General features: G+C 72.7%; 42 protein-coding genes, 1 tRNA gene and 1 pseudogene (2 of these 44 running past the window's edge). 21 read left to right on the top strand and 23 right to left on the bottom strand.

Annotated elements, in window-relative coordinates; all coding sequences use genetic code 11:
• Nucleotides 1–1,055 carry the 3' portion of a hypothetical protein gene (locus ACQEVM_RS29610; RefSeq protein ID WP_433084032.1) on the top strand. The gene continues 1,093 nt to the left of window position 1, outside the view, so the window shows 1,055 of its 2,148 coding nt (coding positions 1,094–2,148); the start codon falls outside the window, past its left edge; its stop codon occupies nucleotides 1,053–1,055.
• On the top strand, nucleotides 1,036–1,710 hold the full coding sequence (locus ACQEVM_RS29605; RefSeq protein ID WP_433084030.1) for a hypothetical protein: 675 nt from the start codon (nucleotides 1,036–1,038) through the stop codon (nucleotides 1,708–1,710). The genes ACQEVM_RS29610 and ACQEVM_RS29605 overlap by 20 nt, the downstream gene beginning before the upstream one ends.
• Here the strand turns inward: ACQEVM_RS29605 and ACQEVM_RS29600 are convergent.
• Nucleotides 1,700–2,113 carry an ATP-binding protein gene (locus ACQEVM_RS29600; protein WP_433084028.1) on the bottom strand — a complete coding sequence of 138 codons (414 nt, stop codon included), beginning with the start codon at nucleotides 2,111–2,113 and terminating at the stop codon, nucleotides 1,700–1,702. The genes ACQEVM_RS29605 and ACQEVM_RS29600 overlap by 11 nt on opposite strands.
• A 160-nt stretch (nucleotides 2,114–2,273) precedes the next feature.
• Between ACQEVM_RS29600 and ACQEVM_RS29595 the strand changes: the two genes are divergently transcribed.
• The 4 genes from ACQEVM_RS29595 to ACQEVM_RS29580 all read left to right on the top strand — a co-directional run bounded on the left by ACQEVM_RS29595 (nucleotide 2,274) and on the right by ACQEVM_RS29580 (nucleotide 9,286).
• Complete coding sequence (locus ACQEVM_RS29595; RefSeq protein ID WP_433084026.1) at nucleotides 2,274–3,035, top strand: GntR family transcriptional regulator; 762 nt, start codon at nucleotides 2,274–2,276, stop codon at nucleotides 3,033–3,035.
• A gap of 162 nt (nucleotides 3,036–3,197) precedes the next feature.
• On the top strand, nucleotides 3,198–7,109 hold the full coding sequence (locus ACQEVM_RS29590; RefSeq protein WP_433084024.1) for an ABC transporter ATP-binding protein: 3,912 nt from the start codon (nucleotides 3,198–3,200) through the stop codon (nucleotides 7,107–7,109).
• 268 nt (nucleotides 7,110–7,377) lie between these two features.
• A complete protein-coding gene (locus ACQEVM_RS29585) occupies nucleotides 7,378–7,743 on the top strand; it encodes a hypothetical protein (protein WP_433084022.1) in 366 nt (121 codons plus the stop codon).
• A gap of 109 nt (nucleotides 7,744–7,852) precedes the next feature.
• Nucleotides 7,853–9,286, top strand: coding sequence for a S28 family serine protease (locus ACQEVM_RS29580; RefSeq protein WP_433084020.1), 1,434 nt, complete (start codon nucleotides 7,853–7,855; stop codon nucleotides 9,284–9,286).
• 43 nt (nucleotides 9,287–9,329) lie between these two features.
• On the opposite strand, the gene ACQEVM_RS29575 is transcribed toward ACQEVM_RS29580, so the two are convergent.
• Together ACQEVM_RS29575 and ACQEVM_RS29570 are read right to left on the bottom strand one after the other, a co-directional pair.
• Complete coding sequence (locus ACQEVM_RS29575; RefSeq protein ID WP_433084018.1) at nucleotides 9,330–11,153, bottom strand: glycoside hydrolase family 3 protein; 1,824 nt, start codon at nucleotides 11,151–11,153, stop codon at nucleotides 9,330–9,332.
• A gap of 99 nt (nucleotides 11,154–11,252) precedes the next feature.
• Nucleotides 11,253–12,176, bottom strand: coding sequence for a LysR substrate-binding domain-containing protein (locus tag ACQEVM_RS29570; protein ID WP_433084016.1), 924 nt, complete (start codon nucleotides 12,174–12,176; stop codon nucleotides 11,253–11,255).
• 106 nt (nucleotides 12,177–12,282) lie between these two features.
• Between ACQEVM_RS29570 and ACQEVM_RS29565 the strand changes: the two genes are divergently transcribed.
• On the top strand, nucleotides 12,283–13,218 hold the full coding sequence (locus ACQEVM_RS29565) for an EamA family transporter (RefSeq protein ID WP_433084014.1): 936 nt from the start codon (nucleotides 12,283–12,285) through the stop codon (nucleotides 13,216–13,218).
• Here the strand turns inward: ACQEVM_RS29565 and ACQEVM_RS29560 are convergent.
• A pseudogene (locus tag ACQEVM_RS29560) lies at nucleotides 13,184–13,666 on the bottom strand (GNAT family N-acetyltransferase); the annotation flags it as partial. The gene ACQEVM_RS29565 and the pseudogene ACQEVM_RS29560 sit on opposite strands and share 35 nt — an antisense overlap.
• Nucleotides 13,667–13,810: 144 nt before the next feature.
• The gene (locus ACQEVM_RS29555; protein ID WP_433084012.1) at nucleotides 13,811–14,341 is read right to left on the bottom strand and encodes a DUF937 domain-containing protein; all 531 of its coding nucleotides are present in this window, start codon (nucleotides 14,339–14,341) and stop codon (nucleotides 13,811–13,813) included.
• Nucleotides 14,342–14,632: 291 nt separating this feature from the next.
• Between ACQEVM_RS29555 and recD2 the strand changes: the two genes are divergently transcribed.
• Together recD2 and ACQEVM_RS29545 are read left to right on the top strand one after the other, a co-directional pair.
• Nucleotides 14,633–16,879 (top strand): SF1B family DNA helicase RecD2, encoded by a 2,247-nt coding sequence (gene recD2, locus ACQEVM_RS29550; protein ID WP_433084010.1) that lies wholly within the window; start codon nucleotides 14,633–14,635, stop codon nucleotides 16,877–16,879.
• Nucleotides 16,880–17,061: 182 nt separating this feature from the next.
• Nucleotides 17,062–18,351 carry a citrate synthase gene (locus ACQEVM_RS29545; protein WP_031149943.1) on the top strand — a complete coding sequence of 430 codons (1,290 nt, stop codon included), beginning with the start codon at nucleotides 17,062–17,064 and terminating at the stop codon, nucleotides 18,349–18,351.
• A 393-nt stretch (nucleotides 18,352–18,744) separates the two neighbouring features.
• Here ACQEVM_RS29545 and ACQEVM_RS29540 read toward each other — a convergent pair whose 3' ends face one another.
• The 5 genes from ACQEVM_RS29540 to ACQEVM_RS29520 all read right to left on the bottom strand — a co-directional run bounded on the left by ACQEVM_RS29540 (nucleotide 18,745) and on the right by ACQEVM_RS29520 (nucleotide 23,912).
• Nucleotides 18,745–21,030, bottom strand: a complete 2,286-nt coding sequence (locus ACQEVM_RS29540) for a heavy metal translocating P-type ATPase (RefSeq protein ID WP_433084008.1) — start codon at nucleotides 21,028–21,030, stop codon at nucleotides 18,745–18,747.
• A gap of 91 nt (nucleotides 21,031–21,121) precedes the next feature.
• Nucleotides 21,122–21,355 (bottom strand): heavy-metal-associated domain-containing protein, encoded by a 234-nt coding sequence (locus ACQEVM_RS29535; RefSeq protein ID WP_053675008.1) that lies wholly within the window; start codon nucleotides 21,353–21,355, stop codon nucleotides 21,122–21,124.
• Nucleotides 21,356–21,485: 130 nt separating this feature from the next.
• The gene (locus tag ACQEVM_RS29530) at nucleotides 21,486–21,686 is read right to left on the bottom strand and encodes a helix-turn-helix transcriptional regulator (RefSeq protein WP_351377553.1); all 201 of its coding nucleotides are present in this window, start codon (nucleotides 21,684–21,686) and stop codon (nucleotides 21,486–21,488) included.
• A gap of 278 nt (nucleotides 21,687–21,964) precedes the next feature.
• Entirely contained in the window at nucleotides 21,965–22,978 is a 1,014-nt protein-coding gene (locus ACQEVM_RS29525) for a Gfo/Idh/MocA family protein (protein ID WP_433084005.1), read from the bottom strand.
• A gap of 19 nt (nucleotides 22,979–22,997) precedes the next feature.
• Nucleotides 22,998–23,912, bottom strand: a complete 915-nt coding sequence (locus ACQEVM_RS29520) for a sugar phosphate isomerase/epimerase family protein (RefSeq protein WP_433084003.1) — start codon at nucleotides 23,910–23,912, stop codon at nucleotides 22,998–23,000.
• 120 nt (nucleotides 23,913–24,032) lie between these two features.
• Between ACQEVM_RS29520 and iolC the strand changes: the two genes are divergently transcribed.
• From iolC to ACQEVM_RS29500, 4 genes are read left to right on the top strand one after another with little or no spacing between them, the layout of a single operon-like run.
• Nucleotides 24,033–24,950, top strand: coding sequence for a 5-dehydro-2-deoxygluconokinase (iolC, locus tag ACQEVM_RS29515; RefSeq protein ID WP_433085453.1), 918 nt, complete (start codon nucleotides 24,033–24,035; stop codon nucleotides 24,948–24,950).
• 14 nt (nucleotides 24,951–24,964) lie between these two features.
• Entirely contained in the window at nucleotides 24,965–25,792 is an 828-nt protein-coding gene (gene iolB / locus ACQEVM_RS29510; RefSeq protein ID WP_433085451.1) for a 5-deoxy-glucuronate isomerase, read from the top strand.
• A gap of 34 nt (nucleotides 25,793–25,826) precedes the next feature.
• Nucleotides 25,827–27,701 (top strand): 3D-(3,5/4)-trihydroxycyclohexane-1,2-dione acylhydrolase (decyclizing), encoded by a 1,875-nt coding sequence (gene iolD / locus ACQEVM_RS29505; RefSeq protein WP_433084001.1) that lies wholly within the window; start codon nucleotides 25,827–25,829, stop codon nucleotides 27,699–27,701.
• Nucleotides 27,702–27,712: 11 nt separating this feature from the next.
• Nucleotides 27,713–29,212 carry a CoA-acylating methylmalonate-semialdehyde dehydrogenase gene (locus ACQEVM_RS29500; RefSeq protein ID WP_433083999.1) on the top strand — a complete coding sequence of 500 codons (1,500 nt, stop codon included), beginning with the start codon at nucleotides 27,713–27,715 and terminating at the stop codon, nucleotides 29,210–29,212.
• 88 nt (nucleotides 29,213–29,300) lie between these two features.
• On the opposite strand, the gene ACQEVM_RS29495 is transcribed toward ACQEVM_RS29500, so the two are convergent.
• The 6 genes from ACQEVM_RS29495 to ACQEVM_RS29470 all read right to left on the bottom strand — a co-directional run bounded on the left by ACQEVM_RS29495 (nucleotide 29,301) and on the right by ACQEVM_RS29470 (nucleotide 37,241).
• A complete protein-coding gene (locus ACQEVM_RS29495; protein ID WP_433083997.1) occupies nucleotides 29,301–30,650 on the bottom strand; it encodes a hypothetical protein in 1,350 nt (449 codons plus the stop codon).
• 68 nt (nucleotides 30,651–30,718) lie between these two features.
• The gene (locus tag ACQEVM_RS29490) at nucleotides 30,719–31,831 is read right to left on the bottom strand and encodes a WxL protein peptidoglycan domain-containing protein (protein ID WP_433083995.1); all 1,113 of its coding nucleotides are present in this window, start codon (nucleotides 31,829–31,831) and stop codon (nucleotides 30,719–30,721) included.
• 202 nt (nucleotides 31,832–32,033) lie between these two features.
• The gene (locus ACQEVM_RS29485; protein WP_433083993.1) at nucleotides 32,034–33,326 is read right to left on the bottom strand and encodes a hypothetical protein; all 1,293 of its coding nucleotides are present in this window, start codon (nucleotides 33,324–33,326) and stop codon (nucleotides 32,034–32,036) included.
• 264 nt (nucleotides 33,327–33,590) lie between these two features.
• The gene (locus ACQEVM_RS29480; protein ID WP_433083991.1) at nucleotides 33,591–34,754 is read right to left on the bottom strand and encodes a S8 family peptidase; all 1,164 of its coding nucleotides are present in this window, start codon (nucleotides 34,752–34,754) and stop codon (nucleotides 33,591–33,593) included.
• A gap of 364 nt (nucleotides 34,755–35,118) precedes the next feature.
• Nucleotides 35,119–36,186, bottom strand: a complete 1,068-nt coding sequence (locus ACQEVM_RS29475; protein WP_433083989.1) for a 4'-phosphopantetheinyl transferase superfamily protein — start codon at nucleotides 36,184–36,186, stop codon at nucleotides 35,119–35,121.
• A 527-nt stretch (nucleotides 36,187–36,713) separates the two neighbouring features.
• Nucleotides 36,714–37,241, bottom strand: a complete 528-nt coding sequence (locus ACQEVM_RS29470) for a hypothetical protein (RefSeq protein WP_433083987.1) — start codon at nucleotides 37,239–37,241, stop codon at nucleotides 36,714–36,716.
• A gap of 230 nt (nucleotides 37,242–37,471) precedes the next feature.
• On the opposite strand from ACQEVM_RS29470, the gene ACQEVM_RS29465 reads away from it, so the two are divergent.
• Complete coding sequence (locus tag ACQEVM_RS29465; RefSeq protein ID WP_433083985.1) at nucleotides 37,472–37,936, top strand: DUF1992 domain-containing protein; 465 nt, start codon at nucleotides 37,472–37,474, stop codon at nucleotides 37,934–37,936.
• A gap of 42 nt (nucleotides 37,937–37,978) precedes the next feature.
• On the opposite strand, the gene ACQEVM_RS29460 is transcribed toward ACQEVM_RS29465, so the two are convergent.
• The 6 genes from ACQEVM_RS29460 to ACQEVM_RS29435 form a co-directional block, all read right to left on the bottom strand.
• The gene (locus ACQEVM_RS29460) at nucleotides 37,979–38,851 is read right to left on the bottom strand and encodes a DUF6339 family protein (protein ID WP_433083983.1); all 873 of its coding nucleotides are present in this window, start codon (nucleotides 38,849–38,851) and stop codon (nucleotides 37,979–37,981) included.
• On the bottom strand, nucleotides 38,848–39,780 hold the full coding sequence (locus ACQEVM_RS29455) for a hypothetical protein (RefSeq protein ID WP_433083981.1): 933 nt from the start codon (nucleotides 39,778–39,780) through the stop codon (nucleotides 38,848–38,850). Before ACQEVM_RS29455 ends, ACQEVM_RS29460 begins: the two co-directional genes overlap by 4 nt.
• Nucleotides 39,777–41,759 carry a hypothetical protein gene (locus ACQEVM_RS29450; protein ID WP_433083979.1) on the bottom strand — a complete coding sequence of 661 codons (1,983 nt, stop codon included), beginning with the start codon at nucleotides 41,757–41,759 and terminating at the stop codon, nucleotides 39,777–39,779. Before ACQEVM_RS29450 ends, ACQEVM_RS29455 begins: the two co-directional genes overlap by 4 nt.
• Nucleotides 41,756–42,877 carry a PD-(D/E)XK motif protein gene (locus tag ACQEVM_RS29445; protein ID WP_433083977.1) on the bottom strand — a complete coding sequence of 374 codons (1,122 nt, stop codon included), beginning with the start codon at nucleotides 42,875–42,877 and terminating at the stop codon, nucleotides 41,756–41,758. The genes ACQEVM_RS29450 and ACQEVM_RS29445 overlap by 4 nt, the downstream gene beginning before the upstream one ends.
• Nucleotides 42,874–45,513: a Z1 domain-containing protein gene (locus tag ACQEVM_RS29440; RefSeq protein WP_433083975.1), complete on the bottom strand. Its 2,640-nt coding sequence runs from the start codon at nucleotides 45,511–45,513 to the stop codon at nucleotides 42,874–42,876. The genes ACQEVM_RS29445 and ACQEVM_RS29440 overlap by 4 nt, the downstream gene beginning before the upstream one ends.
• Nucleotides 45,514–45,950: 437 nt before the next feature.
• Entirely contained in the window at nucleotides 45,951–47,906 is a 1,956-nt protein-coding gene (locus tag ACQEVM_RS29435) for a DEDDh family exonuclease (RefSeq protein ID WP_433083973.1), read from the bottom strand.
• A gap of 204 nt (nucleotides 47,907–48,110) precedes the next feature.
• Between ACQEVM_RS29435 and ACQEVM_RS29430 the strand changes: the two genes are divergently transcribed.
• On the top strand, nucleotides 48,111–49,250 hold the full coding sequence (locus tag ACQEVM_RS29430) for a hypothetical protein (protein WP_433083971.1): 1,140 nt from the start codon (nucleotides 48,111–48,113) through the stop codon (nucleotides 49,248–49,250).
• 384 nt (nucleotides 49,251–49,634) lie between these two features.
• Here ACQEVM_RS29430 and ACQEVM_RS29425 read toward each other — a convergent pair.
• Nucleotides 49,635–49,710: transfer RNA gene (locus ACQEVM_RS29425), tRNA-Arg, on the bottom strand.
• A 333-nt stretch (nucleotides 49,711–50,043) separates the two neighbouring features.
• On the opposite strand from ACQEVM_RS29425, the gene ACQEVM_RS29420 reads away from it, so the two are divergent.
• The 6 genes from ACQEVM_RS29420 to ACQEVM_RS29395 form a co-directional block, all read left to right on the top strand.
• Entirely contained in the window at nucleotides 50,044–51,648 is a 1,605-nt protein-coding gene (locus ACQEVM_RS29420; protein WP_433083969.1) for a dynamin family protein, read from the top strand.
• A gap of 4 nt (nucleotides 51,649–51,652) precedes the next feature.
• Nucleotides 51,653–53,479 carry a GTPase gene (locus tag ACQEVM_RS29415; RefSeq protein WP_433083967.1) on the top strand — a complete coding sequence of 609 codons (1,827 nt, stop codon included), beginning with the start codon at nucleotides 51,653–51,655 and terminating at the stop codon, nucleotides 53,477–53,479.
• Between the two features lie 97 nt (nucleotides 53,480–53,576).
• On the top strand, nucleotides 53,577–53,984 hold the full coding sequence (locus ACQEVM_RS29410; protein ID WP_433083965.1) for a single-stranded DNA-binding protein: 408 nt from the start codon (nucleotides 53,577–53,579) through the stop codon (nucleotides 53,982–53,984).
• Between the two features lie 83 nt (nucleotides 53,985–54,067).
• Complete coding sequence (locus ACQEVM_RS29405; RefSeq protein ID WP_433083963.1) at nucleotides 54,068–55,321, top strand: TQXA domain-containing protein; 1,254 nt, start codon at nucleotides 54,068–54,070, stop codon at nucleotides 55,319–55,321.
• Nucleotides 55,322–55,512: 191 nt separating this feature from the next.
• A complete protein-coding gene (locus ACQEVM_RS29400) occupies nucleotides 55,513–57,051 on the top strand; it encodes a bifunctional phosphatase PAP2/diacylglycerol kinase family protein (RefSeq protein WP_433083961.1) in 1,539 nt (512 codons plus the stop codon).
• 292 nt (nucleotides 57,052–57,343) lie between these two features.
• Nucleotides 57,344–57,671 carry the 5' portion of a right-handed parallel beta-helix repeat-containing protein gene (locus ACQEVM_RS29395; protein WP_433083959.1) on the top strand. Its footprint extends 1,097 nt past the window's final position, so the window shows 328 of its 1,425 coding nt (coding positions 1–328); its start codon is at nucleotides 57,344–57,346; its stop codon lies off the right edge, out of view.

Raw genomic sequence — 57,671 nt, 5'->3', positions numbered from 1 at the left:
GTCTCCTGGGCATCATGGCCAAGGACCCGGACTCGGCGACGTACTTCCTCGACCCCGACGCGGCCGGCAACAAGAACGAGCACCTGAAGTACCTGCTCAAGGACCGCGACATGCCGGACCCCTGGTTCTCGACCGGCGTCGGCCAGCCGATGGGGATGCACGGCGACAAGACGGCGGGCCTCGGCGCGGCCATCCAGGCGGCGGCCACCGGCCACGTCGACGGCGAGAAGCTGGGCCCGCCCGGCCCCCACACCGAGGGCCAGGCCCGGGTCATGCACAACGCCGTCCGCCTCCTCGACGACGAGATGGGCGGCGACGAGTTCCCCAAGGACCTGGAGGGCCTGCAACAGCCGATGGCGAAAGCACTGGTCGACTACGTCGCCGACACGCACCTCATCCTGGGTGGTCAGGAATCCGATCTGGGGATGGTCAGCGGCAGCGACTCGATCCACGGGTCGGGTGACAAGGCCCAGATCGCAGTCGGCCAGGGCAGCCTGATCCGCGTGATGCGCGGCATCGCGGACGACGGCCCGGCCTACGCCCTGATGGTCGAGGCCGAGCGGGCGTATTCGGCGGAACAGCTCGCCACCGCCGCGCCGTACAAGGGCGACATGCACGGTGTGAGCGCGGACTGGGACAACCGTGCCCACGGCATCGGCGTGGCCAACGGCGCGCTCAACGGCATCGGTGCCGATGTCTACAAGGACAGGGAAGACGACAAGGTCCAGTGGGCAGAGGGCACGTCGGAACACACGGCTGCGGTCGCCAACGGGCTCATCGGCGAGATCCCGGTCGTGAGCACGGTCGGTGGTTCACTGATCGACTCACTGAAGTACGAGTGGGTCGAAGGCATCAAGGACGAGGCCGAGGGGCAGAGCAAGCAGGATTCCAGCAAGAACTACGGTGCGGGCCAACAGGGAACCAACGAATTGTTCGATGTGTGGGGACGTGATCGGAACATCACCGGCGATTCCGCGTTCGGTCACGCGAAGAACGAGGCGGGCGAGGGCTTCACCTCGGGACGGGAGGCTGCTCGTGCACACCTCAAGCCGTGACGTGATCAAGGCTCTCGGGCGCTCGACGGCCGCGCTCGTCTGCGTACTGGCGCTGGCGTCGTGTACCTCGGGCGACTCCGGGGCGGAGGCGGCGAATCCGTGTGGGACCAGCGCCTCTTCGGACGAAGAGGCGCTCGTGCGGAAGATCCTTGCCACCGAGGACTTCGAGACGAAGGCCTACAAGTCCACGAGTGCTCTCGTGGACAAGGTGAAATGGGCGGTACAGCACATGCGGCCGGGGAAGGACTCGTACTTCACCGCCGCATGCCGGTACGAGGTGGATGACGGGCAGCGTGGCGCCTATGCGATCTTCTCGTTCGGCTGGTCCCCCCGGGCGACCTCCGACGTGCCCGTTTCGCCCGGCAGTGCTTCCTACGCATGGAACGGTACGGGCGGCGTGGCGAGCGACAGCGGGGCCACGTTGCTCGTCCAGTGCGACCTTCCCGGCGAACTCGGTGCGCAGTCGCGGAACGTGCGGCTCTCGGCCGACGCCATGTTCTCCTTCCGCCCGTCCCGGCCGGTCGCGGACCAGGCTGCCAAGGATCAGCGGATGACCCTCACGTACCTCATGACCCGCCGCGTCACCGAGGCCCTCGGCTGCGAGAACAAGCCGCTGGAGAAGCCCCCCGTGGTGAAGCGGCTCCCTACCCCTTGACCGGGATCTCGGCCCATACGGCCTTGCCGATTCCATGGGCCCGGGGGTACTGCCCCCACCGCACTGCCAGTGCCGCCACGATCGCGAGCCCCCGGCCGCGCTCGTCCGACTCGTCGGCGGTCCGGGGTGCGAGGACGGCGGCCGGCCCCGCATCGGACACCTCCACCCGGACCACGTCGCCGTACCGCGCGAGCCGGACTCCGATGTCCCTGCCGTGCGGCGCGTGGGCGTGGCGTACGGCGTTGGTGACCAGCTCGGAGAGCAGCAGCTCGGCGGTGTCGGCTGCTGCTCCGGCCACGTTCCACCCCTCGAACAGCTCCCGCAGCAGGGCTCGTGCCCTCCCGGGGGCGCGGGCGCCGCGTGGCAGGATCCAGAGTTCCTGAGCCGCAGGGGGCTGGTTCATCTCCACCTCACATATCTAGATAGGTATGGAGTGAAGCGCTCACTGAGTGATGCCGTCAAGAGATGTCTAGATATGTTCGAGCCTGGCGGATATGGGGCGAAGGTGCACGTCCGTGACCAGTGGGCCCTCTAGGCTGCGTGGCGTGATCAGGGAGGGGCTCATGCCGAGAAAGGCCGCCGGGCGGCAACCGAAATACCAGAGCATGGCCGCCGCTCTGAAGGACGCCATCGCCTCGGGCGAGTACGGCCCCGGAGACCGGTTGCCCGGAGAAAGCGATCTGATGGTCACCTACGGGGTCGCCCGGATGACCGCACGGCAGGCGCTCGGAGTGCTTCAGGCGGAGGGTCTGGCCGAGGCGCGCAAGGGTGCCGGGGTGTTCGTGCGCCACTTCCGGGTCGTCATCAGGCGTCGCGGAATCCAGCGGCTGTCCGTCGAGGTCTGGGGTGCGGGCGGATCCATCTGGGACGCGGATGCCAAGGGGCGTGACCCCGAGGTCGAGTTCATCGGGGTCAAGGAGGAACCGGCCTCGGGCACGATGGCCGTCGCACTCGGCGTCGCCGCCGGCGCGCCCACGTGCGTCCGTCGGCGGAGATTCCTGCTCGACGGGAAGCCCGTCATGCTCGCGACCTCCCACCTGGATGCCGCACTCGTCACCGGGACGCCCATTACCGAGCCCGACTCGGGAGAGGGCGGCATCTACGCCCGCCTGGCCGACCTCGGCCACGCTCCGGCCCGGTTCCGCGAGGAGGTCCGGTCGCGCATGCCCGGCCCCGAGGAGGTCGCCGCGCTGCGGCTCGGGACGGGTACTCCCGTCGTCCTGGTCGTCCGTACCGCCTTCGCCGCCGACGGTCGGGTCGTCGAGGTCAACGAGATGGTCCTCGACTCCTCCGCGTACGTGCTGGAGTACGCCTTCGACGCCTAGGCCCCATACGCCCCTCCCACCCCGCTCCCACCCGCCTCGTCCCACGGTCGGGTGCCGCTCGCGTGCCGTCCCCGTACGGCAGTGCGATTGTTGCGGCGGGATGAAATCCGCCGGTCGGCGCGTTGGGTGAGCGGCGGGAACGAAACAACGGGGAGGCATCACGTGGCGGCGGCGCAGACGGCGACAGGGGAGATACAGGGCTGGGGCAGGAGGCTGGCCGCCTACACCTGGCGGTACCGGCTCAATGTGCTGCTCGCGCTCGGGTCCTCGCTGGGCGGCATGGCCGTCATGGCGCTCGTGCCACTGGTGACCAAGATCATCCTCGACGACGTCATAGGTGACAAGAGTCGGCCCATGGGCCCGTGGGCGGGGATGCTCATAGGCGCGGCCGCGCTCGTGTACGTGATGACGTACATACGCAGGTACTACGGCGGCCGGCTCGCGCTCGATGTGCAGCACGACCTGCGCACCGACATGTACGACTCGATCGCCCGCCTCGACGGCCGTCGCCAGGACGAGCTGTCGACCGGCCAGGTCATCGGTCGCGCCACCAGCGACCTCCAGCTCATCCAGGGCCTGCTGTTCATGCTGCCCATGACCATCGGGAACTTCCTGCTCTTCGGGATATCCCTGGGGATCATGCTGTGGCTGTCGCCGCTGCTGACCCTGGTCGCCCTGCTCATGGCCCCCGTGCTGTGGTTCATCGCCAAGCGCAGCCGCAGGAAGCTCTTCCCCGCCACCTGGTACGCGCAGGCCCAGGCCGCCGCGGTCGCCGGTGTCGTCGACGGGGCCGTGACCGGCGTCCGCGTCGTCAAGGGCTTCGGGCAGGAGGAGCAGGAGACCGGCAAGCTCCGCGAAGCCGGCCGCAGGCTGTTCGGCGGACGGATGCGGGCCATCCGGCTCAACTCGCGCTACACCCCGGCCCTCCAGGCCGTGCCCGCCCTCGGGCAGGTCGCCATCCTGGCCCTCGGCGGCTGGATGGCCACCAAGGGGCAGGTCACCCTCGGTACCTTCGTCGCCTTCTCCACCTACCTCGCGCAGCTCGTCGGCCCCGTCCGCATGCTCGCCATGGTCCTCACCGTCGGCCAGCAGGCCCGCGCCGGCGCCGAGCGGGTCTTCGAGCTGATCGACACCGAACCCGTGATCCGCGAGGGGGAGCGGGAGCTGCCGGCCGACGCGCCCGCCACCGTGGAGTTCGAGGACGTCGTCTTCGGCTACGACCCGGCGCGCCCCGTGCTCGACGGGTTCTCGCTCGCCATCCGGGAGGGCGAGACCGTCGCGCTCGTCGGCGCCTCGGGAAGCGGCAAGTCCACCGTCTCGCTGCTGCTGCCGCGCTTCTACGACGCCGACCGCGGCGCCATCCGGGTCGGGGGGCACGACGTGCGCGACCTGACGTACGGCTCGCTGCGCGGCGCGATCGGGCTGGTGCCCGAGGACTCGTTCCTCTTCTCCGACACCCTCCGCGCCAACATCTCCTACGGGCGCCCCGACGCCACCGACGCGCAGATCGAGGCGGCGGCCCTGGCCGCGCAGGCCGACGGGTTCATCCGCGACCTGCCCGCCGGGTACGAGACCACGGTCGGTGAACAGGGCCTCACCCTCTCCGGCGGCCAGCGCCAGCGCGTCGCGCTCGCCCGCGCCATCCTGACCGACCCCCGGCTGCTGCTCCTCGACGACGCGACGTCCGCCGTCGACGCCCGCGTCGAGCACGAGATCCACGAGGCGCTGCGGGCCGTGATGGCCGGTCGTACGACCCTGCTCATCGCCCACCGCCGGTCCACGCTCGCGCTGGCCGACCGGATCGCGGTACTGGATCGGGGTCGGCTCTCCGACATCGGCACGCACGAGGAGCTGGAGAGCCGCTCGCCCCTCTACCGCAGGCTGCTGACCGATCCCGAGGCCCTCGGCGCCGGTTCCCCGCGCGTCCGCGAGACGCCCGCGATGACCGAGTTCGAACGCGACATCGAGTGCGGTGTCGACCGGGACGTCGAGCGGAACGTCGAGCGGAACGTCGAGCGCGACATCGAGCGCGACATCGACCGGGACATCGAGATCGAGGCGGAGATCGACTCGGAGCCCGTGAACGCCAAGCGCCGGGTCGCCGGCGGGATCACCCCCGAACTCTGGCAGCGCCAGGACGACGCCAAGGCGGCGGCCGGACCCGCCGCGAGCACGGGCCTGCGGGCCCCCGGAGCCGGGCATTCCATGGCCGGGGCGGTCGCGGGGATGCCCGCGACCCCCGAGTTGCTCGCGCAGGTGGCCGCGCTGCCGCCGGCCGACGACCTGCCCGCAGTGGACGAGACCCGGGCCGCGTCGGCCGAGGAGAGCTACGGCCTGCGCCGACTGCTCCGCGGCTTCTGGGCGCCGCTCGCCATCAGCCTCGGCCTGGTCGCGCTCGACGCGGGCGCGGGCCTGCTGCTGCCGATCCTGATCCGGCACGGCATCGACCAGGGCGTCGAGCAGGCCGCCCTGGGCGCGGTGTGGGTGGCCTCCGGGCTGGCCCTCCTGGTGGTCATCGGGCAGTGGGCCGCGCAGTTCTCCGAGACCCGCATGACGGGGCGCACCGGCGAGCGCGTGCTGTACGCCCTGCGCGTCAAGATCTTCGCCCAGCTCCAGCGCCTCGGCCTCGACTACTACGAGCGCGAGCTGACCGGCAAGATCATGACGCGGATGACCACCGACGTCGACGCCCTGTCCACGTTCCTCCAGACCGGGCTCGTCACCGCCGTCGTGTCCGTCTTCACCTTCCTCGGCATCCTGGTGGCCCTCCTCGTCCTCGACGTCGAGCTGGCCCTGATCGTCTTCGCCACCCTGCCCGTGCTGGTCGTCGGCACGATCGTGTTCCGTCGCAAGTCGGTCGCCGCGTACGAGCTGGCACGCGACCGGGTCAGCAGCGTCAACGCCGACCTCCAGGAGTCCGTGGCGGGGCTCCGCATCGTCCAGGCGTTCCGGCGCGAGCACGACGGTGCGGCCCGGTTCGCCGAGCGCAGCGACGCGTACCGCCAGGCCCGGGTGCGCGGCCAGTGGCTGATATCGGTCTACTTCCCGTTCGTGCAACTGCTGTCCTCGGGCGCCGCCGCGGCCGTGCTGATCGCCGGCGCGGGCCGGGTGGAGGCGGCCACGCTCACCACCGGCGCCCTCGTCGCCTACCTGCTCTACATCGACCTGTTCTTCGCCCCCGTCCAGCAGCTCTCCCAGGTGTTCGACGGGTACCAGCAGGCCACCGTCTCCCTGGGCCGGATCCAGGACCTGCTGCGCGAGCCCACCACCACCCCGCGTCCGGCGGATCCTCGCGCGCTGCCCCGGCTTCGGGGCGAGGTCGCCTTCGAGGACGTCCACTTCGCCTACGGCGCCGCCGAGGAGCGGGGGGCGAAGGGCGACGCGTTGGCCGGGATCACCCTGCGGATACCCGCCGGGCAGACCGTCGCCTTCGTGGGCGAGACCGGGGCGGGCAAGTCCACGCTGGTCAAGCTCGTGGCCCGGTTCTACGACCCGACCGGCGGCCGGGTCACCGCGGACGGCGTGGACCTGCGGGAGCTCGACCTGACGGAGTACCGCCACCGGCTCGGGGTCGTCCCCCAGGAGTCGTACCTCTTCCCGGGTACGGTCCGCGACGCCATCGCCTACGGGCGGGCCGAGGCGAGCGACGCCGACGTGGAGGCGGCGGCCCGCGCGGTCGGCGCCCACGACATGATCGCCACCCTCGACGGCGGCTACCTGCACACCGTCGCGGAACGGGGCCGCAACCTGTCGGCCGGTCAGCGCCAGCTGATCGCCCTGGCCCGCGCCGAACTCGTCGACCCGGACGTGCTGCTGCTCGACGAGGCCACCGCCGCCCTCGACCTGGCCACCGAGGCACAGGTCAACCTGGCCACGGAACGGCTCGCCGGCAAGCGCACCACGCTCGTCGTGGCACACCGGTTGACCACGGCCGCCCGCGCCGACCGGGTCGTCGTCATGGACCGGGGCCGCGTCGTGGAGGACGGCACGCACGGTGAACTCCTCGCGCGGGGCGGCCGGTACGCCGAGCTGTGGCGGACCTTCGCGGGGGAGGACGAGCGGGCCGCGGCCTGACCCCCCGTCCGCTCCCCGACACCCGATCCGCGTCCTGTCACAGCCGCCGGCACCGCGCCGCCGCCAACGCCGGCGGCGCGGTGCCGGCGCCTCTACAGCCGTCCCCGCGCGCCCTGTTCGGGCATGGACCTGCCCCTTCGGGGTGCCCTTGTGGGGTGCAACCATCCGGGGGGTCCGCGCGTCGTACGTACGTGCGTGCGCACGACGTGCGCCGGATCGGGGGACCAGCGTGATGCAGAGGCGAAGCAGGCGCGGCCGGACACGGACCGTGACCTTCGGGGTGTTCGGGGCGGCACTGTGGCTGGGTGTCACAGGGGTCATCGCGGCGCCCCCGGCGCAGGCGGCGACCACCGGGTGCGGGGGGCGGCTGGTGAGGACGCTGCCCTTCTCGACGGGCGAGGTGCGGGTCTACAAGAGCCGTACCCAGGCCTGCGCGATCACGGTCGCCTCGCGGCCGGGCGAGCGCCGGGAGATGGCGGTGAGCATCCAGCCGCGCGGCGGTGTGCCGGTGCGCGACGCGGGCCGATTCACCAGGTACGCGGGCCCCGTCACCGTCGGCGCGATCAACCGCTGCGTGTTCGTCAAGGGCAGCGTGGCCGCCGGATCGACCTCTTCCGGCTGGATCCTGTGCTGATCGTGGCTTGATCACGACTTTGCGGCCGATCGATCCAACCGGGTCTGTTCAGCGGCGTGTCGACCCCGCTAGGTTCACGGCGACCGAAGTGAACTCAAGGGGAGGGTGCATGCGCAAGACGCTCGGATGGCTGCTGTCGCTCGTGGTGCTCATCGGCACCATGGGCGCGGCCGGTGTCACGGCTCAGGCGGCCACCGCCGCGGGGCCGACCGCCGCCACGGACATCAAGGACCGGATCCTCGGCATCCCGGGGATGAGTCTGATCGAGGAGAAGCCGTACCCCGGGTACCGCTTCTTCGTACTCAACTACGAGCAGCCGGTCGACCACCGGAACCCGTCGAAGGGCACCTTCAAGCAGCGCCTCACCCTGCTGCACAAGGACACGTCCCGGCCCACGGTCTTCTTCACCTCCGGCTACAACGTCAACACCAACCCGCGCCGGAGCGAGCCGACGACCATCGTCGACGGCAACCAGGTGTCCCTGGAGTATCGATTCTTCACGCCCTCCCGGCCCGAGCCGGCCAACTGGGGCAACCTGGACATCTGGCAGGCCGCCAGCGACCAGCACCGCATCTTCACCGCCTTCAAGAAGATCTACAGCAAGAACTGGATCGCCACGGGCGGCAGCAAGGGCGGCATGACGGCGACGTACTACGAGCGCTTCTACCCGCGTGACATGGACGGTGTCGTCGCGTACGTCGCGCCGAACGACGTCAACAACAAGGAGGACTCGGCGTACGACCGGTTCTTCAACAAGGTCGGCACCAAGGAGTGCCGCGACAAGCTGAACAACGTGCAGCGCGAGGCGCTGATCCGCCGCGTTCCGCTGGAGGCCAAGTACGCGACCGCCGCCACCGAGAACGGCTGGACCTTCACCACCGTCGGGAACCTCGACAAGGCCTACGAGGCCGTCGTGCTCGACTACAGCTGGGCGTTCTGGCAGTACAGCCTGCTGGCCGACTGCGCCGCGATCCCGACCGCCGCGACCGCGTCCGACCAGGAGATCTGGGACACGATCGACGCGATCTCGGGCTTCTCGGCCTACGCCGACCAGGGCCTTGAGACGTACACGCCGTACTACTACCAGGCGGGTACCCAGCTCGGTTCGCCCGACATCAAGCAGCCGCACCTCAAGGGCCTGAGCCGCTACGGCTACCAGCCGCCGCGCAACTTCGTGCCCCGCGACATCCCGATGACCTTCCAGCCGGGGGCCATGACGGACGTGGACCGCTGGGTGCGCGACAACGCGAACCAGATGCTGTTCGTGTACGGGCAGAACGACCCGTGGGGCGCCGAGCCCTTCCACCTCGGGTACAAGGTCAAGGACAGCTACGTGATGATCGCGCCGGGCGCCAACCACGGGGCGAACGTCGCGCAGCTCCAGGAGGGCGAGAAGGCCCTCGCGACCGCGCGGATCCTGAAGTGGGCCGGGGTGGCCCCGGCCGCCGCGCTCACCGACTCGGCGAAGGCGAAGCCGCTGGCCTCGCCGGACGCGCGGCTCGACCAGCGGGACCTGGAGCGCGAGCCGCAGCTGCGGCCGTAACCCTCCCGCAGGGGTTCGGGGCCGCGGGCCGGCGTACGGGGACCTACTCGTACGCAAGCCCGTGGCCCAGCGGGTAGCGGCCCGGCACCGGGACCGGGAGACGGCCCTCGGGCCGCCGCCGGCCGGTGATCACCCGGGCCGCCGCCCGCATCTCCACGTCCGTCCAGCAGTACGTCGCCACCTCCGCCGCGCACGTCGGCAGCCGGGCCGGGTCGTACGGGTTGCGGATCGCCACCACGACCACGGGGACCCCGGACGCGAGCAGTTCCGTCACCAGGGCGCGCTGCGGGCTCTCGCCCTCCGGGACGTTGTACGTGCACACGAGGACGGCCGCGTGGCCCGGAGCCGCCGCGACCGCGCGGCCCGGGGGCACCGCCGACGCCCGGCAGCCCAGGGCGGTCAGCTCCCGCGCCAGTACCTCCGTGGGAGGTCCGGTGGTACCCGAGGGGGACACCGGGTCCGTCCCCGTCACCAACAGCCGCGGCGCGAGAGCCGGGTCCAGGGGCAGCAACCGCAGGGGATTGGCCAGCAGGGTCGTCGTACCGGCCGCGATCTCGTCGGCGGCGGCCAGGTGCGCGGGCGTGCCGACGGCGGCGTCCACCGCACGGGCCGAGGTGTAGGGGTCCTCGAACAACCCGCGTCGGGCCTTCAGTTCCAGGATCCGCAGGACCGATTCCTCGATGCGGGCCTCCGTCAGCTCGCCCGACTCCACGGCCGCGAGCACGCTGCGGTGCGCGAGCGCGAGGTCCGGCGGGTTCAGCAGCTGATCGCAGCCCGCCTTCAGCGCCAGTACCGGGACCCGGTCGTCCCCGTACTTCTGGCGGACCCCGGCCATGTCGAGGGCGTCGGTGACCACCACCCCCCGGAAGCCGAGGCGTTCGCGCAGGATGCCGGTCACGATCGGCCGGGAGAGCGTCGCCGGGTCCAGCGACGGGTCGAGCGCGGGGAAGACGATGTGCGCCGTCATGACGACGTCCACTCCCGCCTCGACGGCCGCGCGGAACGGGGGTTCGTCCAGCTCCTCCCAGACGGCGCGGGTGTGCCGCATCACCGGGAGCCCGACGTGGCTGTCCGTCTCGGTGTCGCCGTGGCCGGGGAAGTGCTTCGCCGCGGCGGCCACCCCCGCCCCCTGGTAGCCGCGGACCTGTGCGGCGACCAGGGCCGCCACCGCGCGCGGGTCGGAGCCGAAGGACCGTACGCCGATCACCGGGTTGGCCGGGTTGACGTTCACGTCGGCCACCGGCGCGTAGTCCTGCCGGATGCCCATCGCGGCCAGTTCCACGCCCGCGATCCGCGCCGCCCGGCGGGCCCGCGCGGCCGAACCCCCCGCGCCCAGCGCCATCGCCCCCGGCAGCAGGGTCGCCGGCCTGCCGATCCGGGTGACGGCGCCGTGCTCCTGGTCGGTGGAGAGCAGCAGCGGCACGCCCGCCCCGGTGGCCGCCGCCGCCCGCTGGAGACCGTTGGACAGGTCGGCGATCTGGTGCGGGGCCCGGGTGTTGTGGGCCCAGGCGAAGTAGACGATCCCGCCGAGGTGGTAGCGGGCGACGAGTTCGGCGGCGGTGCGCACCCCGAAGAGCGTCAGGTTCTGCTCGGCGTCCGCCGGATCCGGGTCGGTCGCCGAATGCCCGTACACCCGGGACACGAAGAGTTGGCCGACCTTCTCGGCCAGGCTCATCCCGGCCGTCGACCGGCGCAGCGCGGCCCGGTCGGGCCGATGACTCCAGGGCCCGCCCGGGGTCCGCCCCGGGGCGCGTGGGTCGTCCGGGGCGTGGTGGGCGCCCGAGGCCGCGGAGGCGGCCCCGGCGGCCGTGACGGCGGCAAGGGCGGCCGCGGCGAGCAGGGACCGGCGGGAGGCGTGGTGTGACACCCGCCGGACGCTACTGCCGGGGCGCGCCGGGGGAGTCCCGGACACTCGCGGAGTCCCCCGGACGGGGTGCGGCCGGCGCGGCCGGCGCCGCCTCGCGCGTCAGGGCCCGGTCTCCGGCCCCGGGGCCGCCGCGACCCAGTGTTCCCGGAGCGTGCGCACCGTCTCGGTGATGGCCGGGCGTCGGGCGGCCCCGGTCCGCCACAGGGCGTACAGCCTGCGCACCGGACCCGGTTCGAGCCGGACGGCCACCGCCCCCGGCGGCAACGCGCCGGTGCCCAGGCGCGGTACGACGGCCACGCCCAGTCCGGCGGCGACCAACGCCACGATGGTGTGGTTCTCCTCGGCGACGTGCGCGATGTCCGGCTCGAACCCGGCGGTGCGCAGCGTCCGGGTCAACCAGTCGTGGCAGACCCGCCCCGGCGGCTGGCACACCCACCGCTGGCCGCCCAGGTCCGCCCGCCGGATCACGGCCCGCGCGGTGAACGGGTGCCCCGCCGGCACCACCAGCCGGCAGGGGTCGTCCCCGATGACCGCCTGCTCGACGCCCTCGGGGGCCGGCAGTGGGGCGATGTCCCAGTCGTGCGCCACCGCCAGGTCGGTGACCCCGCGGGCCACCAGGTCCACCGAGAGGTGGGGGTCCACCTCCGTGAGGCGGACGTCCAGGGCCGGATGCCGGGCGGCCAGGTCGGCCAGCACCGCCGGCAGCAGGCCGCGCGCCGCCGAGGCGAAGGCGGCCACCGTCAGCAGCCCGCTCGGCTGCCCTCGCCGCTCCTCCAACGTGGTCTCGGCGCGTTCCACGATCGCCAGCAACTCCCGCGCGGTGTCGGCGAGATGCCGGGCCTCCTCGGTGAGGGCGACCCCGCGACCGCGCCGTTCCAGCAGTGTGGTGCGGGTCTCCCGTTCCAGCTTGGCGATCTGCTGGGAGACGGCCGAGGGGGTGTAGCCGAGTGCCGCCGCCGCGCCCGCGACCGAACCGTGGACGGAGACGGCGTGCAGGGCGCGCAGCCGAGCCAGATCGAGCATGGGCCCAGGATAGACCCGGGAGCCCGACCATTCGTAAGCGATGCTTCATCCATCCCGGAAGAGATCCGCGCTGGTGCTACATGGTCCGGAGGCTGATGCTCGGACCATGCGTCCCGTACACACCGCACTCGCCGTTCTCGTCGCCGCCGTCTGGGGCTTCAACTTCGTCGTCATCGAGATCGGACTCGGCCACTTCCCGCCCCTGCTGCTCTCCGCCCTGCGCTTCCTCGTCGCCGCGCTGCCCGCCGTGTTCCTCGTCGGCCGGCCCAAGGTCGCCTGGAAGTGGGTCGTCGGCGTCGGAGTGGCCCTCGGCATCGCCAAGTTCGGCCTCCTGTTCACCGGCATGGCCGCCGGGATGCCGGCCGGCCTCTCCTCCCTGGTCCTCCAGGTCCAGGCCGTCTTCACCGCCGTCCTCGCCACCGTCGTGCTGCGCGAGCGGCCCGGCCGGGTACGGCTGATCGGCATGGTCGTCGCGCTCGCCGGGATCGGCGTCGCCGCCGCCGACGGGGGCGCCTCCGGGCCGGTGCTCGGCTTCGTCCTGGTCGTCGCGGCCGCCGCCTGCTGGGGCGTGTCCAACGTGCTGACCCGCAAGGCCGCCCCGCCCGACGCGCTGAACTTCATGGTCTGGGTGTGCACCGTCCCGGTGCTGCCGCTGCTCGCGCTCTCGCTGCTGCTGGAGGGACCCGAGCGGGACCTGGCCGCGCTGCGGGCCCTGGACTGGTCCGGGGTGGCCGTCATCGGTTACGTCGCCTGGGTGTCGACGGTGTTCGGCTTCGGCGCCTGGGGCCACCTGCTGCGCCGCTACCCGGCCTCCTCGGTGGCGCCGTTCTCGCTGCTGGTACCCGTGTTCGGGATGTCCTCGGCCGCGCTGGTCCTCGGCGAGTCCGTCTCCGGCCTGCGCTGGTTGGCCGCCGTGCTCCTCGTCGGCGGGGTCGGCCTGACCTCCCTGGCGCCCGCACGGGCGAAGCCCCGTACGGCCGCCGTCGCGCCCCTCGGCGCGGTGGGAGCTACCGGAGCGGCAGCCGCCAGTCCTGCCCCGTGAGCGCGACCCCGTACGAGCGGTGCGGCCGTTCGGCGACCAGGGTGAATCCGGCCCGCCGGTAGACGGAACGGGCCGACTCCAGGACGTCGTTCGTCCACAGCACCAGCTCGCGGTAGCCGACCGAGCGGGCGAAGGAGACGACGGTGTCGACGAGGAGGGCTCCGACGCCGTGACCGCGCGCCTTCGGCTCGACCAGCAGCAGCCGCAGGCGCGCGGCGCCGGGCTGTCCGTCTTCGCGTACGCACATCACCGAGCCGACCGGCTCGCCGTTCAGCTCGGCGATCCAGACGCGCTCCAGATGGGGGTCGTGGTCCTCGGCGAACCGTGCGACGACCCCGGCCACCAGGCCCTCGAACTCCTGGTTCCAGCCGTACTCGGCGGCGTACAGGGCGCCATGCCGCGACACGATCCACCCCAACTCGCCGGGGACCGGCTCCCGTAGCCGAACCCGCGCGGAAGAGTGGTCACCAGGGGGCTCCATGGCGCCCGAGGATAGCGCGCGGAGCGGGCCGGGGGCACCGGGCCCGCCCCCGCGGGGACGGCCCGGCGCACGCGGCGCGCGGCTGCTCCGGACGGGTGGCCGCCCCGGGACCTACTTCTTGCCGCCATCCAGGATCTGCCCCAACACGTCACCGAGGCCACCGCCCGGCGCCGGCCCGGAACCCGCTCCCGCGGAACCCGGCGCCGCGCCGGGGGCCGCGCCCGTGCCCTTGTCGGCCGCCCGCTTGGCGAAGACCGCCAACACCACCGGGATCAGCAGCTCGATGACCCGGGCGACGGTGGGCGCGGGGATGCCGGTCTTCTTCGACACCGCGTTGGCCACCGGCTTGCTCACCTTGGCGAGGACGCCGGCCATCAGCCCGCCGCCCAGCAGCCCGCCGCCGAGCGTGGCCACGCCCTGCAACGGCGGTTCGGCCACCTCCGCGACGGCCTGGCGGACCTCGTCGCCGTCGTGGTCGTCGGCCTCGACCTTCTGCTGGAGGTCACCGGTCATCGCGCCGACCGTGGTCGCGATCGTGTCGCGCGCGCCGGCCGCGTCGGTGCCGAGGAGGCCCGCGATCTCGGTGAGCCTGTCGTCGTCGAGCTCATGGAGCACGTCGTCCTGGAAAGAGGGTTCGCTCATGCCTGAAACGCTACGTCTGAGGTGATTGCGTGGCATCTCGGATCGCACTCGCGTACGGCTCGGGTAATGGAGAGGCAAAGACGTGGATCGCCGTGCAACCCCCGATGGGTGTGGCGGGTCGTATGGTGCGTCGGGACTTTCGGGAGGGGATCCGGGGGGATCGGGAAGTCCGACGAGGGAGGGGTAACCGTGAGGGGGTCCGGCCGGAAGGTCGGACCCCCTTCTGGTCGCCCGGCACCCGGTTCTCCACAGGCCCGCCGCGCCGTCGGTGGCGCCCGGTAGCTTCAGGGCATGACTACCACCAGCGGAGCGGTGCAACCGGCAGTGGTCGAGGGGGTGCTGGAGCGCATCACCTACGCCAACGAGGAGAGCGGCTACACCGTCGCCCGCGTCGACACGGGACGCGGTTCCGGCGACCTCCTCACCGTCGTCGGATCGCTCCTCGGGGCGCAGCCCGGCGAATCCCTGCGCATGGAGGGCCGCTGGGGCTCCCACCCCCAGTACGGCAGGCAGTTCAGCGTCGAGAACTACTCCACCATCCTTCCCGCCACCATCCAGGGCATCCGGCGCTACCTCGGCTCCGGCCTCATCAAGGGCATCGGACCGAAGATCGCCGACCGGATCGTGGAGCACTTCGGCCTCGACACCCTGGACGTCATCGAGGAAGCGCCCAAGCGGCTCATCGAGGTCCCCGGGCTCGGCCCCAAGCGGACGAAGCTGATCGGCGCCGCCTGGGAGGAGCAGAAGGCCATCAAGGAGGTCATGGTCTTCCTCCAGGGAGTCGGCGTCTCCACCTCCATCGCGGTGCGCATCTACAAGAAGTACGGCGACGCCTCCATCTCCGTCGTGCGCAACCAGCCCTACCGGCTCGCCGCCGACGTCTGGGGCATCGGCTTCCTGACCGCCGACCGCATCGCCCAGGCCGTCGGCATCCCCCACGACAGCCCCGAGCGGGTCAAGGCCGGGCTCCAGTACGCCCTGTCCCAGTCCACCGACCAGGGCCACTGCTTCCTCCCCGAGGAACGGCTGATCGCCGACGGGGTCAAACTCCTCCAGGTGGACACCGGGCTGGTCATCGACTGCCTCGCCGAACTGGCCGCCGACCCCGAGGGGGTGGTCCGCGAGCCCGTGCCCGACCCCCAGGGCGGCCCGCCCCTCACCGCGGTCTACCTGGTCCCCTTCCACCGGGCCGAACTGTCCCTGGTCGGCCAGGTCCGCCGGCTCCTGCACGCCGAGGAGGACCGGATGCCGGGCTTCCGCGACGTGGACTGGGAGAAGGCCCTGGACTGGCTGGCGGGCCGCACCGGGGCCAAGCTCGCCCCCGAACAGCGCGAGGCGGTCCAACTCGCCCTCACCCGCAGGGTCGCCGTCCTCACCGGCGGCCCCGGCTGCGGCAAGTCCTTCACCGTCCGCTCGATCGTGGAACTGGCCCGCGCCAAGAAGGCCAAGGTGCTGCTCGCCGCGCCCACCGGCCGCGCCGCGAAACGCCTCTCGGAACTCACCGGGGCCGAGGCCTCCACCGTGCACCGGCTGCTGGAGCTGAAACCCGGCGGGGACGCGGCGTACGACCGGGAGCGCCCGCTGGACGCCGATCTCGTCGTGGTGGACGAGGCCTCGATGCTGGACCTGCTGCTCGCCAACAAACTGGTCAAGGCCGTCGCTCCCGGCGCGCACCTGCTGTTGGTCGGAGACGTGGACCAGCTCCCCTCGGTCGGCGCCGGGGAAGTGCTCCGCGACCTGCTCGCCGAGGGCGGCCCGGTGCCCGCCGTACGGCTGACCCGGATCTTCCGGCAGGCGCAGCAGTCGGGCGTCGTCACCAACGCGCACCGGATCAACACCGGCGTACAGCCCCTCACCGACGGCCTGCCGGACTTCTTCCTCTTCCCCGAGGAGGACACCGAGGAGGCGGGCCGGCTCACCGTGGACGTCGCCGCACGTCGCATTCCGGCCAAGTTCGGCCTCGATCCGCGCCGGGACATCCAGGTCCTCGCGCCCATGCACCGGGGCCCGGCCGGCGCCGGGAACCTCAACGCCCTGCTGCAACAGGCCATCACGCCGGCCCGCCCCGACCTGCCCGAGAAGAGGTTCGGCGGCCGGGTCTTCCGGGTGGGCGACAAGGTCACCCAGATCCGGAACAACTACGAGAAGGGCGCCAACGGTGTCTTCAACGGCACGGTGGGCGTGGTCACCGCCCTCGACCTGGACGAACAGAAACTGACGGTGCGCACGGAGGAGGACGAGGAGGTCGGCTACGAGTTCTCCGAACTCGACGAGCTGGCCCACGCGTACGCCGTCACCATCCACCGTTCCCAGGGGAGTGAATATCCGGCGGTCGTGATCCCGGTCACCACCGGGGCTTGGATGATGCTCCAGCGCAATCTGCTCTACACGGCGGTGACCAGGGCGAAGAAACTGGTCGTCCTGGTCGGGTCACGGAAGGCCCTCGGCCAGGCGGTGCGTACGGTTTCCGCAGGCAGGAGGTACACGGCGGTGGCGCCCAGGCTGTCCGGCCGGATACCGGTGGGAAACATCACCTAAATGATCGATCATTTGGGGTTCCCGCCGCAGTCCGGAGCGGGCAGGATGAGCAGGTTGGCGGCACTCAGTGCCGCCAAAGCCACCAAAGGCCGACCCCGAGTGCACTCTCCTGCGCCAAATGGGGGAAGGTAGAGGCAGTCAGGGCACCTCGAAGAAGAGGCACTACGTCGGTGAGGGATGACGTGAGCGACAACTCTGTAGTACTCCGGTACGCGGACGGTGAATACACCTACCCGGTGGTCGAGAGCACCGTCGGTGACCAGGGCTTCGACATCTCGAAGCTGCGGGCCCAGACCGGGCTCGTCACCTTGGACAGTGGCTACGGCAACACCGCCGCCTACAAGTCCGCGATTACCTACCTCGACGGCGAGCAGGGAATCCTGCGTTATCGCGGCTACCCGATCGAGCAGCTGGCCGAGCGTTCGACCTTCATCGAGGTCGCGTACCTGCTGATCAACGGGGAGCTGCCGACCGTCGACCAGCTCGCGTCGTTCCGCAACGAGATCACCCAGCACACGCTGCTCCACGAGGACGTCAAGCGGTTCTACGACGGCTTCCCGCGCGACGCGCACCCGATGGCGATGCTGTCCTCCGTGGTCAGCGCGCTGTCGACGTTCTACCAGGACAGCCACAACCCGTTCGACGAGAAGCAGCGCCACCTCTCGACGATCCGGCTGCTGGCCAAGCTCCCGACGATCGCCGCGTACGCGTACAAGAAGTCGGTCGGCCACCCCGTGGTCTACCCGCGCAACGACCTCGGCTACGTCGAGAACTTCCTGCGCATGACCTTCTCCGTGCCGGCCCAGGAGTACGACCTGGACCCGGTCGTGGTGTCGGCGCTCGACAAGCTGCTGATCCTGCACGCGGACCACGAGCAGAACTGTTCGACGTCCACCGTGCGTCTGGTCGGCTCCTCGCAGGCGAACATGTTCGCCTCGATCTCCGCCGGCATCTCGGCCCTGTGGGGTCCGCTGCACGGTGGCGCCAACCAGTCCGTTCTGGAGATGCTGGAAGGCATCAAGAACGACGGCGGCGACGTCGACGCCTTCATCCGCAAGGTGAAGAACAAGGAAGACGGCGTCCGCCTCATGGGCTTCGGGCACCGCGTCTACAAGAGCTTCGACCCCCGGGCGAAGATCATCAAGGCGGCGGCCCACGATGTCCTCTCGGCGCTCGGCAAGAGCGACGAACTGCTCGACATCGCGCTCAAGCTGGAAGAGCACGCGCTGGCCGACGAGTACTTCGTCGAGCGCAACCTCTACCCGAACGTGGACTTCTACACCGGCCTGATCTACCGGGCCATGGGCTTCCCGACCGAGATGTTCACCGTGCTCTTCGCGATCGGCCGGCTTCCCGGCTGGATCGCCCAGTGGCACGAGATGATCAAGGAGCCCGGCTCCCGCATCGGCCGTCCGCGCCAGATCTACACCGGCGAGGTCCTGCGCGACTTCGTTCCGGTCGAGGCCCGCTGACCCGAGGTCAAGAGCCGCGCGAACGCGTACGAAAAGCGCCCCGCCGTCGATCCCCCCACGGGTCGACGGTCGGGGCGCTTTCCTTTCCCCGGAACGGATTCCCCCCACGGGACCCGAGCCGAGGTGTCGGCGAGGAGCGCCGCGTCGGGGCACTCCAATGGGGCTTTTGCCGGGACCCGTACGGGTCGGGAGGGCCGCTCAAAGCTCCCCGTTGAGCACGCGTCCCGGCCGGCTGATGCCTCGGGACGTCCCCCAAGACCTCCCGCGAACGTCCCCCAAGACGTTCCTGGCACCGCCCCATTAGACCCGTGCAACCGCCCGATGGTTACGTTCGAATCACTGTGATCTGCGTCTCCCGTGAAGGAGATGTGCGCACGGTGCGAAGGCGATCCCCTATCGGAACGACCGCAACCGGAGGCTGTTGGTCACCACGAACACCGAAGAGAAGGCCATCGCCGCACCGGCGATCATGGGGTTGAGCAGGCCGGCCGCCGCCAGCGGCAGCGCCGCCACGTTGTATCCGAAGGCCCAGAACAGGTTGCCCTTGATGGTGGCCAGGGTCCTGCGCGACAGTCGGATCGCGTCCGCCGCCACCCGCAGGTCGCCGCGTACGAGCGTCAGGTCGCTCGCCTCGATGGCCGCGTCGGTGCCGGTGCCCATCGCCAGCCCCAGGTCGGCCCGGGCCAGTGCGGCGGCGTCGTTGACCCCGTCGCCCACCACGGCGACCGTACGGCCCTGCTCCTGAAGCCGCCGGACCACGTCCACCTTGTCCTGTGGGAGCACTTCGGCGATCACCTCGTCGATGCCCACCTCGGCCGCCACCGCCTCGGCCACGGCCTTGTTGTCGCCGGTCAACAGGATCGGCGTGAGGCCGAGCGCGCGCAGTCGGGCGACCGCCTCGGCGCTGGTGTCCTTCACGGCGTCGGCCACGGTCAACACCCCGCGCGCCGTCCCGTCCCAGGCGACCAGCACCGCCGTGGCGCCCGCCGCCTCGGCCGCGGCCCTGGCCCCGGCCAGCGACTCCGGCAGGGTGACCCCCCGCTCGGTCAGCAGCCGCTCCCGGCCCACCAGTACGGCGTGTCCGTCCACCACGCCCCGTACGCCGAGCCCCGCCAGGTTCTCGAAACCCTCCGGGACCGGCAGGGATCCGACCCGCCGCGCCGCGCCGTCGGCCAGGGCGCGGGCGATCGGGTGCTCGGAGGCGTGCTCCAACGAACCGGCCAGGCGCAGCACTTCCTCCTCGGTGGTGCCCTCGGCGGCGTGCACGCCGGACAGGGTCATCCGGCCGGTGGTGACCGTTCCGGTCTTGTCGAGGACGACGGTGTCCACCCGGCGGGTGGACTCCAGGACCTCGGGCCCCTTGATCAGGATGCCGAGCTGGGCCCCGCGCCCGGTGCCGACCATCAGGGCGGTCGGGGTGGCCAGGCCGAGCGCGCACGGGCAGGCGATGATCAGGACGGCCACGGCGGCGCCGAATGCGGCCGTCGGGTCGTCGGTGACGAGCAGCCAGGTCACCCAGGTGCCGAGGGCGAGCAGCAGGACGATCGGCACGAAGATCCCGGAGACCCGGTCGGCCAGTCGTTGTACCTCGGCCTTGCCGTTCTGCGCGTCCTCGACCAGCTTCGCCATGCGGGAGAGCTGGGTGTCGGAGCCGATCCGGCCGGCCTCGACGACCAGGCGCCCGGAGGCGTTGACGGTTGCGCCGGTGACGGCGTCGCCGACCCCGACGTCCACGGGCACGGACTCGCCGGTCAGCATCGAGGCGTCCACGGCGGAGGCGCCCTCGACGACGGTGCCGTCGGTGGCGATCTTCTCGCCGGGTCGGACGACGAACCGGTCGCCCACCACGAGCGCGGCCACCGGGATCCGCACCTCGGTGCCCCCGCGCAGCACGGCCACGTCCTTGGCGCCGAGTTCGAGCAGGGCCCGCAGGGCCGCGCCCGCCTTCCGCTTCGAGCGGGCCTCCAGATAGCGGCCGAGCAGGATGAAGGAGACGACCCCGGCCGCGACCTCCAGATAGATCGCGGAGGAGCCGTCCGTGCGCGAGATGGTGACGTCGAAGCCGTGACGCATCCCCGGCATGCCCGCGTGCCCGAAGAACAGGGCCCACAGCGACCAGGCGAAGGCGGCCAGGGTGCCGACCGAGACCAGGGTGTCCATGGTGGCCGCGCCGTGCCGGGCGTTGGTCCAGGCGGCCTTGTGGAAGGGGAAGCCGCCCCACACGACCACGGGGGCTGCCAGGGTGAGCGAGAGCCACTGCCAGTTGTCGAACTGCAGGGCGGGGATCATGGCGAGCAGCACCACGGGCAGGGACAGGGCGACGGACACCAGGAGTCGTTGGCGCAGGGCCGACAGCTCGGGGTCGGGTGCGGCCCGCCCGGTGGATCGCGTCTCCGTCGGGGCGGCCGTCGGAGCCGGCTCCGGGGGCGGGGGCTCCTCGGCGGTGTACCCGGTTCTGACCACCGTCGCGATCAGGTCGGCCACCCGTACGTCACCCGCGTACGAGACCTTCGCCTTCTCGGTGGCGTAGTTCACCGTTGCGGTGACCCCGTCCATCCGGTTCAGCTTCTTCTCGATGCGGGCCGCGCAGGAGGCGCAGGTCATGCCGCCGATGGTCAGTTCGGTCTCGGTGGTGTCGGCCGCTGTCGCGGGTCCGTCGTGCACTGTGCTGCCGCTCATGTCCGGCTCCGGGGGGGAGGGCCGGGTCGTACGGGTCCGGTATGAGTCGGCCGGTACGACCCGGCGGGTGTTGCCGAGGGAGGTGTGGGGCTCAGGCCTGGCCGGCGAGCTCGTAGCCGGCCTCGTCCACGGCGGCGCGCACGGCATCCTCGTCGAGGGGGGCGGTCGAGATCACCGTGACCTCGCCGGTGGCGGCGACGGCCTTGACCGAGGTCACGCCCGGCAGGGTGGTGAGTTCGCCGGTCACCGCGCCCTCGCAGTGCCCGCAGGTCATGCCGGTCACCCGGTAGACGGTGGTGGTCTGGGTGTCCGTCTCGGCGCTCATGTCGTTCTCCTCGTCGGGGGCGTGTGCGGTCGCCGGAAGCGGCGGTGTGTACTCCACCGTGCTCCCGTCACTTCGAGACTATACCCCTAGGGGGTATTGACGCGAGTGTTCTCGACCTCCGTCGACCGTTTCAATCCTCGCGCCGCCCCCGGTTGCCCGGGCGCCGGGCCACCCAGGCGCGGATGGTGTCGGCGTGCCAGTAGGGCTTGCCGCCCTCCACGTGGTCCGGGGCCGGGAGCAGTCCGTGCTTGCGGTAGGAGCGCACGGTGTCCGGCTGGACCCGGATGTGCGCGGCGATCTCCTTGTACGACCACAGCTGCCGGTCGCTCATCGACGACACCTCCTTGTCCACGCCGCGGGGCCGGCCGGGCGGCCGTCGGGGGAGCCGGCGCGTGGACAGTGACGATCACTCGGGTTGTGCCCGAAGAACGACGGCGAGTGAGCGAGGGGGAGGGGCTGTCGCGCCCCTGTGACGGAAAACCCGCGAAATGCGGATATGCGTGACACAAGGGCGACCTCCGTGACAGACATGACACAGGGGTCGAGTGGGATGAAATGACCGGTCGACGGTGTGGGGCCGGCGGTGCGGCGGGGGCCGACGGTGCGCGGTCAGCGGTACAGCGGGGGCCGTTCCACCAACTCCACCGGCGTCCGCACCCCGCCGCGCGCCGCGGCGAGCCCCGCCTCGGACACCGCGGCCGCCGCGTACCCGTCCCACGCGTCGGGCCCGGCGATGCCGCCCCGCGCGGCAGCCGCCACCCACCGCCGCATCTGCCGGTCGTACGCGTCGGCGAACCGGGTGGTGAAGTCCTGGGTGATCTCCCCGCCCCACCGGCCGGCCGACTCGACGACCATCGCGTGGCCGTCACCGATCCGGGCACTGCCGGACTCGCCGACCGCCTCGCACCGGACCTGATAGCCGAAACCGCAGTTGACGAAGATCTCCACGTCCACGATCGCGCCACCGGACGTCTCGAACAGCACGAAACGCGGGTCGCTCAGCCCGGACGGGGCGGCCGACGACGGGGTGGGGGACAGGACGGTCACCGCCGTGACCTCCTGGCCCAGCAGCCAGCGGGCCGCGTCCACCTCGTGCACCACGGAATCGCTGATCAGCATGTCGCTGGTGAAGAAGGACGGCGAGGCGGCGTTGCGGTGCCGGCAGTGCAGGAACAACGGTCGCCCGATCCCGCCCGCGTCCAGCAGCTCCTTCAGACGCTCGTACTCGGCGTCGTGGCGCCGCATGAAACCGACCTGGACCAGCCTGCGGCCCAACCGCTGCTCCGCCTCCATGATCCGCAGCGCGCCGGCCGGATCGGGGGTCAGCGGCTTCTCGCACAGCACCGGCAGCCCCTGTCGCAGGGCGTGCAGGATCGCCTCCTCGTGCGCCGGGCCGGGGGAGGCGATCAGTACGGCGTCCACACCGGGCGCGGCCATCGCGGCCTCCGGGTCGGTGTGCGCGCTCGCGCCGGCCAGGCCGCCCGCGACCTCCTTGACGCGGTCGCCGTCCGGGTCCGCCACCGCCACCACGCGGGCCCCACCGACCGTCCGGCCGATGCGACGGACGTGGTCGGCGCCCATCCTTCCGGTGCCGATCACGGCGATGCCGAGCGAGTCGGTCATGTCACGTCCTCTCAAAGGGTCAGCGCGCGCCACAGGAGCGCAGGTGGGAGCGGGTCCGGCGGGCGATCGGCAGCGGCCGGTCCGGCGAACACGGGTACATGTCCTGCTCGACGATCGCGAACAGGTCCACACCGAGGGCCTGCGCCGCCGCCAGCACCGGTTCCAGCGCGGGCACCCCCGACGGCGGCTCGCACATCACCCCGCGGGCGACGGCCGGCCCGAAGGGCAACCCCTGCGCCACGACCTCGGCGAGGACCGCCGGATCCACCTGCTTCAGATGCAGGTAGCCGATCCGCTCCCCGAAGGTCTCCACGGCCCGGACGCTGTCCCCGCCGCAGTACGCGTAGTGCCCCGTGTCCAGGCAGAGGGACACCAGCGCGGGATCCGTCGCGTCGAGGAACCGGGCGACGTTCTCCGGGGTGTCGATGTGCGTGTCGGCGTGCGGGTGGACGACGATCCGCAACCCGTACCGGTCCTGGACCTCCCGCCCCAGCCGCTCCGTCTGGGCGGCCAGATCACGCCATTGACCGGGCGTCAGCGTGCGGTCCTCCAGCACCTCGCCGGTCTTGTCGTCGCGCCAGAACGAGGGGATGACGACGAGGTGGGCCGCGCCCATGTCCCGGGTGAGCGCCGCGATCCGCGACACGTGCTCCCAGGTCTCCTCCCAGACGGCGGGGCCGTGATGGAGTCCGGTGAAGACGGTGCCCGCGGACACCCGCAGGCCGCGCCGGGCGGTCTCGTCGGCGAGACGGACGGGATCGGTGGGCAGGTAGCCGTACGGGCCGAGTTCGATCCACTCGTACCCGGCGTCCGCGACCTCGTCGAGGAAGCGGTCCCAGGGAGTCTGCCGGGGATCCTCGGGGAACCAGACACCCCAGGAGTCCGGAGCCGAACCGACACGGATACGGGTCAACGTGGGCGGGGAGGACGTCATGGCGGCCACCTTAGGGTGCGAGGCTCGACGGGACGGGGAAGAAGAGGTTCGGGGGAAAGAGGAGACGTGACGGACGTGCCGGTGAACGCCGCGGAGGGGTCCGCGTTCGACCTGATCACGATGGGCCGGATCGGGGTGGATCTCTACCCGCTGAGAACGGGGGTACCGCTCGCCGAGGTCGACGCCTTCGGCAAGTTCCTCGGCGGCTCCCCGAGCAACGTCGCCGTGGCGGCGGCCCGGTTGGGGCGGCGGGTGGCGGTGATCACCCGCACCGGCGCGGACCCGTTCGGGGCGTACCTGCGGGCCGAGCTGCGGGGGTTCGGCGTGGACGACCGCTGGGCGACCGAGGTGGCCGCGTACCCGACGCCCGTCACCTTCTGCGAGATCTTCCCGCCCGACCACTTCCCGCTGTACTTCTACCGGCTCCCCAAGGCCCCCGACCTGGAGATCGCACCCGACGAGGTGGACGTGGAGGCCGTACGGGCGGCCCGGGTGTTCTGGATGACGGGGACGGGCCTGAGCGCGGAGCCGAGCCGGAGCGCGACCCTCGCGGCGCTGGAGGCCCGCTCGAAGTCCGGGACGACCGTCTTCGACCTGGACTGGCGGCCGATGCTGTGGGAGGGGGATCCGGGGCCCTGGTACGAACGCGCCCTGGCCCTGGCGACCGTGGCCGTCGGGAACACCGCGGAGTGCGAGGTCGCCACCGGCGAGAGCGAGCCGTACGCCGCCGCCCGGGCGCTGCTGGCGGCCGGCGTGGAACTGGCCGTCGTCAAGCGCGGCCCCGCCGGCGTCCTGGCCGTCCACCGGGACGGGACGACCGTCGAGCTGCCGCCGGTGGCCGTCGAGGTGGTGAACGGCCTCGGCGCGGGCGACGCGTTCGGCGGCGCGCTGTGCCACGGGCTGCTCGCCGGGTGGAAGCTGGAGCAGGTGCTGCGGTACGCGAACGCGGCCGGGGCCATCGTGGCCTCCCGGCTGGCCTGCTCCACGGCCATGCCGTACGCCGAAGAGGTCGAGGAGGTGCTGGGGTCGTGGCGGTGACCGTGTCGAAAGACATGAGGCTGACCGCGCTGCGGGTGGTGGAACTCGCCCCGGGCGAGACGCACCCGCACGCGTGCGGTGACCACGAGTGGATCGTCCTCCCGCTGGCGGGAGGGTGCGTGGTGCGGTGCACCGAGCCCGCGGGCGCCGGCCCCGCGACGGAACGGGTCTTCGAACTGCGCGGGCGCCCCGACGTGTTCCGCGCGGTCACCGACTTCGCGTACCTGCCCCGCGGCGGCCACGCCTCGATCGAATCCGCCGACGGGGGCCGCTTCGCCCTCGTCGGGGCGCGCTGCGAGAGGACGCTGCCCGCCCGGTACGGGCCCGCCCGCGAGGTTCCCGTGGAACTCCGGGGCGCCGGCACCTGCTCCCGCCAGGTCAACAACTTCGCCGCCGCCGACGTCTTCGAGTGCGACCGGCTCATCGCCGTCGAGGTCCTCACCCCCGGCGGGAACTGGTCCTCGTACCCGCCCCACAAGCACGACGAGCACCGGCCCGGCCGGGAGTCCCGGCTGGAGGAGATCTACTACTTCGAGATCGCCCCGCACGACGACGTCCCAGGCCTCGGCTACCAGCGTGTCTCCCCCTCGCCGGCCGGGAAGACCGACATCCTCACCGAGGTGAGGACCGGAGACGCCGTGCTCATCCCCGACGGCTGGCACGGGCCGTCCATCGCGGCGCCCGGGCACGACATGTACTACCTGAACGTGATGGCCGGCCCCGACCGGACCAGGGAGTGGCTGATCAGCGACCACCCCGACCACGGCTGGATCCGGGACACCTGGGCCGGCCAGGACATCGACCCCCGGCTGCCGTTCCACCGCGCGCAGGACGCCGGATGACCGGGCCCGCCCGCCACCGAGGGGAGGACGCCCCATGACCACCAGGCTGACCGTCGCCCAGGCCCTGCTGCGGTTCCTGTCCGCCCAGTACACCGAGCGGGACGGCCGCCGCCGGCGGCTGATCGCCGCGACCTGGGGGATCTTCGGACACGGGAACGTCGCCGGGATCGGGCAGGCACTGCTGGAGAGCGGACCGGAGCGGATGCCGTTCCTCCAGGGCCGCAACGAACAGGCCATGGTGCACGCCGCCGTCGGCTACGCCCGCCAGAGCGGACGCCTGTCCACCCACGCCGTGACCACCTCCATCGGGCCCGGCGCGACCAACCTCGTCACCGGGGCGGCTCTGGCCACCGTCAACCGGCTCCCGGTGCTCCTCCTGCCCGGCGACACCTTCGCCACCCGGCCCGCCGACCCCGTGCTCCAGCAGCTGGAGGTCCCCTGGGCCGGGGACGTCTCCGTCAACGACACCCTGCGGCCCGTGTCCCGCCACTTCGACCGGATCAGCCGCCCCGAGGCCCTGATCCCCGCCGCCCTCCAGGCCGTACGGGTGCTCACCGACCCCGTGCAGACCGGCGCCGTGACCCTCGCCCTGCCGCAGGACGTACAGGCCGAGGCGTACGACTGGCCCGAGGAGTTCTTCGCCGAACGGGTGTGGCGGGTGCGCCGGCCCCGGCCCGACCGGGACGAACTCGCCGAGGCCGCCGAGGCCGTACGGGGCGCCGCCCGCCCCCTGCTCGTGGCCGGCGGCGGGATCCGGCACAGCGCCGCCGGGGCGGCCCTCGCGGAGTTCGCCGACGCCACCGGGATCCCCGTCGCCGTCACCCAGGCCGGCAAGGGCTCCCTCGCGCACGACCACCCGGCCGGTGTGGGCGCCATCGGGCACACCGGCACGGCCACCGCCGACGCCCTCGCCCGGGAAGCCGACCTCGTGATCGCCGCGGGAACCCGGCTGACCGACTTCACCACCGCCTCCGGGACCCTGTTCCGCGACCCCGGGGTCCGCTTCCTCGGGCTGAACCTCGACCCGTACGACGCCCACAAACTCGCCGCGAAAGCGCTGGTCTGCGACGCCCGGACCGGCCTGGAGGAACTCCGGGAAGCCGTCGCCGGGTACCGCGTGGACCCCGCCTACGAGGCGGCCTACCAGGACGGCGCCCGGCAGTGGGAGCGGCTCGTCGACCGGGCGTGGCAGACCCCCGACGAGAACGCCGTCCCCACCCAGGCCCAGGCGCTGGGCCTGCTCGACTCCCTCGTCGACGCCTCCGACATCCTGATCAACGCCGCCGGCTCGCTCCCCGGCGACCTGCACCGACTGTGGCGGCCCCGGTCCGCCGACCAGTACCACGTCGAGTACGGCTACTCCTGCATGGGCTACGAGATCCCGGCCGCGATCGGCGTGGCCCTCGCGGCGCCCGGCCGCCCGGTGTGGGCGCTCGTCGGTGACGGCACGTACCTGATGAACCCGACCGAACTCGTCACGGCGGTGCAGGAGGGAATCCCGATCAAGGTGGTGATCCTCGACAACCACGGCTACGCGTCGATCGGCGGACTGTCGCAGGCGGTGGGCGGCGAGGGCTTCGGGACCGCGTACCGCTTCCGGGGGCCGGACGGCGCGTACGACGGCGAGCCCCTGCCGGTGGACCTCGCACAGAACGCGGCCTCCCTCGGGATGGTGGTGATCTCCGCCCGCACCATCGGTGACCTGCGAAAAGCTCTCGCGGAGGCACGGGGGAGCGACCGCCCCACATGTGTCTACGCGCAGACCCGAACACCCGACACTGTGTCGGGCCCACCCCCGCCACAGGCGTGGTGGGATGTTCCCGTGGCCGAGACCGCGACCCGATCGTCGGCGGCCCCGGCCCGTGAAGAGTACGACCGGCAAGCCGCGCAGCGACGTCGCCATCTGTGAAGGAGCAAGGCATGAAGACCGTCAACCACTGGATCGGTGGCAAGACCGTCGAGGGCGCGTCGGGCAACCACGGCCCGGTCACCGACCCGGCCACCGGCGAGGTCACCACCCGGGTCGCGCTCGCGTCGAGCGCCGAGGTCGACGCGGCGGTCGCCGTCGCGAAGGAGGCCTTCCTGTCCTGGGGCCAGTCCTCGCTGGCCGCCCGGACCAAGGTGCTGTTCGCCTACCGCGCCCTCCTGGACGCCAACCGCGACGCCATCGCCGAGCTGATCACCGCCGAGCACGGCAAGGTGCACTCGGACGCCCTCGGTGAGGTGGCCCGAGGCCTGGAGATCGTCGAGCTGGCCTGCGGGATCACCACGCAGCTCAAGGGCGAGCTGTCCACGTCGGTGTCCAACCGGGTGGACGTCTCCTCGATCCGCCAGCCCATCGGCGTGGTCGCCGGCATCACCCCGTTCAACTTCCCGGCGATGGTGCCGATGTGGATGTTCCCGTTGGCCGTGGCCTGCGGCAACACCTTCATCCTCAAGCCCAGCGAGAAGGACCCGTCGGCGTCCAACAAGCTGGCCGAGCTGGCCACCGAGGCCGGCCTGCCGGCGGGCGTGCTGAACGTGGTCCACGGAGACAAGGTCGCCGTCGACGCGCTGCTCGCCCACCCCGACATCGCGGCCGTGTCCTTCGTCGGCTCCACCCCGATCGCCCGACACATCCACACCACCGCCTCCGCCAACGGCAAGCGCGTCCAGGCCCTCGGCGGCGCCAAGAACCACATGCTGGTGCTGCCCGACGCCGACCTCGACGCCGCCGCCGACGCGGCCGTCTCCGCCGCCTACGGCTCGGCCGGCGAGCGCTGCATGGCGATCTCCGCCGTCGTCGCCGTCGGTTCCATCGCCGACGAGCTGGTGGAGAAGATCCGCGAGCGCGCCGAGAAGATCAAGATCGGCCCCGGCAACGACCCCACCTCCGAGATGGGCCCGCTGATCACCGCCGCCCACCGCGACAAGGTCGCCTCGTACGTCAAGGGCGCGGCCGCGCAGGGCGCCGACGTGGTCCTCGACGGCACCGGCTACACGGTCGAGGGCAACGAGAACGGCCACTGGATCGGCCTGTCGCTGCTCGACAACGTCAAGACCGACTCCGACGCCTACCGCGACGAGATCTTCGGCCCGGTGCTGTGCGTCCTGCGCACGGAGACCTACGAGGAGGGCGTCGCCCTCATCAACGCCTCGCCGTTCGGCAACGGCACCGCGATCTTCACCCGCGACGGCGGCGCCGCCCGCCGCTTCCAGCTGGAGATCCAGGCGGGCATGGTCGGCGTGAACGTCCCGATCCCGGTGCCGGTGGGCTACCACTCGTTCGGCGGCTGGAAGGACTCCCTCTTCGGGGACCACCACATCTACGGCAACGACGGCATCCACTTCTACACCCGCGGCAAGGTCGTCACCACCCGCTGGCCGGACCCGTCCGACGCCCCGGCGGGCGTCGACCTGGGCTTCCCCCGCAACCACTGACCGCCCGGCGCGAGACGACGACCCCGGCCCACCCCTCACGGGCCGGGGTCGTCGGCGTGCGCCGTCGGGGGGCGCCGCGGCGCCCCGGTCAGGGTCTGAGCAGCGGCCAGACGTCCGTGGGGGCCGTGGGGCTCCAGACCACGTCGGCGTGGCCGAGGCCCGGGACGGTGGTGAACGCGACCCGGGTGTTGCCGCACGCGCGGATCACGTCGGCTCCCCGGGACTCGTCGCCGCGCCCCAGTTCCGCGTTGACCCACACCACATCGGCCCGGATGCGGTCCCAGGCGATCCGGTACGTGGCCTCGTCGCCCGCCCAGATCGCGGCGAGGTCCCGCATCAGGGCCGTCGGGATCAGCCCGCTGCCCAGGGCGGCCGTGGCCGCGTGCCAGGTGGTCAGCGGAGTGTGGGTGAGGGCGAACCGGTCCTCGGCGGGGGTCGCGCCGAAGACGTACTCGCCGGCGGCGTGACCCCGCCGGTGGATCCAGTTCGCCTCGCCGGGCAGGTCGGCGGTGCGGATCAGCGCGAAGTGGGCCAGCCCGGCGTTGGTGAAGCGCAGGTCCGGATCCGGCGGCCAGGGGACGGGGGAGGGGGAGTGCGGGTCGGCCACCGCCCGCGCGACGAGGGCGGCCAGGCCGGGATCGCTCGCGTGCGTGCCGCCCGCGACCAGGTCCGCGTACACGTCCCGGGTTCTCGCCGCCCGCGCCGCCGGGTCGCCGGTGTAGGGGCCGGTGGTGTCCAGGACGAGGACCCGGCGCAGCCGCGGCGACGGGTCGTGCGAGGCGGCGTCGAGGGCCAGGGCTCCTCCGGCGGAGTGGCCGGCGTACTGGTAGGGCAGGCGCAGTACGGCGTCCAGCGCGGCGACGACACCGGCGAGGTCGCGGCGGTGCGCCGCGAGCCCCCGGTCGGCGGTGACGTCGGCGACGCCGCCGGCGGCGTCCTCGCGCGGGGTGACCCCCACGATCAACAGCCCCTGACGGCGCAGGTGGTGGGCGAGGCCGCCGCCGGCGTGGCCGTCGGGGGTGAAGTAGTCGGCGGTGAAGTTCAGGCCGCCGCCCGGCAGGAGGTACACGATGCCGTGCGGCACCCGCGTGGTGTCCGCGAGCACCTCGACCGTGACCGGGGCCGGGCCGCCGTCGTGGAGCGGGAGGGTGAGGCGGATCCAACCGTCGCCGGGGAGGTAGACGGCGGTGCCCGTGCCCAGGGCGCGTTCGACGCGGGTCAGCAGGCCGGCGCCCTTCACCGCCGCCCCGGCCTCGTGCGCCACGGCGGTGATGCGGGGGGTGGGCGTCGCCCGCACCGGGCCGGCCCGCACCGGGCCCACCTGCGCACGGCCGGCCCGCACCGGGTCGACCCGCACCCGGCCGGCCCGCACCGGGTCGGCCCGCGCGTCGTCCGCGTACGGCCCGTCGGGCCGGGGCTCGCTGTGCTCTCGTCCCATCGCAAGTGCCTCCCCCTTGCCGGCGGCGGCCGAATGCCGTCGCCGTCAACTGGGGACACCCTCGCCGGTCAGGGCGTCCGCGCCAAGTGCGGTACGTCTTCCACTTGTTGCGGCCCCGCGTTCCTCCTGCGGCGCAGCGTCGCGAAGGCGATTCCGGCGACCGTCAACAGCAGCGCGATGCCTGCGGCGAGCCACGGTACGGCGAGGAAGTCCGTCTCGGACTCCGAGGCGAGATCCGGGTAGGCGCTCGCCCCCGCCGCCACCTTGACCGTCACCCAGTCCAACTGTGGCGAGTCCGCCCACGGTTCGGTGAGCTCGATCCGCTGTCCGGGCAGGAGCACGAGCCTCGGCTCGCGGGCCGGCCGGTCCAGCACGTTCCGCCCGAACAGCCCCTCGGCGGAGATCCTCACCTTCGGCTCCACGACCACGTTGCCCCGGTTGACCAGCGCGTACGAGACGGTCGCGCGGGCGTCATGGAACCAGGGCAGCAGCGGCGCGCCCCGGCTGACCCGCACGTCCTCCACGCTCAGGCCGGGGGTCAGCGGTCCCGGTACCCGGAAGTACAGGCGGGCGCCGACCGAGCGCTTCACCCCGACCTGCACCTTGCCGTCCGCCCGGACGCCCTCCACCGCCGTGTTCAGCGCGACTATCCCGCCGACGTGATCGCCCGGGGTCGCGTCCTCGGGGACCTTCACGGTGAACGGGATGTCCTCGCGGCCCTTCGGCGGGACGGTGACGGTACCGGCGGCTCCGGTCGACAGCGCCGTCCAGGTGCCCACGTCCTTCGGCTTCGACTCGACCGGCAACAGTGCGAACGCGCCGCCCACCAGGGTGTTCACGGCGTCGGTCGCGAAGACCTGGAAGGTCAGCTCCCGGTCGGAGGAGTTCACGATCGTCACGCTGTCGCGGACGGCGCTCCCGGCCGCGCCCTGGTGGAAGAAGTACGCCCGGTCCGTCATCGCGGCACCGGCGGGCGGCGTCGGGAACACCCCCCACGTGCCGTTGTCGGCGGCCGAGGCCGAGGCGGCGGGGAGGAGGCCCACGACCGGCAGGAGCAGGCCGAGGAGCAGGCCGAGGAGCAGGCCGAGGAGCAGGCCGGGGCGCAGGCCGTGCAGAGGGCGGAGGGGGTGACCGGGCTGCGGCCTGCGGGGCGTACCGGACGGGGAGGGGCGGGTGCGCATGGGCGGGTCTCCAGACGGGACGGTCGCGGTGGGCGGCCGGGACGACCGGCGGGTGGGGAAACCGGGGAAGGCGCTGGGGGAAACCGGGAAGGCGCTGGGGGAAACCGGGAAGGTGTGGGGAAACCGGGAAGGTGGTGCGGCGCCGGGGAGCGCCGCACCACCCTGGGCCGGTCCCGATCAGGGGATCGAGAACCGGTTCCGATCAGGAGATCGAGAAGGTGACGACCGACTGGTAGGTGTCGGCGAACATGAACGACGGGAGCTGGATCATCCCGGCGCCACCGACCGCGAACTCACCGCCGGTCAACTCGTCCCCGCCGGCGGCCTGGGAGGCCACCTGCATCGGGGTGTCCGTGATCGCCCCGGGCGTACCCGCGGTGCACGTGCTCGGGCTGTCCGGGTTGGTGACGGTGCAGGACGGCTGGATGCCGATCTGCGCCTTCGGCATGGAGTGCCCGGTCGTGGCGTTCAGGAACGGCGTACGGGTCGCCGTGACGTCCCAGCCGAGCGAGCCGCCGCGGAAGTCCTGGACGGTCGCGGCGTTGAACACGCCGACCACCGACTGGGGCTTGCCGTTGATGGTGACCGAACCGAAGTCAACGGCCGGTTGACCGTCCTTCGGGCCGAGGGCCAGCGGCCCCGGCAGCACCTCGACGTCCACGGGGTTCTTCACGCCCGCCTGGTCCTCCAGGAACACGAAGGACTTGTACGGGGTGATCGCGCCGTCGATCCTGAGGGCGTCGGCCTTCTTGGTGACGGTGACGTTGCAGGTGGCGGCGCCCGAAGAGTCCGCAGAACCCGTACCGGTGTCACCGGTCGCCACGCCCGCCAGCAGGGCGGAGCAGGTGACCGCGCCGGCCGGGAAGTTGGCGCCCGTGACGACGACGGCGGTGCCCGCCTTGCCGCTGTTGGGCGTCACCTTGGTGGTGATCGGATCCTTCGGGAGGGCCTCGACCGCGACCGAACCGAGCGAGGCGCTCGGACGGGGCGCGGGGGTGCAGGTCGTGGTGAAGACCGACCCGCTGAGGTCGGCGTCGGTCACGGCCAGGTCGAGTTTGACGTCGACCGAGGTGCCCTCGGTCCCGTCCGGGATCCTGATGGTTCCGGAGAACGCCTTCGGGTCCAGCGGCTGTCCCGCCACGACGCTGACGGTCTCGGGCGGGCTGGTGACCACCTGGGTGGTCGTGCCCACCTTGAGGGTGATCTTGGAGGTGTTCACCGTCGTGACGGAGAAGCCCGGGATCAGCGGGCTCGCGCCCGGGTCGATGGTGATCGGGACGACGTCGCCGGCCTTGGCGCCGTCCGGCAGGGTGACCGTGAAGTTCTGGTTGCCGGAACCGTCGGGCTGCGGCGCCGGAGCGTCGCAGTTCTCGAACACCGCTGTGGTCTTGGTCGCGGCCTGCGCCGTCCCCGCCAGACCCACGACGCCACCCGTCAGGGCCAGGGACAGTGCGCCCGCCCCGGCCAGAACTCTTCGTCGGAACGTTGTACTCACTGGGTCGCGACTCCTTCGTCAGACGAACCCCTCCCCCCACCCGCTGTGTGGGGAGGCCGAGCCGGTGCGGAGGCCGACATTGACGCGTCGCCGTGATGAGAAGTCAATGGCTTGCTTTCCCCCGAAGCACACACAAATTGATGTCCCATCAGAACAGGTCTGACGGGATATCAGGTACCGACCGGTCGGTGGGCCTGGCGGAAGGTCGCCGGGAGGTCGCCGGGAGGTGTGGGTGGGGCGGTCGGGTCTCCCGGACGGTGGGTGTCAGCGGTCGATCGGAGTGTGCAGCAGCAGGTTCGCGGTCCCCGCCGGGAGGCCGGTGATCCGGTCCCTCCCGGCATCCCGCAGCAGGGCGGAAGTGACCTCCTCGGGGGTCTTCGCCGTCCCGCCGGCCAGGATCAACGCGGCGACCCCCGCCACGTGCGGGGCCGCCATGGAGGTGCCGGTGGCGCGCGCGAGGGCGGTGGTGGAGCCCTTCCAGGCGGACACGACGGACACGCCCGGCGCGAAGAGGTCCACGCACCGGCCGTGGCCGGAGAACGCGGCCCTGCGGTCGCCGGCGTCGGTGGCGCCCACAGTGACGGCCTGCGGGACCCGCGAAGGAGATCCGTCGCAGGCGTCCTCGGCGGAGTTGCCGGCGGCCACCGTGAAGGTGACCCCGGCGGCCACCGCTCGGACGATCGCCGCGTCCAGGGCGTGACTGCGGGCGCCCCCCATGCTCATGTTGGCCACCGCGGGCGTCCTGCCGCGGACGGCGTCCCGCACCGTCCAGTCCAGGCCGCGCAGCATGTCCGACAGGCGGCCGTCGCCCCTGCAGTCGGCCACCTTCACGGCCACGAGGGACACCCCCTTCGCGACCCCGTACGTGGCCCCGCCGATGGTGCCCGCCACGTGCGAGCCGTGCCCGTTGCAGTCGGTCGCCGTCTCGCCCCGCACCGCGTTGTGGCCGAAGCGGGCGCGCCCGCCGAACTCCTGGTGCGCCGTGTTGATCCCGGTGTCCAGGACGTACGCCGTGACGCCCGCCGCCTTCGTCCCGTACGTGTACGAGGCGTCGAGCGGGAGATCGCTCTGGTCGATCCGGTCCAGGGTCCAGGGCGCCTGCGGCTGTGTGTCGTCGACGTGGAACAGGGCGTCCGGTTCGACCGACGCCACCCGGGGATCGGCGGCCAGGGCGGCGGCGCGGGAGGCGGTCGTGCGCAGGGCGAACCCGTTCAGCGCGGTGTCGTAGACGGCCCGCACCTCGTCACCGGAGTCCGCCGCCTCGGCGGCGAGGGCGCGGGCGGCGGCGGGGGCGCGCGTGCTGTCCTTGAGGACCACGACGTAGGGGGCGAGGGGGGCTGCGGCGGCGGTCTCGCCGGCGGGCGCGGTCGACAGGGCGGCCGTCGCCATGAGGGCGGCGGCCGGGAGCAGCGCGGTGAATGCGGTCATGCGGCCGATGCTCGGCGAGGCGCGGGTCGGGCGCGCGGAGGGTGCGCCGAGTGGGCGCACGACACGCCGCCGCACGGACGACGCGGAGCCCCGGGCGGGCCGGCCGTCGGGGCGCGAGGACGGGCGGACCGGCCGTCGGGGCGCGGTGCCGGGAAGTGCGTCCTCCACCCCGAGACCATGGCGGCGGGCACGCCGTCCACCTACGCGACGAGCGTCAGCGTCCGGGCACGACCAGGAGACGAGCCGACCGGTCCGCGCGGGCAGGTCCGTCGAAAGGCCCCTCGGCGGACCGCGGTTCCGCGGTGGTGAGAGCGCGGCGAATGTCCATGACGGCCACCCCGCGGCGTGCGTCCCGCGGGACCGCTCAACGCCCGGACACGGCCAGGGCCGCGGCGTAGCCCGTCGGGGCCGGCAGGTCGCGCAGGGTCCAGCCCGTCACCGGGGCGGGGGTGGGGCCCGAGCCGACGTACGGATCGGTCAGCCCGAGGGCCAGGCCCGTACCGGTGGCCTTGAGGTAGGCCTCCTTGCGGGACCACAACCGGGCCATCGGTACGCGCCGTTCCGCTTCCGGGAGCGCGACGAGTTCCGCCGTCTCCGCCGGGTGCAGGGTCCCGAGGACGTCGGCCACCGCCTGCCCGCTCGGTACGCCCTCCACGTCGACGCCCACCGGCGCCCCGGCGAAGGCCAGGTACGCCAGGTCCCCGCTGTGGGACAGCGAGAAGTGCACCGCGCCCCCCGCCACCGCGGGCCGGCCGTGCGGGCCGCCGCAGCACGGGCAGTCCTCGCGGACCAGCGTGACCTTCTCCGGCGCCAGCCCCAGGTAGCCGCCGAGCAGCGCGCGAAGCCCCAGGTGCGAGGCGATGTAGCGGTGCCGGTCGCCGGGGCGCAGCAGCCGGCCCGCACGGTCCTGTTCGCCGGCGTCGAGCACCGCCGACGCCTCGGCGACCGCGTGGCCGCCGACCACGTCGCGCGTGGTGTCCAGGGCCCACACGGCCACGGTCGCGCCCGCGGGGAGCGCGCCGAGTCGCGGCGCTTCACCGCCGAGTTGATTCACTTCCTCGGTCACCTGATCAGGGTAGACGAGCCGCCCGCCGCCCCGGACGGCCTCGTCCCGGATTCGTCGTACCGCAGATCGGGGGAACACCGTGCCCGGTGCCGTGTTCACGCCGGAAGGCGACCGGATCCGGTGGGCCGAACCGCCCGGTGCGGAACCGGCCCCGTGTGTACCTGCGCGGCTCGGCGCTCCTGCGGGACGAGCCGTCCGGGGCGTGAGCTTCCAGGCGTGCAGGGCGTTGGCTGCGTCCTCGACGGTGGGCTGGAAGGTGAAGAGCTGATCGAGGCCGACGATGCGGAAGACGTTCGTCAGCTCGGGACTCAGCCCGACGACGAGCAGGGTGGCGTCGACCTCGCGCGCACGGTGATGGGCGCCCACGAGCACGGTGATGCCGGTGGAGTCGTAGTAGGTGAGCGGGAGACGTCGATCAGCACGGGGACGTCGGGACCGAAGGGCGTCTCCCGGATGACCCGGGTGAGTTCCGGTGCGGTGTGGTGGTCGAGTTCGCCGACGACCACCAGCACGGCGGCCCCGCGTTCCGGTGGACGACGTACCCGGTCCCCGTCATGTCGCCTCTCACACCGCCTCGTCGACCGTGCCTCCTCGTGCGAGGTGCCGCTGTCCTGTTCCACGGATCACGTCAACGAGCCCCTACGGACGGCCCGGTGGCCGGGCGGGTGTCCCACGGTCCCGGCGGCCATGACGCGGAGGGGACGGGAGCGCGACACCGGCGGGCCACGCCCGGGCATCGGCTGCCGTGGACGAAGGGGTGGCCAGTGACACGTTCCGAGCCGCTGCGGCGGCAGGGAGTCAGGACGGCAGGCGGTACGCGGCGGATCGTGGACGCCCCCACGCAGTCAGCCCCCTACGCCGTCAGGCCCCCACGCCGTCACCCACCCGCGCCGTCAGCCCCCGGCCCGCACCGCGTGGACGTTCGACGGGGCGCCGTCCCGCGACTCGACACCCGGCGACCGGGTCCCGTCGGTCCAGGCGTAGACCTTCTTCCCGCGCACCGCGACCTGGTACTGGTGCACGCCTCGGCACTCGGTGCGCTCGTCCCGGCGGGTGTCGCCCGGCCACCACCGGGCAGCCAGATGAGGGTTGCGCACGGCCTTGGGGGCGCCCGTGGCGCACTGCGGGCCGTCCAGCGGGGTCTCGCCCAGTGTGAACCGGATCAGCCGGGCCTCACCGGTGGTGCGTGCCTGTATGCGTATGTCGGTGGCGTCCTGCGGTATCCAGCCGGGCAGCGAGAACGTCCGCCCCTCTCGGGTCGGCGCGTCCGCCACGGTCGCGAAACGCTTGCTCTTCTCCTTGAACACGCGGTCGTTGAGGGTGTCGGTGACCGGGTTGGGCGGGAGGTTCGGCAGCGCGAAAGCGGCAGTGGCGAGGGCTCCCACGGTGGCGGCGGCGATGACGAGAGGGCGGCGTTTCATGGTCACGAGTGTTCCTGCCCGGAGGCGTCGCGCGCGTCCCTCCCCAGGACGAACCGGGAGTCTGCCGGAAGTCTGACAAGGCCTCATACCTGAGAGCGGCTCGACCGCCCTCACCAGGCACGAAGCCCGCCCCTGCACGATCCCGGAGCGACCGCCTAGGCTGGATGGCAGGAGCAGTTCGTCGTACAGGGATCCCCGCGGGCGAGGGTCCTCGTGTCCGAGGAGGAACCGTGACCGAGCGCAAGCCGACGGGCGTCAGCATCGAGTCCTGGGTGGACCGGCAGATCCGGGAGGCCGCCGAGCGGGGCGAATTCGAGAGCCTGCCGGGCTACGGGAAGCCGCTGGCCTCGCTCGACGCCCCCTACGACGAACTCTGGTGGATCAAGGGCAAGCTGCACCGCGAGGGCTTCTCCCCGCTTCCCCCCTCGCTCGCGCTGCGCAAGGAGGCCGAGGACGCGAAGGAGGCGGTCCGGGCGGCACGGTCCGAACGACAGGTGCGGGACGTCCTCACGGTGATCAACGAGAAGATCGGCAAGGCCCTGCGCATGCCGCCGCCCGGGCCGCCCCTCAACCTCGGCACCTTCGACATCGAGGCCGAGGTCGCGACGTGGCGCGCGGACCGCGAGGCCACCGAGGACCGCCGGAACCCCGAGCCCCCCGAGAGTCCCCGGGCACCCCGGAGCCCCCGCCCCTGATCCCGGAGCCCCGCCCGGCCCCTGAGCCGCGAACCCCGCCCCTCAACCGGGTCGGCGCGACTCCTGCCCGCCCAGCGCGGCACGCGCCTCGGACCGCACCTGCCGCACCAGGTGTCCCAGCTCCGCTTCCGACGCCGAGTCCAGGTCCACGAACGCCGTGAGCCGCAGCAGCCGCGTCAGGCTCTCCCGGAGCACGGTGCGCGAGGACACGGTGCCCGAGGCGGCGGCGTGCGAGGCGGCGGCGTGCGAGGCCGTGCCCGTGGCCGCCCCGTCCTCCCGATGGGTCCGGACGACGGCCCGCACCAGCGCGGGAGACCCGGCGAGCGCGGAGCGTCGCGCCATGATCTGGTCGAGATCCGCCTCGCCGAGCACGTCCAGCAGGTGGTACGGGTCGTCCGCCGCGTCGTCGCGGAGCACGTGCGCGCGGGTCCACAGACGGGCGAGCGCGTGCCGGGTGAGGTCGGTGCCCTTGAAGCGGTCGGCCACGTACCGGTTGCCCGCGTCCGCCGGCCACCGCCAGACGCACACGTCCGGGAGGAGCACGAGCGCGAGGAACGCCCACACCTGCCGTTGCGCGGCCTCGCCGGGCACCATCCGGCACCCCTCCCGCAGCACCTGCGCCACCTCGCGGTCGAAAGCGGTGCGCCGCGCCGCGGACGGGGCGGCCGGGAAGCCCTGCTCACGCGCCACGCGCAGCACGGACCCCCGGAGTCGGTCGAGTTCGTCGCGCGTGACCCGTCGCCCGCCCGTGGCCGCGTACACGGCCCGCGAGGAGTGGTTGTCGACCATGGACGCGTGCCCGCCCGCCGGTACCTCGTGGAGCATGCGGAACCGCCGCTCCGTCTCCCCGGGCAGCAGGCGCGGGTAGAGCAGGCTCATGACGCGGTTCCCGGTGTCGCCCACGATGCGGCTCACGACGTGGCCTCCCGGTCCGTGAGGAACCGGACACCGCAGTGGACGTCGGCGCGGAACCGCGAGGGGTCCCTGCGCCGGTCGTCCCGGAGCCGTTTGATCGCCTGCTCGGCGGACTCGGTCGGCCGTGACAGGTAGGTCCGCACCAGGGCGCGCACGAGCCCCGCCATCGTCAGGTCACCGTCCGGGTCGTCGGACGGCGTCTCGTCGACGAACGCGTCGTCGTCCAGTGCCCGTCCCACCAGGTCGGTCACGATGTCGGCCTCCAACATGCTCCACAGCATTCCCGAGAGCTCGTTCCGCGAGGCCTCCATGGCCTGCTTGACCGCGGGATTGTCCTCGTTGAGGAGGACGAGCAGACTGCCCATGGCGGCCTGCTGCCAGTCCCCGCCGTCCATGCTCACGTACCAGGCCGAGCCTGCCGGGAGCCCGGCTTCCGCGAAGGACACCGGCGCGATCGGCAGCAGCCCGGCGCCGCCCTCCAGGTGGACGCGTACCTGGTCGCTCCACAGGATGGATCCGCGGCGGGCCGCCACGAACGGTTCCGCGGTCGGCAGGTCGCCGGCGAGGACGACGAGGGTCTCCACGGTCAGGAAACCGCCCAACTCGGAGCTGTCGAGCGAGAACAGCACCTCACAGGTCGTCCGGGCCTCGTGCGGCGGAAGGTCCCGCGTGAAGGCGGACGTGCGGAGCAGCGACGTGGACGGCCAATGGCGCACGGACAGGCGCAGCGGCGCGTCGGACGGCAGTCCGCAGTCGCCGCGCAGCTCGGTGAGGTCGATCTCGACCAGCCGGGCCAGCGTGAGGTCCGAGGCGTAGTCCCAGGCGGGCAGCGCGGCGGGCACGGGGTCGCCGGCGGTGTCGCCCAGCCGCCACGGCGCGGCGTGGATCCGGTCGAGGGGCCTGCGGTAGGGCCAGACGCGCACGCTCATGCCCGACCCACCACGTTGATGTCGACGAGCACGTCGGCGACGGCGGTGACGATCAGATCGACCTCCGTCGCGTCGCCGGCGTGGTAGAACACCTCGCCGGCCACGAGGGAGCCGTCCGACGGCAGGCGCCAGCCGTGCACCTCGGGAGGTGTCACCCCCGTCGGGGAGGCGCCCTCCGCCACACCGTCACCGGTGAGTACGCGCACCGTGCCCTCCACCCGGTCGGGTCCGTGGACCCGTACCCGTTGCACCACGTACGGCCTTCCGTCGATCACCTCGAAGCGCGGTCCGGCGATCAGGCTCGGCCGGCGGACACCGGACCGCCCGCCACCCGTGGCCGCACCGCCCGGGGCCGTACCTCCACCCGGAGCCGCGCCGCCGCCGTCGGCGACGACGCGACCGTGCCCGTCCGACCCCGGCGCGACCGTGAAGCCCGCCGGATCGACGCCCGCGGGTTGCCCGCCGGGGCCGGCCGCGTTCCCGCCGGTTCGCGCCGTGCCCGGATGCGCGCCGGACAGCGGTACCGCGCTGCCCGTTCCGCCCGGACCCGCCAGCAGGTGGCCCAGGCGCTGGGCCACGGACCCCATGGCGTAGCTGCCGACCTTGACGGCCTTGCGCGCCTGGGCGCCGCTCAGCCGGTCGCACTGCTCCTTCAACCGGCGGCCCGCCGTCCGTACGAACGTCGCCTCGCGGCCCTGCAACTGCTGGTACTCCCACGCGTCGTGGGTCGGCGGCTCCGCCCGGGCGAACGTCTCGTCGAGTTCGGCACGGACCCTGAAGACCGCCGCGTAGCCGGCGTCCGGATTCGACCGCTCGGGCCCGGGGAGGTAGCGGACCACGAGTTCCGGTCCGCGCAGCAGACAGACGTGCCGGGGCGCGCCCTCGATGCCCAGATCACGCGCCGCCGGGGACGTCACGAGGGCGCCGAACGTGAAGGCGTGGGCGAAGCGGCCCAGCTCCTTGTACGGCTTGCCGCACGCCAACACCGGACCCGTGCCGTCCGCGACCTGCCGGTACGCGCCCGCGAAGAAGGCCAGGGCCGCGTCGGAGCCCTCGTCGGGCACCGGGACGTCCACCCCGTTCGCCGTGACCGTGACGCTCATGCGCCGGTCCCGGTCGCCGAGCAGGATGGGCCACAGGTTCCAGGCCGCGGCGTCGGCGAGGTAGGTGCCCGCCTCGGCCACGGACAGCTCGGGCGTGGTGTCCGAGTCCGGCAGCGTGGGGTCCGTGAGATCGGGGTCGACCACCACGAGCGTCGTGCCCGTCTCCTCGCCGGCGAACCCGGGTATCCCCAACTCGCGCGCCGCGGCGTCCGCGCGGGTGTCCGTCAGCGGTTCGCAGTGCTCCGCCTCCGGGAGCCCCCACCAGTGCCGGCCGGTGTACCGCGTCTCCCCGTCCCAGAACGACTCGCGGATCGCGACGCCGATGAAACGCGAACGCACCCGGCCGTCGTCGTCCCGGAACCGGGTGTAGGCGAGGACGCATCCGACCTTCGACATGCGGAACAGGGCGCTCTTGCCGTAACCGAACGTGCCCCCGCTCGCCGAGCGGGTGCCTCCGTCCCGGTCCCCGCTGTTCAGGACGAACCGCGCCCACTCCCGCCGCGCGGTCTTCCCCGCGTCGGAGCGCGTCGGGCCGGCGAGGCCCAGCGTGCCCCGGTCGGATATCGCGAGGTAGCGCAGGGACTTCGCCTGGGCGAGCGGGCGGAACATGCCGTCCGAGCGCCCGCTCCTCGACGATCCGCCGGCGAACAGGCGGCGCCAGGCCGCGCCGTGGCCGGCGCCGACCGTGGCCAGGTCGAGCCTGAAACGCACGACGCCCTGATCGGGCAGGCGGGCGTCCCAGGAGTTCTGGGCCGCCTCGCGCACGAGCAGCGTCAGCCGGGACAGGCCGGGGCTGCCCAGTTGGCTCAGCAGACCGCCCGCCGTGATGCCGCCGTCGGCCCGGAAGGGCTGCGCGTACCAGCCCGCCTCGGTCACAGGTCGGCCCCCAGCCGCTTCAGGACGCGCTCCGGCTCGGCGGTGTGCGTGACGGTGTTCAGGTCGATCCGGTACTCCACGCTCCGAACCCCGGTGGGCGCGGACCCGCCCACGAAGCCGCCGGGGACGATGCGGGGGAAGTCCCCGGACACGTCGTACCAGCGTTGTTCCGCGGTGAGGAACCGGACCCGGTCGATCGTGGACTCCTCGCCCCGGGGCAGCCCGAGCGCCGTCAGCCGCGTCTCGAAGGCCCCGAGATCGTCGATCCGGTCGCGGCACGCCGCGAGCAGGTCCGGTACCGAGCGCGCCCCGGGCGCCGTCGACTCGGTGACGCGCGACCACGCCAGCGTGAGGGTGCCCTCCGGCGGGGTGTCCAACTGGTCCACGCCGTGGACGTGGACGACGCGCCCCTCGGCGGCGACGCTGCCCTTCACCTCGATGGCGTGGTGGGCGCCCCGGAAGTCCTGAGGGCAGCCGAGCGGACCCAGCCAGGCCCGGACGGCCTGCGGGTTCACGTCCAGCAGGGTTTCCAGGACACGGAGTTCGGCGAAGAGCCCGGCCAGCCGCGGCACGGTCCACCCGGTGGAGACCCCCGCCAGCAGCAGCCTCCAGGCGTGCAGCGTACGGACGATGAGCGAGGGCGCCTGATCCGGTCGGGCGAGGATCAGCCCGGCGAGGTCCGCGACCAGCCCGGTGAACGTCCCGGCGAGGTCACGCCTGAGGCAGGCGATGTCCGCGTAACGCACCGGGAGGCCGTCGTCGTGCGACAGCGTCCGCGTGGTGAGGCGGACACCGGCGCTGCGCACGTCGTCCTCCACCCCGGCCGAGGGCCCGATCGGCACCAGCAGGTGACGCAGCCCCTCGCCGTCGAGGCCCAGGCGCAGCGCGCCGTGGGAGGTGTCGATCTCCAGCTTCGCCGTGATCACCGTGCGGGCGCGCCCGGGTTCGTGGAACGCGGCGCGTCCCGGCACCGATCCGTCGGACGCCGAACGCGGGGCGGCGCCGGGCACCCCGCCGAAGGCGGCCGTTCCCGCCGCCCGCCGGTCGAGCAGGCTCCACTGCGACTCGAACAGCTCGCGCAGTCGGACGGTCGCGGCGGACCACGGACGCGCGGTCACGCGGCGCCCTCGGGGCCGCCGTCGAGGTCCTGTTCGAGCACCGAGATGTCCTCGTCCTCGTCCTCGCCCGCGGTGGGGAACACGCGCGAGAGGTCGGCCTGGAGGTAGTCGTACTCGACGCCGAGGTCCACTCCGCCGGTCGGCTTCGGGAAGACCAGGGCGGCGCCCCAGACGATGTCGCCCGGCGCGTCCAGCGGGGCCCGACCGGCCACCGCCCGCTCCTGTCCGATCGCGCCGCGCACCGGCACCGGGGCCTTGGCGTCGATCGGGTACAGCAGGATCAGCCCGCGCTCGGGCTGTTGGGAGGTCCGCAGCCGCTGGAGCAGGCTGCGGTTGACCTCCTCCCCCTCCGGGACGTCGAGGTCCAGTGCCTCGTCCCGGGAACCGGTCAAGGTCTTGATGTCGGCGACCGGATCGGCCACGCCGAGGTCCAGTCGGGTACGGACCACGGGATCCACCGCGCCGCCGTGGGGCAACCCGACGACACCGCCGCCGGTGACGGGCCGCTTCCCGATGACCCCCACGTTCCAGCTGACCAGGCCGCCGGCCTTGCTCCGCTTGCCTATGTACCCGCCGAGCAGGTCGCGGGCGGCGTCGAGGGACTTGGGATGGAACCTGTACGCCTCGACGAACGCGAGGACGTGTTCCACGGGGATGCCGCGCCACAGGGCCCGACCGGCCCCCGTCCTCGCGTCGAGGCCGCCCTCACGGTGCGCGGCGGCCAACAGCCCCGACACCGCGGCCTCGTTGTCCGCGTGCCACCGCTCGTCCTCGACGGTCTTCTCGCAGGGGAAGTAGCGGGTCTCGACGAGTTGACCGCCGTAGGAGGCGGCGCCGCGCACGGCCCCCTTGGACTTCGCCGGAGAGGTCACCTTCATCTTCGGGTGGGACCTGATGCGCACCGCCATCTCCAGCGGAGTGAGGTGCTCGGTGATGTACCGGTCGATCTCGACCCGCATCTCCGCCTCGACCGTCGCGAGATGCGTGAACCAACGACGCGTCTCGGCGGGCATGAAGACGCGCGGGAGGTCCTCGTAGCCGGGGCGGTAGCCGAACCAGCGCCCCATCTGGAGCAGCGTGTCGTAGACGTTGGACGAGCGCACGAAGAAGCTCACGACGAGCCCCTCCAGGGTGAGTCCCCGGGAGAGCGTGTTCCCGCCGACGGCAATGACGCTGACGGGCCCTGAGTCGTAGTCGAGACGATCCGTGCTGCGGTAGTGGTCCATGACGATGCGCGTTCCGGAGACCACCGGCTCCAGCGCGTCGCGCACGGCCGCGAAGTCGAGCGGCGGGCTCCCGTCCTGCGGCGTCACGCGCCGCGATTCCTCGTCCCAGAGCCCGTGGAACTCCCCGACGACGGCCGGGTCGTCCTCCCGGATGCCACGAGCCGCCTCGTCGCGCAGCGCCTGGAGCACCGGCTGGTACGAGTCGTGGACGCGGGTGTCGGAATGCGCGTGGATCAGCATCGACGAGTGTCGGTCACCCTGCCCGCGCACGTGCCGCGCGGCGGTGGCCAGCCAGAACCAGAGGACGGCGCGGCGGAGCGAGGAGGCCTCCTCGGGGGCGAAGTCGGCGATCGCGGACCGCTTCGCCGGCCGCAGGAGGGCGAGTTCGTCGTCGGGGATCGTCCGGATCATGTCGAGCCCGCCGGGAACCTCGGCCGGGTCCTCCAGGTCCAGGGGATTGCGGCCGAAGAGGGTCTCCGGCCCCTGGTAGTCGTCGCCGCGGGGCAGGCTGAGGATGAAGTCGCGCGGGTAGAAGTCCTCCTCGTCCACCGGGTCGACGAGGAGGTTGGCGAACGGCGTCGCCGTGTAGCCGACGTAACAGACCTTGGGAATCCGGCCGATGACGTCGCGGATGAGCGGATTGATCCTGCGCGTGGCGATGGTCGCCTGGTCCGCCTCGTCGTCGATGATCAGCGTCGGGCAGTTGACGAGTTGCTCGCGCGCCTGCTCCAGCCAGTCCCGCAGCTTCTTCAGGACCGGCCCGTTCTTCTTGACCACCAGCAGCAGGCACTGGTCCTTGGACGCCAGGAAGGACTGGGCGTTCGGCGGCGGCTGGAAGTCGTGTTCCGCCTTGGTGATCTGATGCCAGAGCGGCGGGTTGAGATCCACCAGGTCGCGGATCAGTCGGGTCTGGGTCTGCCGGCGCAGCGAGTTCGTGACGCCGGACAGGACGATGAACATGCGGTAGCCGCGGTCCGCCGCCTTGCAACAGACCGCCGTGAAGTTGCTGGTCTTGCCCGACTGCACGTGGCCGAGGACCAGGCCGCGGGAACGGAAGGTGGGGGTGGCCGGATGGTCGAGCATGGCGACGACGCGATCGGAGGCCGCGTCGATCTTCCGGACCTCGTCCGGGTCGAGCTGGCGCCTCAGACGCTTCTCGAACGCGGGCCAGTTCCGGTCCTCGGCACGCGGCCCCGCGTACCAGCGGACCGCGTTCTCCCGCCCCACGGCCAGCGGTTCGCGCAGGGTGGCGATCTCGGTGGTGGCGGCCTCGTGGCGGCGCACCATCTCGTCGATCACATCCCGCGGTACGAGGAAGTCGCGCAACTGCTGTGTCGCCTCGTGCGGGAGCATCCCGTCGAGCATGCTCTGATAACGCGACCAGGCCGCGTCCATCTGCGGGTTCCCCACCCATGCCTCACAAGTGATTCAGAGTCGATCAGGTGCCTGTCGGCGCGTGTCGGTGTGTGTCGGAGTGTTCGGGTCTGGTCGCCACGAGGATTCGCCCAGGATCACCCCGGCGATCGGTGCTGCCGACAGTGATCGATCCGCCGAAGAACCTCATGTCGAACGACGTTCTCGGGGCGGTCGGGATGATCGGGGCGGTCGGGACGGGCGGAGGTCGTACGCCCGATCGCCGGGTCGCGAGAGGTGACCGGGGGCGGTCGCGGGGATGGCGCGTACACGGCTCCCGGCCTCCGGTGCTGGTGTCTGTGTGCCTGTGTGTTGCTGTGTCTGTGTGGCCGGTGATACGAAAGTAGCCCATGCCGGACGTGTCCGGCCGGCGGTTTCGAGCCGCGGATCGCCGGCCGGTTCGGTGTCCGGTCCGCTGTCGGTCCGGTCGGGGCTCAGTCGGCGACGTCGACGCCGTAGGTCCGTGCGAGGGCCGCCAGGCCGTGGTCGTAACCCTGGCCGACGGCGCGGAAGCGCCAGAGCGGGCCGCGGCGGTAGATCTCCGCGAGGACCATGGTGCGTTCGGTCGTGGCGGCGTCCACCGTGACCTGCGCCAGGGGCATCGCGCCCGTGCCCGATGCCACGGTGACCTGGACGGCGCCGACCTCGCCGAAGGCGGGCGCGCCGTCGATCGCGGCGCAGACGACGACCCGGCGGGCGGCCGGCGGCATCGCGGCGAGGTCGACGCCGATCGTCTGCTCGGTCGGCCCGTCGCTGAGCAGCCGTACGGCTCCGTTCGGGTTCTCCGGGGCTCCGTAGAAGACGAAGTCCTCGTCGCAGGAGACCTGTTCGTCCTCGTCGACGACGAAGGCGACCACGTCGATCTCGCAACGCGTCTGCTGGGCCCAGGAAGCGCCCACGTCCCAGCGGAACTCCGTCTCCGTACGGGGAAGGTCGATCACCCCGCCCCGCGGCAGGACCAGCGGGGACCGGACCCGCTCGTCGCCGGCGGGGGAGCAGGCGGGGGAGGCGTCGCGGGGGGCGTCGGGGGCCGTTCCGGGCGCGGTGAGCCAGTCCGCGTCGTGGGTCGGGATCAGCAGGGAGGTGATCCGGGCCATGCGCCGGTCGGTCTCGGCGCCCGGGAGGAGCACGACGTCCGTGACGCTCGCGGAGAGATTGACGGCGGCGGACCCGCCCAGTTCGACGATGCGGCCCCGGGCCCGCGAGGAGGCCGGATGTGTCCCGCCCAGGACGAGGACGCGCCGGCCGCCCAACGGCGCCGGCCCGGCGGGGGTCTCGGCCCGGTGTGGGGGCGTGGCGTGAGGTGTGGGCGGCGTGGACGCGTCGGCGGGCGCGGGCCGCGCGGCCGGCGTCGCCTGGTTCGGGATCGCGGCCGTCACCGTGCCCGTCGCCGGTTCCGCGGCCGTCCCCGCCGTGACCGTCCCCGTCCCGCTCGCCGCCACCGGTTCCGCGGCCGTCGGCTTCTCGTGCGGGGTTCCCGGCCGTACGTCGTCCAACAGCCGCAGGAAGGCGCGCTCGTCGACGACCGGGACGCCCTCCGTGATCGCCCGCCGGGCCTTGGTGGACCCCGAGGTGGTGTCGTTGGTGACCAGGAGGCTGGTGTGTCGACTGACGGAGCCCATCACGTTCAGGCCGGCGGCGACGGACCGCGCCACGAGGTCGGCGCGCGCGATGTCCGTGTCACCCGTGACGGCGATCTTCATCCCCTGGACCAGGGGACCGCCCGCGGCCGGCCTCCCGGGATTGCGGTACGCACACGGCGCCTTGGGCGCCTTCGGCGCGAACCGGGGGTCCTGCCGGGGCGGGCAGGGGACCAGCGGCAACGACAGGTCCAGCCGGGCCGCCTCCTTCAGGGTGGCGCGCAGGATTCCGGCGAGGACCCGGGTGTCGTCCAGCGCGTCGTGCGCCCGGGTCTGCTTCACGCCGTAGTGGGCGGCCAACGTGCCGAGCCGCAGGTCCGGGGTCGGCGGGTCCACGCGCCGGTTCAGCGCCAGGGTGCACAGCCGCCGCGCCACGGGAAGGTGCACCCCGGCGCGCGCGAACTCGTGCGCCAGGAAGTCGTAGTCGAACTGGGCGTTGTGGGCCACCAGGACGCGGCCTTGGAGCAGTTCCGCGATCCGCCCCGCGACCTGCCCGAAAGTGGGCTGCCCGCGCAGCCGCTCGGCGGTCAGTCCGTGGACGTGGACGGGGCCGGGGTCGCAGCCCGGGTCGAGCAGGGTCGAGAACTCGCCCGTCTGTCGGCCGTCGGGGCCGAGCGTCACCACCGCCACCGAGAGCACCCGATGCCGTCGTGGCGTCAACCCGGAGGTCTCCACGTCCACCAACGCCCAGTCGAAGGCGTATTCGTGCGGATCGGACACGTCGGGGGCGGTGGTCGAGACGAGACTCATGACGGACAGGATGATCCGACATTCGTTCCGCCTTCAACCGGAATGCCGATTTGTCCCCTCTCGGGTCGCCGTGGTCGTCTGCGTCGAAGCCGAGGCCAAACGGCGTGGCGCGGCGCGGCACCGTGACGAGATCAGACAGGGCATGGTCATCCAGTAGGGTGGTCGGCCATTTCCCAGGTCAGCCCCGCCGCGTACCTTCCTCTCTTGGCCAGGGCGCTGCAACGCCTGAGCTACGACACCAGCGTCGGCAAGTGGCATCCGTCCTCGCTCCCGCTGTGCGAGGAGGCGGTGGCCGCTGCGCGGTCCATCGACCCGGCCGAGACTGCCCGGGCCAATGTTCTGTACCGGGCCCTCGACTCGTGCCAGAGACAGCTGTACATGGCGGGCCGACGCGCAGAAGGACTTGCCATGCGCGCCGAGATGCTCGCCATTGGCCGTGCGCAGGCCGAAGCGACCGGAAACTCCGCGGTCCAAGGGCTGGAGAACTGGGCTGCCGGCCTTTCCGAGGAAGGCCGGTACGCCGAGGCTGCCGATGCCATGACCGAGTTGGTCACCGCGATCCTGTCCCACGGGCCCCGAAGCGGGGCTCTCGCCTGGTCACTCCTCGAGTGGATCGCCGCTCTCCATGACGCCGGCCGGTTCGGCGAAGCACTCGCCGCGTTCGAGACACTCGTCGGCATGGAAGCGGCCGAAGCCGCGAACGACAGCGGCCCGACGGCCTGCCATCTCCACTCGCTCATCGGGTACGCACGGATGCTCGACGCCCACGGCCGAGGCGAGCAGGCGGCCCACGTGCGGCAGGATGCGCTCGCCCTGCCGGCGGAGTTGGCGGACACCGGTGAGCGCAATTCCCGGAGTGGCGACCAGGCGTCGTTCCGGGCGGTGCTGCTGACCATGTCCGGCGCCGACAGCGATCGGCCCGCGTCCGATGGACCGCGTCCGCCTTCGGGGGCCGTGGTCATGCGGTGGTCGCCCGACACCAAGCAGCGCTACTTCGACAGCCGTCATGCCCTCCGTGACGAGGTGGACGCCCTTGCTCCGCGAGCCACCAAGGATCCGGACCGACATCTGGCCGAACTGGTTCGCCTGCATCGGGTCCTCACTGTCCGCTCCGTCGTCTACTGGAAGCACCGCACCCACCTGTTCGTGGAGCGGGTGGGCTCCCTGTTCGACGACGGAGTGGGCCTGGCCCGTCGACTGTCTCAGCACGACCCGGTGGAGGGGCCACGAACACCGGCGAGGATCCTGATCGACCGATCGACCTTCCACGCCGCCGCCGGCGAGTTCAGGCCCGCCCTCGATGACTTCCGCCAAGCCCTGGGCTACCTGGGGGAGGCCAACTGACCCGAGCCGGCCAACGTCCACCCCAGGACTCGTGCACACCAGCAGCTCGCGCCGGCCGGAGAGAGATCGGCCATTCCGCAACTTCCAATGGCCCGGGTTGCCAGTGCGGTTCCGCATGTGCGCTGCTCCGATTCGGTGAATCGTGACGGGGCGGAGCCTCGGGCGATGACCGCGACAGGATCGCGAACGCGATGGCCGCCGCGACCGGCGCGCCACCCAGGGCCTCCCCGGGCTTTCCCCGCCCGTGCGGGGTTCGAGCGGCTCTCCGCGAGGGAGCGTTCACCACCGGGCGACAGGCCGAAGCGCCCGACGGTATACGGGCCGATGTGCCCCTGACCTGCACGAAAGCCCTCCCGTGGGGGAGGGCTTCGAGGGGTGGAGAGGTGGTGCCCCCGGCAGGACTCGAACCTGCGGCCAAGTGCTTAGAAGGCACCTGCTCTATCCACTGAGCTACGGGGGCCGAAAGGTGGCCGTGGTGGCCTGGAGGCCCAAGGTGTTGGTGGGACGGTGGGCCTTGCCGGGTCAAGGATAGGGCTCCAGTCACCTTGTCCCGGTTGCTTCACCCGCGTGCCACGATGTGGAGGTTCGGTGAAGCGGTCCCGATAATCGCAGGCAGGTGCGATTTTCGCACCGCTTTTGCGCCGCGTCGCCCCGGGTGTTGTGCACTCGTTATGCCTGCGTCCCGCTCGTCCGTCGTGTCCCGGGATGTCTCTCCCGGGTGGCGGTCGGCGCGCAGAGGACGTATAAGCTTCAAAAATGGTCCTTAATTGGGCATTCTTCGCATGTGGTGACCTTGGATGTTCGGCCTCAGCTGCTCGATGCCCTGTCCGCCCTGCGCGACCGGGTCGCGTCCGTGCGTCTGCCGCTGCCCCTGCCCGGCGCTCCGCGCGCCCGCCAGACCAGAGCCGAGCTGCTCGCGCAGCTCGACGACTACCTCGTTCCCCGGCTGAAGGCGCCGGAGGCGCCGCTGCTCGCCGTCGTCGGCGGGTCCACCGGGGCCGGCAAGTCCACCCTCGTCAACTCCCTCGTGGGCAGGCAGGTCAGCGAAGCCGGGGTGCTGCGTCCCACGACACGAACCCCGGTCCTTGTCTGCCATCCGGATGATCATCACTGGTTCGCCGGGATGCGCGTCCTGCCCGACCTGATGCGGGTCTGGGTGCCCCACGAGGAGGACGAGTCCCCTCCCGCGACCAGGAAGCCCCGCCGCGGGAACACCCACGCCACCCGCGAACTGCGGATCGAGACCGTCTCGACCCTGCCGCGCGGGCTCGCCATCCTCGACGCCCCCGACATCGACTCCCTCGTCGTCGAGAACCGCACCCTCGCCTCCGACCTCATCTGCGCCGCGGACGTCTGGGTGATGGTCACCACCGCCTCGCGGTACGCCGACGCCGTCCCCTGGCACCTGCTGCGCACCGCCAAGCAGTACAAGGCCACCCTGGTCACGGTGCTCGACCGGGTGCCGCACCAGGTGCTCGCCGACGTCTCCCGGCAGTACGGGGCCCTGCTCACCCGGGCCGGGCTCGGCGACGTGCCCCGGTTCACGGTGCCCGAGCTGCCCGAGTCCACCGGCGGGGGCGGGTTGCTGCCGGCCAGCGCCGTCGCGCCGCTCTTCGCGTGGCTCAGCCACCACGCCCAGGACCCCGCCGCCCGGCAGTACGCCGTCGGGCGGACCGCGCTGGGCGCGCTGGACTCCCTCGCACGCCGGATGCCGGAACTCGCGTCCGCGGTGGCCGCCCAGCACGCCGCCGCCGTACGGCTGACATCGGCCGTCACGGACGCGTACCGCCGCGAGGGCAAGCGGGTGCGCACTCGGCTCGACAAGGGCGCGGTCCTGGCCGGCGACGCGCTGACCAGATGGCGCGGCTACCCCCTCGACACCAGCGCGGACGAACTGCTCGACTCCCTCGCCGAGTCGCTCGCCGCGCTGCTCCAGTGCGCCGTGGCCGCCGCGGACGAGCGGATCGCGGAGGCCTGGCGGCGCGAACCGGCGGCAGCCGCGGTCCCGCTGCCAGCGCCCGACCGTGAGGCGGCGGAACGTATCGGCATGGCCGTACGGCGCTGGCGGCGCGTCCTGGAGGAACTCGCCGAGGAGGAGGTCGCACGGCTCGACAAGCAGCCCGCGCCCGACCCCGACGGCGTCGCGGCCCTGCTGGTCGCTGCCCTCCTCGGCGGCAAGCGGGCCCGCCCGGCGGGCGAGAAGCTCGCCGAGCGGATCGGCGTACAGGCCGCCGTACGGCTGCGGGACCGCGGCGGCGAACTGGTCGGCGAACACCTGGACCAGGTGTTGCGTGCCGAACGCGACCGCCGCCTCGCCCCCCTGGAAGCCCTCGAAGTGACCCCGGAACCACAGGCCGAGCTGATCGCCGCGTTGTCCGTACTGCAGAAGGAGAGGTGACACGGTGACCGCCTTGACCGACCGCACCGACGACCGCTGGGACGACGGACTCATCGCGCGCTCGCGCCCCCGGGTCGCCGACGACGACTGGCCCGGGGCCGACAACGAGGAGGGCGACGACGCGCTCGTACGGGCCGTCTCCGGCGCCGGCAGCGACGGCGGCAAGGTGGCCGCGCCCCCGCTCAGCCCCGAGGCGCAGGCCCTGCGCACCCGCCTCGAAGCACTGCGCCAGCTCATCGGGCTGTCCAGGACCCGGATCCTCGACGGCAAGACCCTCGTCGAAGCCGGCAGGATCCTCGACGAGGCCGCGGCGCGGCGCGGGCTCTCGGCCCAGCACACGGTCGTCGCGATTGCCGGCGCCACCGGAAGCGGCAAGTCCACCCTCTTCAATTCACTCGCCGGGGTACAGATCTCCGAGACGGGTCTGCGCCGGCCGACCACGGCGGCGCCCATCGCGTGCAGTTGGTCGGACGGCGCGGCGGGCCTGCTGGACCGGCTGGAGATCCCGGGCCGGCTGCGGCGCCGGCCGCGTGAGACCTCGGAGGCCGAGGCGCTGCGGGGGATGGTCCTCGTGGACCTCCCGGACCTGGACTCGGCCGTCGGCGCCCACCGGGACCACGTGGACCGGGTGCTGGCGCTGGTCGACGCGGTGGTGTGGGTGGTGGACCCGGAGAAGTACGCGGACGCCGTCCTCCACGAGAAGTACCTGCGCCCCCTGGCCGGGCACGCCGAGGTGACGTTCGTCGTGCTCAACCAGGTGGACCGGCTGCCCGGCGAGTCGGCCGACCTCGTCCTGGACGACCTGCGACGGCTGCTGGACGACGACGGGATCGCCCTCGGCGAACACGGCGAACCCGGGGCGACCGTCCTCGGGCTCTCCGCCCTGACGGGTGAGGGGGTCGGGGAACTGCGCGAACTCCTCGGACAGTTCACCCAGGAGAAGGGCGCCGCCACCCGGCGGATCTCCGCCGACGTCGACCGGGCCGCGCTGCACCTCAGGCCCCTGTACGTCGCCGACGGGCACCCGGGACCCGAGATCGGGGAGGTGGCGCGCGCCGAGTTCGAGGACCGTCTCGCCGAGGCCGTCGGCGCGTACGCGGCCGGTCTCGCCGCCGAACGGGCCTGGCGGCGCAACGCCGGCAAGGCCTGCGGGACGCCGTGGCTGCGGCTGTGGCGCTGGTACGAGAGCCGGCGCGCCCCGCGCTCCCTGGCGGGTCTGGCCGCCCTCGCCGCGATCGGGCGGGCCCCGACGGCGACGGAGTTCCCCGTCGAGGAGGAGGTCACCGCCCGCCAGCGGGTGGAGCAGGCCGTACGGACGGTCGCGGACGAGGCGGTCATCGGGCTGCCCGACCCCTGGGCCCAGGCGGTCCGCGAGACCGCGGTGCGCGGCGCCGACCGGCTGCCCGAGGCTCTCGACGAGATCGCGGTGACCGTGGGCACGGCGGTCACCGTGCCCCACGTCAAACCGCCGCGCCCCGGCTGGTGGCCCGCCGCGGTGCTGGCCCAGGCCGCGATGTCCCTGCTCCAGATCTACGGCGGCCTGTGGCTGGTCGGGCAGATCGCCGGGGTCCTGCCACCGCACCTGATGCCACCGGTGCTGCTGATGGTGGCCGGCATCGTCGGCGGGCCGCTGGTCGAATGGGCCTGCTCGATCGCCGCCCGGGGCCCGGCCCGCAGGTACGGCCAGGACGCGGAACGCCGGTTGCGGCAGGCGGCGGCAGGGTGTGGGCGGGCCCGGGTGCTGGAGCCCGTCGCGGCCGAGCTGCTGCGCTACCGGGAGGTGCGCGAGCAGTACGCGACGGTGGCGAGGTTTTCCACAACCCGCCAGTAGTCCACAGGCCGGAACGGGATCCGGGTCGTCGGGCCAGCATGGACGTACCTCGGGCGGACGGTCCGCACGGGTGTGACATGCGGGGGAGGCGACCGGGATGAACGACACCCTGGTGACGCTGGTGGGACACGTGGCGACGCGGATCGACTTCAAGGAGACGCCGACCGGCCCGTCGGCCAGGTTCCGATTCGCCGTGACACCGCGGTACTTCGACCGGCGGACGGACACCTGGTCCGACGGTTCGACCAGCTTCTTCACCGTCTGGGCACGACGAACCCTCGCGTTGAACCTGGCGAGTTCCGTGTCCGTCGGCGAACCCCTCGTGGTGCACGGAAGGCTGCGGGTCCGAGACGATCCACCCGACGGGGACGGGGCGCGGTGGTTCTCCGCGGACATCGAGGCCGTCACCATCGGACACGACCTCAATCGGGGGACGGCGGCCTTCCGGCGCGTGGTCAAAACGGACGCCCCGCTGATGGCGCCTCAGAAGGCGGCGGTGGTCTGAGTGTTCGAGGCGGTTAGGATTCCCCGGTACTCACGGGCATCCGGGTCCTCGGCATCCGGGTCCTCGGCCCGAAGGGGAAGACTGTGTCGATCGCTGTTCCCGCATCCTCCGTTCCCGATCCCGCCATCGCCGCAACCGTCACCGGCCCCGCCGCCGTTCCCGGACGGGGCTCCACGCGCCGGTCGTTGGCGGCGGTGGCGCTGCTGGCCGCGGCCCTGGCCACCACGCCCGGCGCCGCGGTCGCGGCGGACTCCGAGCCCACACCGGGCCGGCCCCCGGAGGGTGCGAGCGCCGTGCTGGACGGCCTGAAGACCTACGGGCAGGCCGTCCTGCGCACCGGCGACGGAGCCGTACGGCAGGTCCCGGCCGGACTGCACGAGATGCGCGTGGACGGCGGCGGCATGCTCCAGACCTACGGGGTCGGCGTCGCCGGCTACGCGCAGCCCGAGGCCCGGTACACCGAGAGCGGCTGGAACGGCAGCCCCCTCGAAGGCAAGGACGGCGCGGGCCGGATCCGCTGGGTGCTGGAACACTCCTACCCGCAGCTCAACGACCTGGCGGAGCTCTCCAAGACGGCCGGCGCCGCCCCCCTCACAGCGGCGAGCGCCGCCGCCGGGACACAGGTGGCGATCTGGCGGCTGGCGGACGGGGCACAGGTGGAAGCCACCGACCCGGCGGCGGAACAACTCGCCGACTACCTCCAGCGGGAGGCGGGCCGGATGGCGGAACCGCCGCCCTCGCTGGCACTGGACCCCGGCGAGGTGTCGGGTCCGGTGACGGGGGCCGTCGGCAGCCGGCTCGGCCCGGTCACGGTGCGCACCGGGGCTCAGAGCGTGACGGTCACCCCCGACCCGGCGGCCCTGGCCATGGGCGTGCGGGTGGTCGACGAGCAGGGGCGGCCGTTGACCGCCGCCGCCGACGGCACCCGGCTGTACTTCGAGGTGCCGCCCGGCACGGCCGACGGGCTCGCCTCGGTCGTCGTGCAGGGGTCCACGAAGGTCCCCGTCGGACGGCTCTTCGCCAACGGCGTCCCGAACCAGGCGCAGATCGTGGCGGGTTCCAGCGAATCCGTGACCACCGCCACCGCGACGGCCCTCTGGCCGGCGCCCGAACCGGTGCCGATGGGCGCCGTGTCCGGTACGGCCCTACCGTCGGTCGGCTCCGAGCCCACGACCGAGAGCGAGGACTCCCCGTCCGGCGAACGCCTCGCGACCAGTGGCAGCTCGGCGGCCACCCCGGTGATCGCCTCCCTCGCGGTGGGCCTGGTGGTGCTGGGCGGCATGGTCGTCCTGCTGCTGCGCAAGCGGCCGCTGGAGGGCGAGCAGGACGAGGGCTAGGTCCTGTCGTCGAAGTGGCGCCGGTAGGGCCCGCGGTATCGGGCGCCGCGGGCCAGGCGAGACTTCGACGACAGGGTCTGGCAGGGGCCGGGTCTCGCCTGCCCCGCTCGACGGAGAGGGGCGCCCCGCGACGTGGCCCGGGTGGCGGGTGGGGTTGGTTCCGGATCCGTGGCGCGGGGTAGGCGCTGAAAATGGCTGAACAGGAATTGACCTGGCAGGGGTCGGTCGCGCGATGGGACCGGCAGTTGTTCGACGCGGTGGCCCGCAGGCACTGGCCCGGGGCCGACCGGGTGCTGCCGAGGTTGGGTCGGGCCGCGAACCACGGCGTCCTGTGGGGCGGGACCGCCGCCGCGCTCGCCGCCTTCGGATCGGCCCGGACCCGCAAGGCCGCCCTGCGGGGAGTCACCTCCCTCGCGCTGGCCTCGGCGACGATCAACACCGTCGGCAAGTGGTCCGTACGACGGAGTCGCCCCGTGCTGGAAGGGGTGCCCGCCGCCCGGCAGCTGCGCACCCAGCCGCAGACCACCTCCTTCCCCTCCGGGCACTCGGCCTCGGCGTTCGCCTTCACCGCCGGGCTGGCGCTGGAGGCGCCGGGGTGGGGGCTCGCGCTGGCCCCGGTCGCCGCGTCGGTCGCGTTCTCCCGCGTCTACACCGGGGTGCACTACCCGTCCGACGTGGTGGCGGGCGCGGCGCTCGGGGTGGCCGCCGGGTTCCTCGTACGACGGCTCGCGCGTGACGCGCAGGAGGCCCGGGTCGTACCGGGTGACGAACGGCCGGACGCCGGGGCGCCCGCGCTGCCGGACGGGGACGGCCTGACGGTCGTGATCAACTCCGGGTCGGGCACCGCCGCCTTCGCCGGGCTCGACGTCCTCAAGCGCCGGCTCCCGAAGGCGGAGCTGGTCCAGTGCGAGAGCACCGAGCTGGAGTCGGAACTGGCCGCGGCGGCCTCCCGGGCCCAGGTGCTCGGCGTCTGTGGCGGCGACGGCACCATCAACGCGGCGGCCACCGCCGCTCTGCGCGCCGGGGTGCCGCTCGCGGTGTTCCCCGGCGGCACCCTGAACCACTTCGCCCTCGACCTCGGGCTCGCCGGAGCCGAGGACACCTGTCGGGCAGTGGCCGACGGGCACGCGGTCCGTGTCGGCGTCGGACGTTTCACCCCCGGCCCGCGGCGACACCCCGACCCCGCCACAGGGGCGGAGGCCGTCCCCGAGTCCGATGTCGAGCCCGGGCGCGAGGAGTCGGGGTACTTCCTGAACAACTTCAGCATCGGCGCCTACCCCGAGCTGCTGCGGCACCGGCTGCGGTGGGCGCCCCGGATCGGCAGCGGCCCGGCCGCGCTGCTGGCGGCGTGGCGGGTGCTGCGGGCCGAGCGGCCCGTACGGCTGAGCCTCGCCGGGCGCCCGCGCAGCGTCTGGCTGCTGTTCGCCGGCAACGGGACGTACCACGGCAGCGGCCCCACGCCCCGGCGCCGCGACAACCTGGGCGAGGGCCTCCTCGACGTACGGCTCGTCTTCGGCGGCGGTCGTCCCGGCCCGCGACTGTTGGCCGCGGCCTTCACCGGGCCCCTCAGCCGCTCCCCGGTCCACACCGCCACCCGCCTGCGGAGCCTGCGAATCTCGGACGTGCCGCCCGGCACCCCCCTCGCCTACGACGGCGAGTACGCCAAGGCCCCCACCGCCTTCGTGCTCGACGAGCTGCCGGAGGCCCTCACCGTCTACCGCCCGCGCTGACGCCCCGGAGCGACGACCACACCCGCGGCCCGCCCCCGCCCTGGCCGCCCACAAGCACGGCGTCATCGCTCCTGGTCCGGACCGCCGGCGAGCACGGTCAAAACCGTGCAACCAATCCGCTGACCTGCCACGCGGCGAGCATCCGTTCGCCCATTCAGTCATATTCGGTGACTAATGTCCGATAGTGCGGCGGTGCGTGAAGTTCTGCCCTGTATCGGGTGATGTGCTGCGCCGGACATCGGTTCGGCGACGCGACTGCGCGTCGCCCGTGCATCACGAGGAGCTGGATGTGTTGAGCCGGAAGCAGAGCGGGCTCCTGGGTGCGGTCGGAGCAGTGGCCGCAGCGGCCCTGGCGGCCTCGCTGGCATCCCCCGTGCACGCAGCGGACAGGGAGAAGGGGACGCCGGTCCCCTGCTCGGTTCCGGCGCTGGTGAGCGCCATCGACACGGCCAACGCCGCGACGGGCGAGGTCCCGCTGCGGCTGGCGCCCCACTGCGTGTACACCCTCAACTCCGCGAACACGGGGGAGACGGGGCTCCCGGTCGTCACCGGGCGGGTGCGGATCGAGGGGCGCGGCGCCGTGATCAGCCGCGGTCCCGCGGCCTCCGGCCTGTTCCGTC

The organism is Streptomyces sp. CA-243310, assembly GCF_050936775.1.
Lineage (GTDB): Bacteria > Actinomycetota > Actinomycetes > Streptomycetales > Streptomycetaceae > Streptomyces.
Note: the sequence above shows the minus strand (reverse complement) of the source record. Positions and strands in the feature narration are given on the sequence as shown.

What these genes read in the sequence shown, in the direction of transcription:
- ACQEVM_RS29535 (WP_053675008.1), bottom strand. Translation starts at nt 21,355, where the DNA reads ATGAGCGCCGAGACGGACACCCAGACCACCACCGTCTACCGGGTGACC.
- iolB (WP_433085451.1), top strand. Translation starts at nt 24,965, where the DNA reads ATGAGGCTGACCGCGCTGCGGGTGGTGGAACTCGCCCCGGGCGAGACG.
- ACQEVM_RS29520 (WP_433084003.1), bottom strand. Translation starts at nt 23,912, where the DNA reads ATGACGTCCTCCCCGCCCACGTTGACCCGTATCCGTGTCGGTTCGGCT.
- ACQEVM_RS29540 (WP_433084008.1), bottom strand. Translation starts at nt 21,030, where the DNA reads ATGAGCGGCAGCACAGTGCACGACGGACCCGCGACAGCGGCCGACACC.
- ACQEVM_RS29490 (WP_433083995.1), bottom strand. Translation starts at nt 31,831, where the DNA reads ATGCGCACCCGCCCCTCCCCGTCCGGTACGCCCCGCAGGCCGCAGCCC.
- ACQEVM_RS29555 (WP_433084012.1), bottom strand. Translation starts at nt 14,341, where the DNA reads ATGAGCGAACCCTCTTTCCAGGACGACGTGCTCCATGAGCTCGACGAC.
- recD2 (WP_433084010.1), top strand. Translation starts at nt 14,633, where the DNA reads ATGACTACCACCAGCGGAGCGGTGCAACCGGCAGTGGTCGAGGGGGTG.
- ACQEVM_RS29455 (WP_433083981.1), bottom strand. Translation starts at nt 39,780, where the DNA reads ATGAGCGTGCGCGTCTGGCCCTACCGCAGGCCCCTCGACCGGATCCAC.
- ACQEVM_RS29470 (WP_433083987.1), bottom strand. Translation starts at nt 37,241, where the DNA reads ATGAAACGCCGCCCTCTCGTCATCGCCGCCGCCACCGTGGGAGCCCTC.
- ACQEVM_RS29410 (WP_433083965.1), top strand. Translation starts at nt 53,577, where the DNA reads ATGAACGACACCCTGGTGACGCTGGTGGGACACGTGGCGACGCGGATC.
- ACQEVM_RS29500 (WP_433083999.1), top strand. Translation starts at nt 27,713, where the DNA reads ATGAAGACCGTCAACCACTGGATCGGTGGCAAGACCGTCGAGGGCGCG.
- ACQEVM_RS29530 (WP_351377553.1), bottom strand. Translation starts at nt 21,686, where the DNA reads ATGAGCGACCGGCAGCTGTGGTCGTACAAGGAGATCGCCGCGCACATC.
- ACQEVM_RS29435 (WP_433083973.1), bottom strand. Translation starts at nt 47,906, where the DNA reads ATGAGTCTCGTCTCGACCACCGCCCCCGACGTGTCCGATCCGCACGAA.
- ACQEVM_RS29565 (WP_433084014.1), top strand. Translation starts at nt 12,283, where the DNA reads ATGCGTCCCGTACACACCGCACTCGCCGTTCTCGTCGCCGCCGTCTGG.
- ACQEVM_RS29580 (WP_433084020.1), top strand. Translation starts at nt 7,853, where the DNA reads ATGCGCAAGACGCTCGGATGGCTGCTGTCGCTCGTGGTGCTCATCGGC.
- ACQEVM_RS29570 (WP_433084016.1), bottom strand. Translation starts at nt 12,176, where the DNA reads ATGCTCGATCTGGCTCGGCTGCGCGCCCTGCACGCCGTCTCCGTCCAC.
- ACQEVM_RS29400 (WP_433083961.1), top strand. Translation starts at nt 55,513, where the DNA reads ATGGCTGAACAGGAATTGACCTGGCAGGGGTCGGTCGCGCGATGGGAC.
- ACQEVM_RS29495 (WP_433083997.1), bottom strand. Translation starts at nt 30,650, where the DNA reads ATGGGACGAGAGCACAGCGAGCCCCGGCCCGACGGGCCGTACGCGGAC.
- ACQEVM_RS29595 (WP_433084026.1), top strand. Translation starts at nt 2,274, where the DNA reads ATGCCGAGAAAGGCCGCCGGGCGGCAACCGAAATACCAGAGCATGGCC.
- iolD (WP_433084001.1), top strand. Translation starts at nt 25,827, where the DNA reads ATGACCACCAGGCTGACCGTCGCCCAGGCCCTGCTGCGGTTCCTGTCC.
- ACQEVM_RS29480 (WP_433083991.1), bottom strand. Translation starts at nt 34,754, where the DNA reads ATGACCGCATTCACCGCGCTGCTCCCGGCCGCCGCCCTCATGGCGACG.
- ACQEVM_RS29600 (WP_433084028.1), bottom strand. Translation starts at nt 2,113, where the DNA reads ATGAACCAGCCCCCTGCGGCTCAGGAACTCTGGATCCTGCCACGCGGC.
- iolC (WP_433085453.1), top strand. Translation starts at nt 24,033, where the DNA reads ATGGGCCGGATCGGGGTGGATCTCTACCCGCTGAGAACGGGGGTACCG.
- ACQEVM_RS29525 (WP_433084005.1), bottom strand. Translation starts at nt 22,978, where the DNA reads ATGACCGACTCGCTCGGCATCGCCGTGATCGGCACCGGAAGGATGGGC.